The organism is Streptomyces sp. NPDC088810 (genome assembly GCF_044750305.1).
Classification (GTDB): domain Bacteria; phylum Actinomycetota; class Actinomycetes; order Streptomycetales; family Streptomycetaceae; genus Streptomyces.
Genome location: NZ_JBIVJQ010000014.1, coordinates 1 through 53,720, shown reverse-complemented (window position 1 = coordinate 53,720; position 53,720 = coordinate 1). Strand labels below are relative to the sequence as shown.

Genomic DNA, 53,720 nt, shown 5'->3' with positions numbered 1-53,720 from the left:
CGAAGGGCGCGAGCGGCGGCAGCAGCGCCACCGCCAGCAGGGCGAGCCCCGCGCCGAAACCGGCGGTCCGCCAGCGGCTCCAGACCCGGTCACGGCGGCGCGCCCGGCGCACCAGCAGCAGGTAGCCGCCCGCGCACACCAGCAGGGCCAGAACCGGCAGCAGCACGCCGAGCACACCGCCGCTCTCCTGGTGAGGGGCGTGGTGGTGGCCCATCAGGCGGCGTCTCCGTCCCGTCCGGTACGCGGGGCCGCCGGGTCGAAGGGCCGTGCGCCGCGCCGCAGCAGCCCGCCGCCGGCCACCAGCAGCGCGCCGAGGACCAGGAAGGCGATGTCCCACCACACCTGGTACGGCCCGCCGTGGACGTGGTGGATGCCCAGGATCTGATGGTCCACCAGGCCCTCGACGAGGTTGAACAGCCCCCAGCCGGCCAGGATCCAGCCCCACAGCACCCGCGACGCCCACACCTGCCGCCGGCCGGTGGTCACCCGGCCGTACAGGACGGCGAGTCCGCCGAGGACGGCGAGCCAGCACACGGTGTGGAAGATGCCGTCCCACGCGGTGTTCATCTCCAGCCCGGAGACGGTGTGGGGGTCGTAGTACCGGACGCCGATGCGGTCGTGGTCGGTGCTGCTGAGCATGTGGTGCCACTGCAGGAGCTGGTGCAGCAGGATGCCGTCGAGGAATCCCCCGAGCCCCACTCCCAGCAGGATCCCGGGCAGTCGCAGACTGGCGGGCGCGGTGTCGGCACGGGGGTCACGCACGGTGGTGGCCATCGCTCCTCGTCTCGGTCGGTTCCTCGGTCGTTCGGGGGCAGCGGATGCCCCACCGAGAGCTACCAGCTACCCGGCTTCACCGCTGCGGCACGCTCGGCCATCTGTGCGAAGCGGGCGGAACGGCCGGAACTTCTCCGCCCGGATTCGGCCCTGCGGGCGCACGTGGACGCACTTCGTGCCAGGCGAAAGGCTGATAAGCCATAACTTGCTCGGTTTGGCCAGCGTTTCACCGGATGCGGGTGACTGCCCGCGACCGTATGTGGAAGGACAGGGAACCGATGAAACGGGTTACCCGAAACAGTGTGATCGCCGTCGCCGCCGCTTCCGGTGCGATGGCAGTGGCGGGGCCGGTCCACGCCGACTCCGCCGCGGACGGCTCCGCGGGCGGCTCGCCCGGGCTGATCTCCGGCAACGGCATCCAGCTGCCGGTGCACCTCCCGGTGAACGTGTGCGGGAACACCGTCAACATCGCCGGGCTGCTCAACCCGGCGATGGGCAACCGCTGCGCCAATGCGGGCGACCACACCGCCGCGAAGGACACCGGGAAGCAGAAGGGAGAGGCCGCGGCGCCGGGCGGGGCCACCGCCCACGGCAGCGAGCAGAACTCGCCCGGCGTGATCTCCGGCAACGGCATCCAACTGCCGGTGGATCTGCCCGTGAACGTCAGCGGCAACACCGTGAACGTGGTGGGCATCGGCAATCCCGTCTTCGGCAACACGTCCGTGAACGGCCCGGGCGACCGGTCCGAGCCCAGCGCACCGACGGCGTCAAAACCGCCCACGCGGGTCACCCCGCCGGTGCACTCCGAGCCTCCGCTGCCGCCCCGGCCGCACCACCCGCCGACGGTCCACTCGCTGCCGAAGCCGGTTCCGGTCGTCGTACGGCAGCCGTCCGGCACCCTCGCGCGCACCGGTACGGACGGCACCTGGACGGCGGCCCTCGCCGGCCTGGCCTCGCTGGTGGGGGGAACGGTCCTGTACCGGCGCTTCCGGTCCGGGGCGGCCGGCCGGGAGGGCTGATCCGCGCCCCGGTCAGATCCTGACCCGGGAGCACCGGGCCGGCCGGCAGCACGCCGGCCGGCCCGGGCACCGCGGCGGCCGCGGGCGGTGTCACCAGCCGGTGAACAGCAGATGGTTCAGCAGGAGCGCGAGCGCCGCCTGCGCGGCGAGCCAGCCACGCGGTCGTGGCAGGAACGCGCAGGCCGCGAGCAGCCACATCGCGAAGGGCAGCCAGATGCGCTCGGTCTCCGCCTTGCTCATCCCGGACAGGTCCGCGACCAGCAGGGCCAGCAGGGCCGCCGCCACGAGGAGGGCGAGACGGACCTCGGCCCGGGGTGCCGTACGACGGCGGGCGGACAGCGCGCCCGTCCGCCGCAGCCCCGCCGCCGTGGCCGGGCCGGTGATCAGCACCGTGCAGGCCAGGTTGGCCCACACCCAGTAGCCGTAGGGGCGGGTGCCGCCGACGCCCTGGTAGTAGCGGGTGACCAGCAGCCGGTACCCCTCCCACCAGTCGAACCCGGCCGGCGTGAACACCACCGGGACGACGGCCGCCCCGGCCAGGAACAGGACCGGCAGGACCGGTCGCTCGCGGACCCGGTGCCGGCCCGCCACCAGCACCGCCGCGCCGATCAGCGCGAAGAGCGTGAGGCCGTAGGAGAGGTAGCAGGTCAGGCCGTACAGCAGACCGCTGCCCGCCGCCCAGGCCAGGGACCGTCCGGTGACCGCGAGGGCCAGCAGGGCCACGGACCAGGCGGCGACCGCCGCGAAGTACCCGTCGGCCGACGCCCCCACCCACACCGCCGCCGGGGCCATGACCAGGAACGGCGCCGCCCGCCGGGCCAGGCGCTCGTCGGCCAGGGCCCGCACCGCCACCAGCACCGCCACGCAGGCGGACGCGCCGACCGTGACGCACCAGGCGCCGGCCCAGCCGCCGCCGCGCAGACCGGCCCGGTCCAGCAGGACGAAGGTGAGGGTGGCCGCCGGGGGATGCCCGGCGATGTGGGCGGGCCAGGGGGCGGGGGAGCCGCTGACGATGTGGTGGGTGAAGTCGCGCAGGGCGGCCGGGATGTCGTGGAAGCGGCCGACGACGGTGAGGTACTCGTTGCGAGTGGTGAGCCGGCCGGCCACGCCCCGCTGCCAGCCGTCGACCAGCGCCAGCGACCACGTCCAGGCCAGCGCCGTCCCCCAGGCCGCGAGGAGCAGCCCCCGCCACGGCAGCCGGGCGGCCACGGACGGCCCGCAGACCACCACGGAGACCGCCACCACGACGGCGGCCGGCGTGCCCGGGCCCAGGTGCGGGTCCCAGTCGGCGAACAGCGGCGGCCAGTGCACGAACAGGGTGCGCCGGGTGTCCTGGAGGTGCCGGCCGACGAGCACGGCGACGAGGACGAGCAGGGCGGCGGCGGTCGCGGCACCGAGGTCGGCGCGCAGGCCGGCGTACCGGTCACGGAGGGGAGCCTGGGTCACACCGGAACGCTAGGTGGGCGACCGGGCGGAGAACGGGACCGGCGGTCGGACGTCAGCGTTTCGTCATGGGTGGCGGACCCGTCACCGGTGTTTTTCCGGCCTACCGTCGGACCATGCGAGACCACCACCCGCGGCTCCCCTCCTCTCCCGGCTTCTGGCGCAGCCCGCTGCGCGGCCCCTGGTTCACCTCGGTGCTCGGTCTGGTGCTGCTCGTCGGCATCAGCGTGCTGTTCGTGACCGGGCTGGTGTCGTACGCGGCCTACAACCCCGGCCTGTCCCGGGTGAACGACCAGACACCGGACAAGGGGATCCTCGGCTTCTACCTCTTCGCCTGGCCCACCGGCCCGGTCTGGCTGTACCGGTTCACCCAGGGCGTCCACGTCACCCTCGGCATCACCCTGATCCCGGTGCTGCTGGCCAAGCTGTGGTCGGTGGTGCCGAGGCTGTTCGCCCTGCCCCCGGCCCGCTCGGTCGCGCACGCGCTGGAACGGATCTCCCTGCTGCTGCTCGTCGGCGGCGGGCTGTTCGAGTTCACGACCGGTGTGCTCAACGTCCAGCTGGACTACGTCTTCCCGGGCTCCTTCTATCCGCTGCACTTCTACGGCGCGTGGGTGTTCTTCGCCGCGTTCGTGGCGCACGCCGTGCTGAAGGCGCCGACGGCCCTGCGGGCGGTGCGGCGGCGACTGCGCGAGGAAGGCGACCTGGTCACCCCGCGCCCCGCCGCGCCCACCGTCTCCCGGCGCGGGGCCCTGGCGCTGGTCGGCGGCGGCTCGCTGCTGCTGTTCCTGACCACGGTGGGGCAGAGCCTGGGCGGCCCCTTCCGCCGTACGGCCCTGCTCGCGCCGCACGGCGCGGCCGACCCCGGCGGCGGCCCGAACGGGTTCCAGATCAACAAGACGGCCGCATACGCCGGGATCACCCCGGCCGACACCCACCGGGACGGGTGGCGGCTCGTCGTCACCGGGCGCACCGGAACCGTGCGCCTGAGCCGCGCCGAGCTGCTCCGGCTGCCGCTGCACAGCGCGTCGCTGCCCATCGCCTGCGTGGAGGGCTGGTCGACCGCCGACCAGTGGTGGCGCGGGGTGCGGCTGCGCGACCTCGCGGCGCTCGTCGGCCACGACGGCGACCCGCCGGACGTGTTCGTGGAGTCGCTCCAGCGGCACGGAGCCTTCCGCCGCGCGGCCCTGCGCGCCAACCAGGTGGCCGACCCGCGCTCGCTGCTCGCCCTGTACGTCAACGGCGAGGAACTGTCCCCCGACCACGGCTACCCGGCGCGGATCATCGTGCCCGCCGCGCCCGGTGTGCTCAACACCAAGTGGGTGGCCCGGCTGACCTTCGGAGACCTGTGATGCGCCCGCGCCCGACCCTCGGCAACCCGTTCCAGATCCTGCTGCTGGCCTGCTCGTTCGCGCTCGCGGGCTATGCCGGGGTGCGGCTGCTCGCGGGCGACTGGCGGGCCGTGGCGCTCTGGGTGGTGGGGGCGGCCCTGCTGCACGACCTCGTGCTGCTGCCGCTGTACACGGTGGCGGACCGGGCGGTCGTCCGCGGGCTCGGCGCCGCCGGGCGGCGGGAGTGGACGCGGTACGTCCGCGTCCCGGCCGCCCTGTCCGGGCTGCTCCTGCTCGTGTGGTTCCCGCTGATCAGCGGGATGGCGGACCGGCGCTACCGGTCCGCCACCGGCCTGTCCCCGGACGGCTTCCTCGCCCGCTGGCTGCTGATCAGCGCCGTGCTGTTCGGCGGCTCGGCGCTGCTGCTGGCGGTGCGGAGCCGCGAGCGGGGAAGGCTGCGCAGGGCGACGAAGCGGCGCCCGCCCGCCGTCCACTGACCCACCGTCCGCCAGCCCGCCCGGCCCGCGTACCGCAGCAGGGCCGGGGTGCCCAGCCGGGCCCACGGGAAGGCGCCGCCGCCCGTCCCCGCCCCGGTGCCGGCGACGACCTGCACCTCGGAGCGTTCGTCGACGTCCACCGCGGCCGTCTCGGCGATCAGCAGGCCGCTGGGACACAGCAGCCGGGCCACCCGGTCCAGCAGGGCGCGCGGATCGCCACCGATGCCGATGTTGCCGTCCATGAGCAGCACCGTGCCCCAGCGGCCCTCGCCGGGCAGCGGCTCGAACACCGAGCGCCGGAGGGCCTGGCCGCCGAACCGCACGGTGTGCTCGACGGCGGCCTCGCTGACATCGATCCCGAGGACGGTACGGCCCCGGACGGCGAGTTCCGCCACCAGCCGGCCGGGCCCGCAGCCGACGTCGAGCACGGCGCCCTCGCAGCGGTCCAGCAGCGCCTGGTCGACCGGGTCCGCCCGCGCGCACCACCGCTCGACCTCCAGCGGCAGCAGCCAGCCGTCGCTGCGGCGCAGGAACAGCGGGCCGCGCCCGGAGCGCAGCGCGGCCGCGTAGTGATCGGCGCCGGCCCAGGCGACGGCCGGCGGGGTGCTCATCGGGCGGCCCCGGGGCCGGTGTGCGCGGTGCACCGGGCGAGCCGGGCGGCGAACCGGCCGTGCGGCGCGAGCGCGGCGACCGCCGCCGCGTCGGCGGCGGTGTCCACGTCCCGCAGCCGGGGCAGGTCGCGTACCCGCAGCCCGGCGGCCACCAGCCGCCGCCGCTGCACCGCACCCGTCCACCGCGTCGACATGGGCACGCCCCGCAGCAGCTCCGGAGCGGGCTCGGCCAGCCCCAGCGCCCAGAACCCGCCGTCCGCCGCCGGCCCGAAGCACGCGTCGTACCCGGCGAAGTCCACGGTGAGCAGCTCGGGGGTGACCTGCGGGGTGTCCATGCCGATGAGCAGGGCGGGACCTTCGCACCGGGCGAACGCGTCGGCCAGCCGGGCGTCCAGGCCGCCCGCGCACTGCGGTACGACGTCGAAACCGGGCGGCAGCCAGGGCCCGGGAGCCCCGTCCAGCACCAGCACGCGCCGGGCGGCCGGGGCGGCCGCCACGGCGTGCAGGGTGTCGGCGAGCGCCGCCTCGGCGAGCGCCGCCGCCTCCGCGGGGCTGAACGGCGGGCTGAGCCGCGTCTTGACCCGCCCCGGCAGCGGTTCCTTGGCGATGACGAGCAGCGTGGTCACCGTACGGCCCTCCGGTCGGCCGGGGGTTCGGCGAGGACGCGGCTCATGTCCCGCACCGCCTGCCAGGTGCCGCGCCAGGTGCCCGTCACCTTGGAGGTGCCGGCGCGCGGCAGGTACGGCACGTCGTGCTCGGTGATCCGCCACCCGGCGTCGGCCGCCCGCACCACCATCTGGAGCGGATAGCCGCTGCGCCGGTCGCTCAGACCGAGCGCGAGCAGCGGCTCCCGGCGGGCCGCCCGCAGCGGGCCCAGGTCGTGCAGCCGCAGTCCGGTACGGCGGCGCAGCAGCCGCGCGAGCGCGAGGTTGCCGGCCCGGGCGTGCGCGGGCCAGGCGCCCCGGCCCCGTGCCCGCCGCCGGCCGAGGACCAGGTCGGCCCGGCCGTCGAGGACGTCCCGCACGAAGGGCACGAGATGCCCGGGGTCGAGGGAGGCGTCGCAGTCGCAGAAGCAGACGACGTCGGCGGTGGCGGCGGTGAGCCCGGCGTGGCAGGCGGCACCGAAACCGCGCCGCGGCTCGTGGACGACGGTCGCGCCGAGGGCGCGGGCGATGTCCGCCGAGCCGTCGCTGGAGCCGTTGTCCACGACGAGGGCGCGCCAGCCGGCCGGGATCCGGGCGAGCACCCAGGGCAGGGCCGCCGCCTCGTCCAGGCACGGCAGCACCACGTCCACGCTCGCCGCTGAAGAGGGTGATGAGGTGGTCACGCCGTTCACCCTACGAACGGGAAGCGGACATAACGGACCGGTGCTCCTTACGAAACGCGGACGTCGGGGCCGGGGGCGGGCCGCGGGTGCGACACCCGCGACGGCCCGGTGCGAGGCTGGGACCATGCAGCAGCCGCACCTGCCCGGCACGGGCAGCGCCACCGGCGGGCCCGCCCCCGCCGCCCCCGCACCGGCCCCGCCGGCCGCCCCCGGTGCCGCCCGGGTCCTGGTCGTGGACGACGACGCCACCGTGGCCGAGGTCGTCGCCGGCTACCTCGGCCGCGCCGGGTACCTCGTGGACCGGGCCGACGACGGCCCCACCGCCCTCACCCGTGCCGCCGCGCACTGGCCGGACCTGGTGGTCCTCGACCTGATGCTGCCCGGCATGGACGGCCTGGAGGTGTGCCGCCGGCTGCGCGCACGGGCCGCCGTACCCGTCGTCATGCTCACCGCCCGCGGCGACGAGGACGACCGCATCCTGGGGCTCGAGGTCGGTGCCGACGACTACGTGACCAAGCCGTTCAGCCCCCGGGAACTGGTCCTGCGGGTGCAGTCGGTGCTCCGCCGCGCCCGCCCCGCCCTGGCCGCGGGACCGCTGGCCGCCGCCGGCCTCACCGTCGACCCCACCGCCCGCCGTGCCACCAAGAACGGCACCGAACTCGCTCTCACCCTGCGCGAGTTCGACCTGCTCGCCTTCTTCCTGCGGCACCCGGGGCGGGCGTACAGCAGGGAGGACCTGATGCGCGAGGTGTGGGGCTGGGACTTCGGCGACCTCTCCACCGTGACGGTCCACATCCGCCGGCTGCGCGGCAAGATCGAGGACGACCCGGCGCGGCCGCGCCTGATCCAGACCGTGTGGGGCGTCGGCTACCGCTTCGACCCGAGCGGCCTGGGCGAGGAGGGCTGACATGCGCGACACCCTGCTCATCGCCCTGTACGCCTTCGCCGGGGCCGCCGTCACGGGCCTCGCGGGGGCCGCCGCGCTCCGGCTGCTGCGGCGCCGCTCGCTCACCGTGTCCCTCGCCGTCGTCGCCGCGGTCGGCGTCGGGGGCGTGCTCGCCGGCACCCTCGCGGTCGCCTGGGCGATGTTCCTGTCCCCGCACGACCTGACCGTGGTGACGACGGTCGTCGCGATGGCGGCCGTGGTCTCCCTGGCGACCGCCCTCCTGCTGGGCCGCTGGGTCGTCGCCCGCAGCCACGAACTCGCCCTGGCGGCACGCTCGTTCGGCGAGGCCGGTGACTTCGCTGCCCCCGTGGCCCCGGCCACCGCCGAACTGGCCGAACTGAGCCGCGAGTTGGCGGCCACCAGCGCGCGACTCGCCGCATCCCGGGAGCGGGAACGCCTGCTGGAGACCTCACGCCGGGAACTGGTCGCCTGGATCTCCCACGACCTGCGCACCCCGCTCGCCGGGCTGCGCGCCATGTCGGAGGCCCTGGAGGACGGCGTCGCCGACGACCCCGCCCGCTATCTGAAACAGATCCGCACCGAGGTCGAGCGCCTCAACGGGATGGTCGGCGACCTCTTCGAACTCTCCCGCATCCACGCCGGCACCCTCCCGCTGACCCCGTCCCGGATCTCCCTGTACGACCTCGTCGGCGACGCCCTTGCCGGAGCCGACCCGCTCGCCCGCGCCCACGGCGTCCGGCTGGTCGGCGACCGGGTGGAGCCGGTCCCGGTGGAGGTCGACGCCAAGGAGATGAGCCGCGTCCTGGGGAACCTGCTGGTCAACGCCATCCGCCGGACGCCCGCCGACGGCACGGTCGCCGTCGCTGCCGAGCGCTCGCCCGACGGCGTGGTCGTCTCCGTGACGGACGGCTGCGGCGGCATCCCCGAGGAGGACCTGCCCCGCGTCTTCGACACCGGCTGGCGCGGCACCCACGCCCGCACCCCGCCGGCCGGCGCGGGCCTGGGCCTGGCCATCGTGCGCGGCATCGTCGAGGCCCACCAGGGCCGGACCACCGTGCACAACATCCCCGGCGGCTGCCGCTTCGAGGTCACCCTGCCCGCGGCACGCTAGCCAGGGCGTTTCTCCGTACCACTGCTTGGTCAGAGGTCGTTGACGATGCTAGGGAAACGGCCTAGCCCTGGGCCGGAAACACGAAGAAGCCCTTCTGCGTGCTGATGTAGCCGTACCCCGACTGCTGTGAGAAGAGCGGGATGTTCTCCTCGGGCAGGTTCTTGGCCAGCACCTTCTTGGTACGGCCGTCGACTGCGAGGAAAACGCTCGGGCCGAAGTCGTCCTTGGTGGTGCCGTAGAGGACGCCGTTCGGGGAGAAGCGCAGCGGCTCCATCGCCTTCTCGCCCTCCTTCTGCGCCCAGACCTCCTTGCCGTCGGCGGGCTGCCACACGGCAGTGCCCTGTTCCGTGTGAGCAGCGGCCAGCGTGTGGTCGGGGGCCAAGACGGAGGAGCCCTCGGTGTTGATGGTGTCGGTGGGGCTGTCCTCGTACGAGTACTTCGAGGAGCCGCCGACCTGCTTGCCGCTCGCGATGTCGTACGTCGCCGTCACCCAGGTGTCGGGAGACAGGGCGCCCGCACCCCAAGCGGTGAGGACACGGCCGTCGCGCACGTCGAGGACCCGGAGCGCACCGCTGGTGCGCTCACCGTCCTCGTCCAGTTCGACGCCCGCCGGCGGGGTGACGTCCGCGGTGCTCCAGGCCTTCTCGCCGGTGGCCAGGTCGGTCATGACGAGCTGTTCGCGCTCGTCCTCGTAGGTGGACGCGTTCTCCACGTGGAAGGCGTACTTGCCCGTGATCAGGGGCGCGTGGGCCTGCCCGCCGTCGATCTCGTTGTTGCGCGGGTCGAAGGAGCACCGCGCCAGCTGTCCGGTGCAGGTGACCTTGCGGGCGGCACCGCCGCCGATGGGCGTGAGCTTGAGGCTGCCGTCTCCGTCCTGCTCGATGACGTGCCCGTCGTGGACGTCGAACTTGTCGCCCTCGGTCGTGGCCTTGCCCAGTTCGGTGCCGTCACTGCCGTAGACGGTGACCGTGGTGGTGGTCTTCTCCTCGCTCAGACCGTCCGACTCGGTCGTGGCACGGGCGAACACCGCGACGGCCGGGACGCCGTCGTGCCAGGTCGTGGCGGCCACGCGATCGGTCGTCACCTCGAGGGTCTTGCGCACCTGCCCGGTCTTCACATTCCGGAACTCCAAGGTGGCCGGTTCCGGGTCGTTGGTGAAGTGGAGGGTGCCGATGGATCCGTCGACCGGCTCCCATGCGTAACCGCGGCCGATGGCGTACTTGCCCTGGGCGTCCTTGACGAACAGGAGGGTGTCACCGAGGTCGATGGCGTGGGCGGGCGGCAGGCTCCAGACGGGCCGGGCGGCGAGGCCGGGTATCGCGGGTCCGCTGTACGCGGGGCCCTTGGGCGTCGCGCCGTCCGGGCCGGCCGAGTTGCCGTCCTTCGGCCCGGGCGCGGAGCCGGAGCCGCCGGAGGAACCGCAGCCCGAGACCAGCCCGAGCGCAAGGACGAGTCCGACGGCTGTCACTGTGTATTTGTTCATGTCCCCGTGAGTCTTCTGCGATGATCTTGAGATGGTGAGTGCAGCATAGGCGCCCTGCCGAACTCGGCGAGCAGGCCACGGGGTTCTGCACGTGCTCGCCACACCTCCAGGCAGTGAGAAGCCGGGAGGAGTTCCGTATCACGCTTGCGTCGTTGCTCCTTCACGCCCACCGCCGTACCCGGCCGGGGCCCAGCCTGCCGCCGTGTCCTGCGTGCAGTCGCTCGGGGCCCAGGTCGAGCATGCGCCGGAGACTCACTGGGGAACAACACCGAGCCGCCACCGCACCGACCATCGCCGGCCGTGAGCATCCGAGCGGACGCCGCCCCGGGCCGACCAGCAGGCCGTGTGTGTGGCGGGCCAGGGTGTGGCTCAGTACGCGGAGTTGACGTTGTCGATGGAGCCGTAGCGGTGCGCGGCATAGTTGGCGGCCGCGGTGATGTTCGCGACCGGGTCGGTGAGGCTGTTGGCGGTTCCGGCGACGTGGTAGGCGTTGAACGTGGGTTCGATCACCTGCAGCAGGCCCTTGGACGGGGTGCCCTTCTGCGCGTTGACGTCCCAGTTGTTCTGGGCGTTGGGGTTGCCGCCGGACTCACGCATGATGTTGCGGTGCAGGCCCTCGTAACTGCCGGGGATGCCCTTCTCCTTCATGATGGCCAGGGACTTCTTGATCCAGCCATCGAGGTTGTTCGCGCCGCCGGCGGCGGAGTCGGTGCGGCTGTCTCGCGAAGGAGCGGCGACGCCGTGGACGCCCTGGGGTGCCTCGGCGGCATGCGCGGAGGCCGGCATCAGGGTGAGGGCAGCGGCCGCGGCGCCGGTCGTGGCGATGCCGGTCAGAGCGAGGGAGCGGAGGCGGGCAAGGCGGCGGGTGGCGGTGATCGCGGTCATGAGAAAGGGACTCTCCTGTGGGACGTCTTTCGAGGCGCCGGCCGGTAGGCACCGGTCGCGGCCTGCAGGGCGTCGGCGTGAGGCCCTGTGCTGCAAGGGCGCAGCGGGCGCGTCCGGCGATCAACGCCCGGTCGGCTCTGCGGCTTGCGGCAACGAGAAACATGTTTAGGGGCCCGCCGAGGCCAAGGCAAGAATGTGACGTACTACCCAGCTTCGGAGAAATCAGATAAAACAGGCATTTCGCGACTTTCGTGCCTGCTTACCGGAGCGCGCCGCTACGGTCCTCCTTAGGACGTGACATGGCCCCTATGGGACGCGTCACCCTTCAACCGGACAAACCGCCCCCGATCCGGCCCCTCTGCCCGCCCCCGGGCGAGCCGGCAGGGGCTCACTCGCAGGCCGCGAACTCCCTCATGCCCTCCGCGAAGCCGACCTCCGGCTTCCAGCCCAGGTCGGTTCGCAGTCGCGAGGAGTCGGCCGTGATGTGCCGGACGTCGCCCAGGCGGTACTCACCGGTGATCACCGGCGCGGGGCCGCCGTGGGCGTCGGCCAGTGCGCGGGCCATCTCCCCGACGGTGTGCGGCTCGCCGCTGCCGGTGTTGTACGCGGTGAGCACGCCCCGGGCGGAACCGGCCTCCAGCGCCACGACGTTGGCGGCGGCCACGTCCCGCACGTGCACGAAGTCCCGGCGCTGCCGCCCGTCCTCGAACACGCGGGGCGCCTCACCCCGGGCGAGCGCGGACCGGAAGAAGGAGGCGACACCGGCGTACGGGGTGTCGCGGGGCATCCGGGGCCCGTACACGTTGTGGTAGCGCAGCGACACGGCGGACCCGCCCGTCGACCGGGCCCAGGCGGCGGCCAGATGCTCCTGCGCGATCTTGGTCGTGGCGTACACATTGCGCGGATCGGCCGGCGCGTCCTCGCCGACCAGTCCCGGAGCCAGCTCCGCACCGCACACCGGGCACCTCGGCTCGAACCGCCCCGCGTCCAGGTCGGCGACCGCCCGCGGCCCCGGCCGTACGACCCCGTCGCGCCGGCAGGCGTACCGCCCCTCGCCGTACACCACCATCGACCCGGCCAGCACGAGGTGCCGTACCCCCGCCTCCGCCATGGCGGCGAGCAGGACGGCGGTGCCCAGGTCGTTGCGGGAGACGTACTCCACCGCGTCCCCGAACCCCGCCCCGAGGCCGACCATCGCGGCCTGATGACAGACGGCGTCCACGCCGGCCACGGCTCGGGCGACCGCCGCGGGATCGCGCACGTCCGCGCCCGGATCCGCCCGCACGTCGAAGACGGCCGCCTCGTGCCCGCGCGCCGCCAGCGCCTCCACGACGTGGGACCCGATGAACCCGGCACCGCCGGTGACCAGTACACGCATACGCCCACGCTAGGCCCGCCCCGACACCGCACCACCCCGCCGCGCCCGCACGTCACGACTCCGTAAGCGTTGTGGTGGGACTGCGCGGGGGCTGGACCTCGCAGGTGCGGCGCCCGGAGGTCGACGGCGAGCGGTACTCCCTCGCACTGCGGTCGTTCGTCAAGCCGTTGCGGCACCCTCAGCGAGGTGCCGGCGGACCACCTGTACTGGCGGATGCTCGACGCGCCGGCCTTCGCACCGGACGCGGAGAAGGCCGTTGACAACCCGGCGGCCCGGTCCCGGCGTCACCGGGCGACCGTGCCGCCGGGTCGCGTGCCTCACCAGGTGACCGGCAGGCCGAGCGGGAAGCGGCGGATGGTGCCGGTGTCCCAGCGGATGGCGTCGGGGGAGACGTCGAGGCGCAGGTCGGGGAAGCGGGCCAGCAGGCCGGTGACCGCGCTGTCCAGCTCCGCGCGGGCGAGCGGCGCGGCCAGGCAGTGGTGCCCGCCCCAGCCGAACGTCATGTGCGGGTGCACCGGCCGTTCGAGGTCGAGTTCGTGCGGGTCTGGGAAGACGGCCGGGTCGCGGTTGGCCGCCAGGTAGGACACGTGCACGTAGTCGCCGGCGCTGATGGCGGTGCCCTCGATCTCCGCGTCCTCCAGCGCGATCCGCGGGATGCCCACGCCCTTGCGGAAGGGGATGAACCGCAGCAGCTCCTCCAGCGCCCCCGGGAACCGCCCGGGCTCGCGCGCGAGCGCGGCGCGCTCCTCGGGCCGGGTCAGCAGCAGATAGGCGATGTTGCTGATCTGGCAGGTCGCGGTGTCGTTGCCGCTCAGGATCAGCGTCACGGCCAGGACCGCCAGCTCGTCGTCGCTCAGCGGCTCCTCGCCCTCCGGCACCTCGGCCGTGGCCATCGCGCTCAGCAGGTCCTCGCCCGGCGCGCTCCGCCGGGCCGGGATCAGTTCGGCGAAGTACTTGCGCAGGCGGGCCTTGGCGTCGGCCGCGTCCTGCCGGGCCTCCGGAGAGGTGGCCAGCAGCCGCATGGTCCAGTCCCGCAACTGATCGCGGTCGGCCTCGGGAACGGCCAGCAGCTCGCAGATCGTCAGGTGGGGCAGCGGCACCGACAGATGCGTCACCAGATCGGCGGGCGGCCCCGCCTCGGCCATCGCCGTGAGCAGCCGGGCCACCACCTTGTCCACGGCCGGCCGCATCGCCGCCACCCGCTCCCGGGTGAACGCCTGGGCCGTCACGTGCCGCAAACGGGTGACGTGCGGCGGGTCCGTCACGTTGATCGATTCCGGCGACACGATGGGCTCGGGCGTCATCCTCGGATAGTCGCGCCCGACGATCGCCGCCCGGCTGAACCGGGGATCGCACGTCACCTGGCGCACTCCGGCGAAGCTGGTCACCAGCCACGCCTCCGCCTCGCCGTAGGGCAGCCGGATCCGGCTGACCGGGCCGCGCTGCGCCAGCGAGGCCAGCGAGGGGTCGAACTCCAGCGCGTCGGCGAAGTCGAAGGGGCAGTGCGGCACTGCCGGGTCCTGGAACGACATACAGCCTCCCGGACAACGATGTCAGGCGCCCCTGGCAGAGGTCGCCTCGTCCACTATGCGGTAGTCCGGCCGACCTCGCAGCACAGAGGCTCCGGGCAACGCACCGTACTGAGGCTCCACGGCATGACGAGCGGCAGACGGGCCCTGACAGCCCTGCATCTCTTCCTGGTCTGGGCGACGACGGCGGCCGCGATGCCGGTGCTCGGCTTCGCGTCGGTCGCAGCGGCCTGGGGCGGTGGCAGGGGGGCGGTGCCGGTCCTCGCGGTGGGTGTGCCGGTGACGGTGGGCCTGCTGATCGCGGCGGGCATACCGGCGAGGACCGTGGTGCCGTTGTGCGGCTCCGCGCCGCGGCGGCTCGGCTGGGCGGTCCTGGTGCTCGTCCTCGGCACGCTCGGCGTCGTGGCGGGTCTGGCCGCCTACAGCGGCGACGTCGACCTGGGGAGCGCCGGTACCCGAGTCGCGCTGACGGGGGCGCCGTACGCGGTGGCCGCGGCGTTCTTCGTGCCGAACCGGTGGGTACGGCTGGGGGCGACGCGGCGGAGGTCGCGCGGTACCGGGCGCATCCGGAACTGCTGTATGCGATCACCACGCCCCCGGGAATGCGGGCGGCCCGTGCCGACGTCGCCCCCTTCTCCTTCGGCATCGAGTACCACTCCCTCCGGCAGGACGGGTACGTGGCCGTCACCGTGCGCTCGCCGCTCACACCGCAACCCGATGCCCCGAACCGGTGGAGAAGGACGCGACCTGCAGGGTGGACGGGCACGGCGAGCGAACGGTCGAGCTGGAGGAGCTGATGCGGGAAGGGGTGCTCGACCGGTGAGCGGGCGGCTGACGCACGCCGACCACGCCACCGCGGTCACCGGAGCCCTCGCCGGCCCCGGCCCCTGGCACGGCTCCACCGGGTACCTCCACGCCGCCCGCATCATCCAGCGCCGCAACGTCGCCCTGGGACGCCGCGTGGGCCGAGACGGCACACCGCTGGACCACATCGCCCTGACCCCCCGCGCCGATCCGGTCAGGTCGCGCATCAGATCGCCGCGAGCATCGTGACCATCGCCAGGCCAATCGCGGTGCGGCAGGCGCGGGTCACGAAGAGGCCGGTGTGCGGGACCGGAGCGGGGAAGCCGGCCGGAGGGGGTGTGACCAACGTGGCCCCGGCGTACAGGACGTAGCCGGCGAAGTAGGCGAGGAGGGCGCCGGTGAGCAGCGGCACGCCGGTGACGCCCGCCTGAGCGCCGTGTGCCGTACCCGCGCCGTGTCCTCCCGCCGGCATCGCGAGCGCCATGTGGACCATCGCGAGCGCGCCGACGGCATGGTGCACGCGCTGGTGCCACGCACCCGCGGCGACCAGTGCGCCCAGGCCTGCCGCGGCGAAGACCGCCCCGAACAGGGCACCGCTCCAGCCGGGCAGGACGGGCATGAGCGACGGCACCGCCATCACGGCCATGCCCCAGCCCATCACGGCATCCCCCGTCATCCCGGCCCGCTCCGCCCCGGACCCGGTGCGCGCCCGGAGCAGACAGTAGCCGCCGACCGCCGCGCACAGGGCCGCCAGCAGCCAGCCGGGGAACCCGGACAGCGCCGCATGATGCATGGCGATCAGCCCACCAGGTCCTCGATGAGCGAGGCCCGCGCCCGCGCCACCCGGGACCGCACCGTTCCCACCGGGCAGCCGCTGACCCGCGCGGCCTCGGCATAGCGCAGCCCCAGCACCTGGGTGAGGACGAACGCCTCGCGCCGCTCCTCGGGCAGCGTGTCGAGCAACTGCCCCAGGGCGATGCCGTCGTCGAATCCGGGCAGGCCGCGCGGCTGGGCGCGTTCGGCCATCGACTCCCAGTCCGGCACCGCGTACAGACGGGGCCGGCTCGCCGCGTAGCGGCTGCTGTCGACGACGGCGCGCCGGGCGATCGTCAGCAGCCAGGTCCGCGCGGAGGAGCGGCCCTGGAAGCGGCCGAGCGCACCGAGGGCCCGCAGGAAGGTCTCCTGCGTGAGATCGTCGGCGGCCTGCGGGTCTCGGCTGAGGTGGGCGACGAAGCGCCAGACGTCGCGGTGCAGTGACCGGACGAAGCGTTCCGCGGCGTCCGTGTCGCCGTCGCGGGCCGCGAGCGCCAGTCGGGTCGCGTGCGTGTCGCGGGTCAACCGGTCGGTGTTCGTCACGGAGTTCCTCTCGGTCGGTGCTCGTGGCCGCGCGGGCGCCGACGGCGGCGGTCGCCGCCGTACAGGCGGCGGGCGAGCGCGCGCTCCTCGGCTCTGAGCGGGGCCCCGGAGCCCCGCCGCTCCGGGTGGCCCGGCGCGGGATCACCCGTGCGCAGCAGCAGCGCGGTGTACTCGGGATGGCCCGGGGCGACCCAGAAGCTGCCGTACGCGGTGAGCGCCCGCCACGCCCCGTCCAGCAGGACGAGAACCCGGCAGCGCCAGAGCAGGGCACCGCTCATCGGCGTACGGCGCGCACGCGCTGCGGGCGGCCGGTCACCTCCGCTCCTCCAGGGCGTCTCCCGTGGCGCGGGCGGCGATGCCGGACCGGTTCAGGTACGGAGTGACGCCCCCCAGGTGGAAGGGCCACTCGCCGCTTGCCAGCAGCAGCAGGTCGGCATCCGCGGGGCCGGCCAGCACACCCCCGGCCAGGAGCGCGTCGATGTCACGGGCGAGGGCCGCCAGCGCCTCGTCCAGCGCGAACGGGGCGGTGACCGGGGGAGGCGGCGCCGAGCGGTCCACGCGGCCGGCCTCGCGCAGCAGCCGCCACGACACGCTGGGCGGCGTCGGCAGGGCGAGGGGTGAGCACACCGTGTCGAGATCCTCCTCCCGGGCGTGGTCGAGCAGCGCGCCGAGGAAGGTGCCGCGCAGCCGGTCCGCCACGGATCCGGGGTGGTCACCGACGGGCAGGACGGTCAGGCCGAGCCGCACGGCGAGGGCGCCCGCCGTGGCGTAGGCGGTGTCGGTGGCCGCGGCGCGGCACAGTTCCGCCGCACCGGGCCCGGCCGCGGCCGGCAGCCGCAGGCCCACCACCCGGCCGGGGTGTTTCAGGCCGGCCGCCAGGCCGGCGACCGTGCCGTCGCCGGCGGCGAGCAGGACGCAGCCGTCGGGCAGAGCGCCTTCCGCCTGCCGCAGCACGGCGTCGTCGGCACCGGGCGCGGCGACGACGGCATCGGTGGCGGCGAGGACGTCCGCCGTGGTGCCGCCGGTGATGTGCGCGGCGCACCGCCGGGCATCCGCCGCGGCGATACGGCCCGACGCCGCGGCCTCGTCGAGCAGCCGGCGCAGCTCCGCGGTCGCCGAGTCGCACACGGCCGCGTCGGGGGCGTACACCACGACCGGGATGCGCAGCTTCTCCAGCAGCAGGGCGGCGAGCCGCAGGCCCTGGCTCCCCTCGCCGACCAGTCCCACGCTGCGCACCGGCCGGGCCAGGCGCGGGTCCGGGCGCCCCGGGTGCGCCTCGGCGTGTTTCTGGGTGAGGTGGAGGGCGTACAGGGCGGCCTGGAACTCCGGGGTGACGAACAGGTCGGCGGCCGCCTGTTCGGCGGCGGTGAGCACCTCCTCGCGCGAGGCCGTCCTGGCGAGCGCGAGCAGCTCCAGGGCGCGGCGGGGCGCGGGTACGACGCCGTACGTGCGGCTCTCGACCAGGTCGGAGGCGCGGGCGAGCGCGTCGTCCCACTGCCCGGCGAAGTCCTCCGGCGCGGGCCGCGTCACGGTGTGCCGCCCGTGCAGCACACCGGCGGCCCACTCCAGGCAGCGGTCGAGGAACCGGGAGGGCTCCAGCAGGACGTCCGCCAGGCCGAGGGCGTGGGCCTCCGCGGCGGAGAGCATACGGCGGGCGGACAGCGGATGCTCCAGCATCAGCGTCACCGCCTTGTCGGGGCCGAGCAGCCGCGGTGCCAGCCAGGCACCGCCCCAGGCCGGTACCAGGCCGAGTGAGCACTCGGGCAGCGCGACGACGGGGGCACCGCGCGAGAGCGTGCGGTAGGTGCAGTGCAGGGCGAGTTCGAGACCGCCGCCGATGGTGACGCCGTTGAGGAACGCGAAGCTCGGCACGGGCAGGTCGCCGAGGCGGCGGAATACCTGGTGGCCGCGGCGCAGGGTGCGCACCGCCTCCGCACGGTCGGTGACGCCGGCGGCGAGCGCGAGATCCGCGCCCGTGCTGAACGTGAACGCGGTCCCGGTCACCGCCACCGCGGCGATCTCGCCCTTGCGGGCCCGGCCGGCCGCCTCGTCGAGCACGGCGTCCAGCCGCTCCAGGCCCTCCGGGCCGAAGGTGGCGGGCCGCATGGCGGGGCCGAGGGGCGGCAGTCCGTTGTCGAGAGTGATCAGGAGGAGCGTGCCCGCGCCGTCCGGCAGCGGGACGTCGCGCGGCCGGGGGGTGGTGACGGTCTCACGGACCTCGGGTCGCTGGATGGTCACGGGGTCTCCTGCGCGGCCGGGGGCTGGGAGGACACCATCGGGTCGGCGAGGAACGCGCGGATGGCGTCGAGGAGTTCGGCGGGGCGTTCGAGCGGCGGGGTGTGGCCGGTGGCGGGCAGCACCACGAGCCGGGCCGTGGGCATGCGCGCGGTGTACGCGCGTACGACGGGCAGCCGGATCGGCACGTCGTCGGCGCCGTGCACCACCAGCACGGGGATGTTCAGTTCGGGCAGCCGGTCGGTGATGTCACCGCGCCGGTAGACGGAGTGGCAGGCGTGTTCGATGCGCTCGCCGGTGAGCGTGCCGAAGTGTTCCGTCCACGCCTGGGCGGTGGCGCTGGTGAGGAAGTCGCGGTGGAAGTTGAGGCGGGCCACCATGGCCGCGAGGTCGGGGCTCATCCCGTCCGCGAGCACCGCTTCGACCATCGCCTCGAAGGGCCGCTTGGTGTTCTCCGGCTCCGCGTCGGGCCGGGTGTCCACCAGGACCAGGGCGGAGACGAGCCCGGGATGCCTGAGGGCCATGCGCCAGCACTTCATCCCGCCCATGGAGTGACCCACCCAGACGGCGGGACGCTCTCCCACGGCACCGCGGTAGGCGTCCGCGAGCCGGTCGACCTCCTCCTCCAGGGTGTACGCCGACGTGCGCCACGGTGCCAGGCCGTGGCCGGGCGCGTCGACGGCGATCGTGGTACGGGTCGCGGAAAGCTCCGTCGCGACGGGCTCCCACACCCTGCTGTCGCTCAGCAGCCCGTGCAGCAGGACGACCGGGTCGCCGCTGCCGCGCCGGTGCCATCCGAAGACCCATCCGCCCGACTCGACCGTGGAACTGTCGACGCCGGACCTGGTGTCAGCCGCACCCCCCGCCATGGTCGAGGTCACCTCCTGCGCGTGCGTCGGTCTCCGGCTCGGGAAGCCGCTCGGCGGGCGCGACGGCACGGCCGCCGAGGCCGAAGAGGAAGGCGTCGAGACGGTCCAGGCCCCAGTACTTGTCGTAGCCGTCGATGAAGTACGGAACGCCGAACACCCCGTCGTCGACCGCCCGCCGCAGGGCCCGCGCGCCCTCTTCGCGCAGTCCGGCGTCGTCGGCGGCGCCCGCGAGGCCGGCGGGATCCAGGCCCATGTCCTTGCCGATGGCGGCCATGGTGTCCCGGTCGCAGATGTCCCGGCCCTCCAGCCAGCGGGCGGCGTAGACGCGGTCGGCGAACTCGGCCCCGCGGCCCAGGCGTTCGGCGGCGAGGTAGGCGAGGTGCGGGACCTCCCACACCGGTGTGCGGTCCACCGGCCAGGTCACCCTGAGACCGCGGGCGGCGGCGAGCCTGCGCACGTCGGCGAGGATGTAGAAGTGCTTGGCGCGTGACATCGCCGTGTAGACGAAGGTGTGCCCGGTCTCGGCGAGGAGTCGCTCGCTCCACGCGTCGGGCTCCCAGTACGGCACCCACTCCAGGGCCTGTGCGACCTCGGGGTGACGCAGCGTCAGTTCGCGGTGGGCGAGCCAGGAGTAGGGGCTGCGCAGGGAGAAGTAGAAGAGCTGCCTCGGGATCATCGCACCGGCCCTCCTCACAGTGAGATGCCGCCGTCGACGGCGAACACCTGACCGGTGATGTAGGCGGCCCGCTCCGACACCAGGAAGGCCACCAGGTCGGCCACCTCCTCGGGGCCTCCGAACCGGCCGAGGGCGATGCGCTCGCGCATGCTCGCGGCGGTGGAGTCGGGCAGTCGGGCGGTCATGTCGGTGGAGATGAAGCCGGGAGCCACCGAGTTGGCGCGGACCCCGTGGCGCCCGAGCTCCTTGGCGAGGGACTTGGTGAAGCCGATGATCCCGGCCTTGGTGGCCGCGTAGTTGGTCTGCCCCGCGTTGCCGTACAGGCCGCTGACGGACGACAGCGTGACGATGCTGCCCGCCCGGCGCTTCATCAGCCCGAACGCGACGGCGCGGCACAGGTGGTAGGTGCCGTTGAGATTGGTGCCCACGACCTCGTGCCAGTCGTCGTCGCTCGTCATCAGCAGGCTCTTGTCGCGGGTGATGCCCGAGCAGGCGACGACGGCGGTGACCGGGCCGAGCTCCCGCTCGGCGGCGGCGACGAAGGCGCGGACCGCCTCGGCGTCGGTGACGTCCGCCCGGACGGGCAGGACGCGGGCGCCTGTCTTCCGGGCCGCCTCCGCGGTCTCCGTCGCGGCGTCCCCGCGATCGCGGTAGCAGAACGCCACGTCGTGGCCTGTCTCGGCGAGCCGTTCCACGACGGCGCGGCCTATGCCCCGTGAGCCCCCGCTGACCAGGGCGACGGGACGGTCGGGTGCGGGCATGGCGTGATCTCCTCGAAGGGGTCCGGGGGTGAACGGGGCGGTGGGTGCCGGTGCGACGGGCCTTCAGTGACCGCCGTCGTCCGGGGCGAACGGTGGGGCCACGGAGGCCAGGGGACGCAGCGCGACGATGAAGTGGCCGACCTCGGCCACGAGTTCGCCGTCGCAGGTGGTCCGCCCCGCCAGGATCGTGGTGTCGCCGATCGCCCGGACCACCCGCACCCGGTGTTCCAGCAGGTCGCCGGGGAGTACGGGGCGGTGGAAGGCGACCTGGTCGACGGCGCCGGCGAGTTCCACCTTTCCGGTCGTCACATCGGGGTTGGGCGTGTTCCAGACGGCGAGCAGGACCGCCGCCTGTGCCCAGGACTCCACGAGCAGCGGGCGCGGGTAGTGGAAGCGGGCCGGGCCGCCGTGGGCGGGCGCCCGGCGGTAACAGGGCTCGCCCACGGTGACCGCCTTCAGCGCGGTCAGGGTGCGCCCCGGGTCGACCTCCGTGACCCGGTCGACCAGCAGGACCGGGTAACGGTGCGGGATGATCCGGGTGATGGCGTCGGCGTCGGCGGCCCAGCTGCTCATCGCGCCGCCTCCGTCGTCACCGCGCGGTGCACGAGCCGCAGTTCGGCGACGCGCCCGCGGCCGGTGCTGACCACCACCTCGCTGCGCAGTTCGGCACCGTCGTCACCGGCGTACTCCACCCGCAGCGTCAGCTCGTCGCCGGGGAACACCGGGTCCCGGAAGCGGCAGCGCTCCACGGCGGCCAGCTCCACGTGGCGGCCGGTGTGCCGCTGGTCGAACAGGATGCTGCGGTCCGCGTACTCGATCAGACACACGCCGGGCAGCACCGCGAAGCCCGGGTAGTGCCCCGCGAACACCTCGTGCGCGGGGTCCACGGTGGCCTGCGCGGTCACCGTGGACCCGTCCCGGGTCACCGAGCGGGGATCCATGCCGAGCAGGGACACGGGGGGCCCGCTCATGAGGAGGCCCGCAGCTTGGCGTCGAGCAGCGCGTAGGTGTCGTCGAGGGTGGCGAGCCGGGTCAGCTCCTCCTCTTCCAGCTTGACGGGGAACTCCGCCTCCAGCCGTACGGTGATCTCCAGGGCCATCAGCGAGTCCACCCCGAGGTCGTCGACGAAGCGGGCTCGGTCGGAGATCTCCGAGACCTCCACGTCCAGGATCTCCGCGAGCAGACGGCGCAGCCGCTCCTTGTCCAGGGGGGTGGGGCTCGCGTGCTGCGGGGCGGTACGGGTCTCTTCGGCCATGACGTTCCTTTCACTGCCGGTCGGATGTGGTGCGGTGGACGAAAGCAGCCGGTTCAGCGCAGCCGCAGGACGAGGCAGGCGACGAGTCCGTCGTCGTCGACGGACGTCACCACGGCGGTGGCGCCGGGCCGGGGACGGTGTGCCGCGGCGGCGAGCACCGCGGCGAGCTGGACAACGGCCGACGCCGCCGAGGCGTCGCCGACCAGCTCGCGCACGCCGATGAACTCGGCGTCGGCACCGGCGAGTACGTCGCCCAGCACGGCGGTCTCGACGGTGTCCACATCGTCGCCGGCCGGCCCTCCGAAGCCCATGGGGCAGGTGCCGGGAGGCGGGCTGAGACGCCCCGAGGGCGCGGCGAACGCGACCTCACCGGGATGGGTGCCGGCCGCCTCCAGGGCGCCGCGCACGCACTTCTCCAGGGCCGTACGCAGCCCGTGCGGGCCGGCGCCGAAGCGGACGGCCAGGATGTCGGCGCGCGGGGTACGCCCGGCGCCGAGCGCGGTGCCGGCGTCCTCCAGCAGGAACATCGCGCACGCCTCGGCGAGCGGGGTGCGGCGGCGCTCCTCGCCGCGCGTGTGCCAGGCGAGCCAGGCCCGCTGTTCGGAGAACTCTTCCACCGCGCCGCACAGCACCGTCCGGCTGTAGCCGTGTTCGCGCAGCCGGGTGGCGTAGCGCAGGGCCTGCAGTCCGGTGAGCGGGCCGCCGGCGAGGGTGGCGTTGGGGCCCTTCAGGCCGTACCAGATGGCGCTCTGCCCGGCGGCCCGGTTCATCACGGTGTTGGGGAACAGCGCGGGGTCGACGTAGAAGGGCCGGGCGCCGGTCAGCGCGTCGCGGGTGAAGTCCATCGTGCTCTGCACGCTGCCGGATCCGGTGCCGAGGACGAGGCCGACGTGTTCCGGCTCGTCGAGGCGGCGCCGGCTGCCGTCGGGTTCCAGGAGGGTGCCGAGGGTGGCGACGGTCAGGCCGGTGAGCCGGTCCATGGTGCGGGTGCCGCGGCTGCCGAGCAGCGACACCACGTCGAAGCCGGGCACCAGACAGGCATCTCCCGGCGGCGCCTGCCACACGTCCCGGTTGAGCCGCGGCACGACGGGGCGCCGGGCCGCGACGCCCTCGGTGAAGGGTTCGGCGCCGATGCCGTACGGGGACAGCACCGACCACTCGGAGATCACGGTGGTGGCGCGTGCTCCGGGGACGCCGGTCGCGGTCTCGTGCACGGTGGTGGTCATCGGGTCGCCTCCCGTCGGCTCCAGGTGGCGCCGGCGGCGACGAGTTCCGCGCCGTCCACGCCGATCGTGTTGCCCGTCAGCCACGAGGACGGGGCGTTCGACAGCAGGACGACGGCCTCCGCGACGTCCTCGGGGGTGGTGAGCCGGCCGTGCGGATTGCCCGCCGCCGACTCGCCGACGAACTCCTCGTGCCCCGGGATCCGCAGCAGCGAGGGGGTGACGGTGACGCCCGCGCGCAGGGCGTTCACCGCGACGCCGTACGGGGCGAGTTCGCAGGCGAGCTGGCGCACGTGGGACTCCAGGGCGGCCTTGGCCGCGGAGACGGCGCCGTAACTCGGCAGCACCTGCTGGGTGCCGGCGCTGGTCATCGCGAGGATCTGGGTGCCCTCCGCGACGAGCCCGGCGGCGAGCAGGTCCTGCGTCCAGTAGACGAGGCTGTGTGCCATCACGTCGAGGGTCATCTCCAACTGGGCGCGGGTGAGGGCCTGTTTGGTCTCGTCGGAGGGCAGGAACGGCACCAGACTGCCGAAGGCCAGGGAGTGCAGGACGGTCCGCAGCGGCTCCCCGCCGGTGAGTTCGGCGAGGGCGGGCACCAGGTGGCCGCGCCCGCGGTCGGACGCCGCGTTGACGTTGAACAGACGGGCCCGCACACCCTGGGCGCGCAGCGTGCACTCCAGCTCCTTGGCCGCCCGGGCGCCCTCGGCCCGGTCGAAGTGCACTCCGGCGACATGAGCGCCCTGCTCGGCCAGGGCGAGCGCGGTGGCCCGGCCCATGCCGCTCGACGCGCCGAGCACCAGGCACCAGCGGTCACGCAGTCGATTGCGCACGTAAGCCTCCTGACGGGGTACGCCGGGGTTCGGCGGCGACGGGTCCCGCGGCGAGCGGGTCGCCCCGGTGGCCGGCCGCGAGGACATGGACGGCGGCGAGGTGCCCGGGAGCCGTCGCCGTGACGACGACCCGCTGCCCACCGCCGGCGGTGAACGGCTCCGCCGCGACCAGCAGCGGGACGAGGCACCCGGCACGGGCGGCGGACCGCCGGGCGGGTGCGCCGAGCAGCGCGGCGACGGCCCGGCCGCGGTCCGAGGCGTCGAGCACGGGGTGAACGGGCGCGGGCGGCTCGGACGCCACCGCGCTCAGCAGATCCTCGACGGCGCGACGCAGCTCGCCGTCGGCGCCCGGCGGCACGAACGAACAGGCGGCCCGCACGGCGCCCCGCACCGGGGCGCCCCGGCGCTCGGCCGCCGCCCGCCGCTCCAGCACCAGCGCCACGGCGCCCTCCTCCGGTGTCCGCGCCTCCTCCACCGGTACGGCCCGGTCCTCGACGGCGACGACGGTCACCAGGTCGGCCCGGCCCAGGAGCAGGGCCCGTACGGCCGTCTGGAGGGCTTCGACCCCGGCGACACCCGGCGTGGTCAGGGTGCAGCTGAACCCCTTGAAGGACTGTTCGGCGGCGAGTCGTGCGGCGAGCACGTTCACGGCGAAGTACGGGGCGAGCGCGGGACGCAGTGCCGCGGCCCCGGTGTCGACGACGGTGCGGTCCATGTCGCGGAACAGCGGCGCGAGCCCGTTGTTGGTGCCGACGACGAGACCGCGCCGCTCGGGCGGCACCCGCTCCGGTGTCGTGGCCGAGCGCAGGGCGCGCCGGCCCGCGGCAAGCAGGTAACGGGTGCCCGGAGGAAGGTACTTGTGGCCGCGCGGGCCCAGTTCGGCGTCCGCGTCGAACCAGGCGCCGGACGGCTCGCCGGGGTTCGGGACGACGGCGGCCACGCCGGTGACCACGACGTCCGGGATGCCGTGCTGCGGGGTCAGCATGCGACCGCCTCCCGCAGCAGCAGGGAGATGTTGTTGCCGCCGAAGGCATAGGCGTTGACCAGCACGGCCGGGCCGGTGAGCGCCGTCTCGACGGCCGGCAGCGGCACGTCACAGCCGGGATCCGGCGCCCCGACGGGCACGTTGGGCGGTACGCTGCCCCGGCCGATGAAGAGGGTCGCGGCGACGGCGGCGAGCCCCGCGGCGGCCCCACCGGTGTGCCCGACGAGCGCCTTGAGGCTGTACAGCGGCGGCACAGCCGCGCGCGGCCCGAACACCTCGTGCAGCGCGGCGCTCTCCACCCGGTCGTTGAGGCGGGTGCCGGTGCCGTGCGGGATCACACAGCCGACGGCGGCGGGCGGGACGGCGCCGCGGTCCAGGGCGTCCCGCAGGGCGCGGACGATCTGTTCGCCGCTCTCCTCGGGGGCGGTGGGGTGCCCGGCGTCGCAGCTCCAGCCGGACTCGCCGATCTCCGCGAGCGGCGTGGCGCGGCGGGCCCGGGCGTGGGCCGCCGATTCCAGCACCACGATGCCCGCACCCTCCCCGAAGACCGTCCCCGCCCGGTCGGCGGCGAACGGCCGGCAGCCCTGGGCGTCGACCGCTCCGAGCCGGTTGAAGTTGGCGAGCGCGATACGGGAGTAGGCGTCGGCACCCCCGGCGACGACGACGTCGGCCTCCCCGCAGCGGATCATGTCCGCCGCGGTGGCGAGCGCGAAGCCGCTGGCCGCGCAGGCGTTGCTCGCGCTGCTCACCGGCCCGGTGACGCCGAGTGCGGCGGCCAGCAGGGAGGACACCTCGAAGTCGGGCCGCTCCTGCCGGGGTACGGCCGGCTCGCGGGCCCGTTCCCGGTCGCCGAGGGCGCCCATGCACGTCCCCAGTACCACCGCGGTGCGGGCCGCGCCCAGCGCCGCCGTGGTCAGCCCGGCGCAGGCCAGGGCCTCGTGTGCCGCGCGGACCGCGAAGGAGGCGGCGCGCCCCGGGCCGTCGTCCGCGTCCTCGCCGAGAGCCGGCTCCGGCACCAGGTACATCAGGGGCAGCTCCATGCGCGCCCACGGGTCGGGTACCTTGTCCGGCTGCCTGGCCCGGGCGCGGGCCATGGCGTCCCGCAGCGCGGGCACTCCGGCGCCGTGGCACGTCACGGCACCGACTCCGGTGACCAGGACGGGATCCATCAGCCGCGCTGCCCGTTGAGCCGCCGGATCATACGGTCGTCGAACTCCACCAGGCTCCAGTCCCGGCGGTTCTCGATCACCGCGTAGCCGTGGGTGATCCGGCCGCTCGCGGTGTGCACCGGGACGCCGTCGCGCAGGACGTAACAGTCCATCCGTGCGGTGTAGATCAGCCGCTTGAAGACGTCCTCGACGGTCAGGACGGTGTAGATGTCCTCCTCCATGCGAGCCTCGGCGAGCATGGTGACGGAGTTCTTGGGCACCACCGGGATCCAGTTCTGCTCGTCCAGCAGCCGCTTGATGGAGATGCCGCGGTCGGCGAGGAAGAGGTCGACGGCCTCCTCCATCAGCCGCAGGTAGCCGGACATCTGCAGGCGCTCGGTGAAGTGGCAGTAGAAGTAGGGCACGCGCCACTTCCAGCCGTAGGCGTTGGAGTCCCGGGTCAGCGCGGCGAGCAGCTCGTCCCCGTCCGCGACGGTGGCCGGCGGGGCGGAGGCGGCGGGAACCCGTACGAAGGCGGCCCGGTCGATCTCCTTGACGGTGAACGGCTCCAGCACCCGGGGCACGGGGGCGGCCGCACCGCCCCGCGGGTCGTGCCGCAGCGCCACCCGGACCTTCGCGGAGACCGTCTTGACCGGGGTGGCCGGCCCGTGGATCTCCAGTCCGACGGTCAGGGCGATCTCCCCGTCGACGGGCCGTCCCTCGGCGACGACCCGCGCGGTGACGACGTCGTCGATGTGCGTGGCGGACAGGATGGCTGCCTCGATGCCCACGATGTCGACGCACAGCCCGAAGTCCTCGTACAGCATCCCGGCGGGCCAGCCGCTGCGGCGCAGGTGCTCCAGGACGGCTTCCTCGACGAGGTAGTCGACGTGCTTGAAGCCGATCCAGGTACAGATGTTGGAGCCCTCGTACCGTGGCCTCAACTGCACGGTCGTGGGGTGTTCCAGCGCCGCCACGGAGTCCGGCAGTGAACGGGCGGTGAGCATCTTGGTCACGTCGTCTCCAGCGGGATGTCGGCCGGCAGGGCGCCGGCACAGCGGTCTGACGGGGCGGGGAGCGCGGCGAGGAAGTCGCCGAGGACCCGGGTGAACGGCCCGGTCTGCTCGGCCATCGGGAAGTGCCCGCACGACGGGAACACCTCCAGCCGGGCGGCGGGCAGGGCGCGGGCCAGCTGCCGGGCGTCGGACGGCGGCGCGGCACGGTCGTCCCGGCCGGCGACGATCAGCACGGGCAGCCGGACGCGGTGCAGCGGCAGTGCGGGGGTGCGCAGGTAGGCGCCGAAGAAGTCCATCCAGCCGTACGGGCCGATCACCTCCCGCACCCGCAGGGCCATCGCGTGCCGGGCGGCCGGGGCGAGCCGGCCGGCCGACGACACCTGCAGTCCCTCTTCCAGGATCAGGTGGAACCGGTTGAGGTAGTAGGAGATCGTGTCCCAGTCGAAGTCCTGCCGGCGCGGCCGGTAGAACGGGGCCACCAGCACCGCCGCGCGCAGCGGCGCCACGTGCGGCGACACGAGGTGTTCGAGCAGGGCGTTGGCGGCGAACGAGTGCGCCACCACGACCTGGGCCCCGGTGCTGCGCACCACCTGGCCGACGAGCCGGGCCGGGTCCCCCGGCAGGCCGGGGCCCGCGGTGCCGTCGTAGGGCCACGCCACGTCGGCCGTGGTCATCCGTACGCCCTCGGGCGCCTCGGCCCGGCAGGGCTCCCACAGCCGGGAGCTTCCCGCGAGTCCGTGCAGCAGTGTCACCCGCAGGGCGCTCATGACGCGCCTGCCCGGTCGGGTGCGGGCACGTGATGCAGCACGAGTGCGGCGGCTGCGTCGTCCGCGCCGGGGAAGTGTCCGGCGGTGGCGAGCATCGACCGGCCGTGTCCGCGGCGGGGTTCGGCGGTGGCGGGCACGCACTGGAGCAGCCTGAGCGCTGCCGGGCAGCGACCGTGCCGGGCGCTCATGACGCGCCTGCCCGGTCGGGTGCGGGCACGTGATGCAGCACGAGTGCGGCGGCTGCGTCGTCCGCGCCGGGGCCGCCGGTGCCGGGGCCGTGTCCGGCGGTGGCGAGCATCGACCGGCCGCGTCCGCGGCGGAGTTCGGCGGTGGCGGCCACGCACTGGAGCACCCCGAGCGCCCCCGAGCAGCGACCGTGTCGGGCGCTCAGGTCGTACCCGGGCACACCGGCCGGAGGCGCACTGGCCACGGTGGGCCGCAGCGGGCCTTCCGGCAGCCACCAGCCGTCCGGCGGAGCGTCCTCCCCGTCGCGTGCGGCGGCGACCGCGCGCGGCAGGTCCCCGGCGCGGGCGTAGGTGCCGATACGGGCGAGCGGGGTGCCGCCGCGAGCCCCGACGGCGTCGGCGGCCTCGGCCACGAGCGCGACCGCCCCGTCGAGCAGCGGCCCGGTGCCGTCGAGCAGCTGCCGCACCGGCTCGTTGATCGGCTCCACCCCGATGACCAGAACCCTGCGCAGCCGCCCGGCCGCGATGAGCGCGCGGCCCCAGTGCACGGCGTCCAGCCCGGAGGTCGGGCCGTTGGACAGCGTGACGTTGGCGCCGCGCAGGCCGTACGCGATGGCGACCCACGAGGCGGTGACGTTGCCGGCGGTGTTGGGCAGCAGCATGGGACTGGTGGCCTTGTACGTGCTGCGCCTGATGGTGGCAGCGGTCTCGCAGACGGTGTCGAGATTGCCCCAGTTGCTGCTGACCACCACGCCGAAGTCGTCCCCGGCCACGGTGAGTTCGCCGTCGGGACCGAGCAGGCCGGCGTCGGCGAGCGCGTCCCGTGCGGCGCACAGCGCGAGTTTGGTGGCCCGGTCCTTGTACCGCAGGCCCGGCCCGCGCAGGGCGCTCACCGGGTCCGCGACGGCGTCACCGGCCGGCGGATCCAGCAGGGCGCCGGGTCCGGGCACTCCCGCGAGCGCGGTGCCCAGCCCGCTGATCAGCACGTCCGTGCCCACCGTCGCCTCCGCTGCCTGCATCTACGCCACCTTCTCCACGACGGCCACGGCGTTGAGGCCGCCGAACCCGAAGGAGTCGACCTGGGCCACGGACAACTCCGGGTCGAGGGCCGGCTCCCCGCCCAGCCGGAAGCCGGCCATCTCCTCGATCGGATCGTCGAGACCGAGCGTCGGCGGCACCCGGCCGGAGGCGAGCGACTGCACCGCCGTGATCAGGCTGTGCAGCCCCGAGGCGCCGGCGGTGTGCCCGATCATCGACTTGATCGCCGTCATCCGGGGAGCCGTCTCCAGCCCGGCGAAGACCTCGGCCAGCGCCTGCGCCTCGGCTGCGTCGTTGTGCGGGGTGCCGGTGCCGTGCAGCATGACCAGGTCGATGTCGGCCGGCTTCACTCCCGCCCGCGCGTGCGCGTCGTGCATGACCCGGCCGATGCTCTGTGCGTCCGGCGCCGAGGGGTGCCCGGCGTCGCAGTTGACCCCGACCCCCCTGACCCCGGCGTACGGCCGGATCCCGGGCGGAGGGCTGCGATGCAGGACGACCGCCGCGGCGCCGTCGCCCTGGAGCATGCCGCGCCGGCCGCGGTCGAACGGCCGTACCGACTCGGGTGCCTTGGGGTAGACGCGGTCGAGCATGCCGTACGTGCTCTCGGTGATCGTGTCGGCGCCGGCCACCACCACGGTGTCCGCCTCGCCGAGGTCGAGCAGGTCCACGGCCATGCCGAGTGCGTACAGCGACGCGGCGCAGGCGTTGGCGACGGTGTAGGTGCGGTCGGCGTGGAAGCGGCGCCGCAGCGCGGTGCCGAAGTGCAGCTCCGCCGGGTCGAAGGAGATGCCGTCGCACCAGCTCAGCTCCACGGAGCGCAGCTCGCGCAGGGTGGTGCCGATCACCACCGGGACACCGGTGAGGTCCTCGCTCATCCCGGCGTCGGCCAGCGCCTCGGCCATGGCGTCCACCAGCCACCGCGTGGGCCGCAGCGGGCGGTCGGTGCCGGCCGCGGGCCGGTCGTCGATCTCGTAGGCGTTGCGTGCCCGGAAGTTGGCCACGTCGAAGCCGCGCAGCGGCGCGAGCCCGGTGCGGCCCGCGCACAACGCCTCGAAGGTGGCGGCGCGGTCGGCGCCGACGCTGCTGACCGCGCCCATGCCGGTGATCAGCGCCCTCATCGGGCCTCCCCGGAGAGCGCGGGCCGGTTCTCGGAGTACTTGCCGAAGATCAGCACTGCGTTGTTGCCGCCGAACGCGAGCGCGTTGTTCTGCACGACCCTCAGCTCCGCCTCGCGCGGCTCGTTGGGGACGCAGTCGAGCCCGCACTCGGGGTCGGTCTCGACGTGGTTGATGGTCGGCGGGATGAACCCCTCGGCGATGGCCAGGGCACAGGCCGCGGAGGCCAGCGAACTGGCGGCGCCCATGGTGTGCCCGATCATCGCCTTGATGGAGATGGTGCTCGGGGGCCGGTCGCCGAACACCTGGCGGATCGCCGCGGCCTCGGTGACGTCGTTGGCCCTGGTGCCGGTGCCGTGCGCCGAGATGAAGTCGATCTCCTCCGGCTTGACCCGGGCGTGGGCGTGCGCCAGCTCGATGCAGCGGGCGATGCTGTGCCGGTCGGGGGCGACCGGGTGGTGGGCGTCGCAGTTGAGCCCGTAGCCGAGGATCTCGCAGTAGATGCGGGCACCCCGGGCCAGCGCCGACTCCAGGGTCTCCAGCAGCAGGACGCCCGCGCCCTCGCCGGTCAGGATGCCCTTGCGGCCCACGTCGAACGGCTGGCACGCCTCGGGGGCGATGGTGCCGAGCCGGTAGAAGCCGGTGAACGTCTTGCGGCACATGGCGTCCGCGCCGCCGACCAGGGCCACGTCCACGTCTCCGCCGCGCAGCGCGTCGAATCCGTAGCCGATGGCGTAGTTGCCGGCCGCGCAGGCGGTGGCCAGCGTGGTCGCCTCGACGTCGGTCAGGCCGAGTTCGGCGACCACCGCGGAGGACAGCCGCCCGGCGGAGGCGCGGGCGGCCACGGCCGGGTCCAGGTGCTCGGGGCCGTCGGCGAGCTCGGCGGCCACCAGGCGGTCGAGGTCGGCCGACTCGCCGTCGGTGGTGCCGATGCAGACCAGGGACCGGCGGGAGCGCAGCTCCGTCGGGTCCATGCCCGCGTCGCGCGCCGCCATGACCGCCGCCGCGGTGGAGAACTGCGCGGCCCGGCCCAGGCGTTCGGGGGGTGTGTGGGTGATCCAGGCCTCGGGTTCGAAGCCGGTGACCTCGCATCCGTTGGCGTGGGCGAACCCCGTGGTGTCGAAAGCGGTGATGGGCCGGGCGCCGTTGCGGCCCTCGCGCAGCCCCGCGAGGAACTCCCCGACCCCGATGCCGATACTGGTCACCGTGCCCAGCCCGGTGACCACGACTCGTTCTGACGCATGCCCGCCCTCGGGCGGCCGACCGGTCGTCACAGGGATCACCGCGCCGGCAGTGCCCGGTCCACCACCGACTCCACCCCGTCGAGGTTGACCATCCGGCTGAGTTCGTCCTGCTCGATGGTGATGTCGAACTCGCGTTCAAGAGCCGCCAGGATCTCGATGGCCCGCAGCGAGTCCGCGTCGTGCTCCTCCTTGAACAGGCTGGTGTCGGTGAGGTGCGCGGGATCGATCTCCAGGATCCGGCAGACGATCTCCTTGATCTTGGCCTTGCGTGCCCCGGGGTCGGCGATGGTGTGGTCCGACGTGGTCATCTGTTCTCCTGGGTCGGTGGTGGGCGGGAAGCGGTGGGCACGGTCACAGCCGGACGAGGACGTCCTTGACCAGCCACTCCATGGTTTCGACGATTTCTGCGGGACGCATGGACAGATCGAGCACCATCAGCTGCACCCCGGCCCGCCGGTAGGCGTCGATCTCCCGTACGACCTCGTCGGCGCTGCCGGTGATGCTGAGCCGGTCGGACATGAAGTCCATGACCTCGAAGGGCGGCACCAGGGCGCGGCGCACGGTGATCTCGATGGCGGCGGGGTCGCGGCCCGCCTCGGTGGCGAGCCGGTCCAGGCCGGCGCGGGCCGCCGTGATCTCGTCCGGGTACAACTCGTGCGCGAGCCAGCCGTCGCCGAGCCGGGCCACGCGGCGCAGGGCGGCGTCGGTGTTGCCGCCGACGTACACGGGCGGTCCGGTCCTGCTGTGCGGCCGGGAGGCGAGCCACATGTCGTCGAAGTCGGTGAACCGGCCGTGGAAGGAGGTGGGGTGACGGGCCGCCCACAGGGTGCGCATCACCTCGATGGCCTCGTCGGTGCGCACCCCGCGCTGCGAGCGCGGGATCCCGACCGTCCTGAACTCCTCGTCCATCCAGCCGATTCCGGCACCGAGCACGGTACGGCCCAGGGAGAGCTGGTCGAGCGAGGCCAGCTCGGAGGCGAGGATGACGGGGTTGCGGTAGGGCAGCGCCAGCACGTGGGTGCCGATGCGCACCCGCTCGGTGACACCGGCGACCACGCCCATCACCGCGATGGGCTCCAGCCAGGCCACGCCCCAGTTGTAGGCGTTGGCGGTCTTGGCCCGCGGGTACAGGCAGGTGCTGCTGCGGGTCCTCGGCAGAGCGACGTGGCTGCTGACCCAGACCGAGTCGAACCCCAGCCGGTCGGCGGCGGTCGCCACGTCGAGGAGGTAGCGGCGGCGGCCCGGCGGACCGACGGTGGGCAGTGCGATACCGAACTTCACGGGGGGTCTCCAGGGCGGTGGCGGCGCTGTCGGATCAGGCGGGACGCTCGAACCAGTGCTCGAACTTGGCGGCGTAGAGGGTGTTGCCGGACAGCTTGACCTTGCCGCCGAGGAAGGCCTGCATCCCGTTGAGCCGGCCGGTGAGCAGCTTCAGGAAGGCCGGCAGCCCCACCGTGGTGGTCAGCTTCGCGGACTCCACGCGTCCCCGGCCGGTCCGGCAGGTGCCGCCCGCGATCTCGACGAAGTACGGGAAGACGCCGTCGGGCGTGCTGATCAGGTACTGGAAGGTGGCTTCCTGCCCCTTGGCGCGGTCGGCCCGGAACGCCTCCGGCATGTTCCCGAAGATGTCGTCGAGCAGCCCGGCGATGCCACCGGTCTGCTGCCGGGCGAAGTCGAAGACCTCCTCCTCCTTGCGGCTCCCGGCCACTTCCTTGATCTCCTCGAACCTGCGGGTGTCCAGGGCCATCGCCACGCTCCTGTGTCGTCGAGCCGGTGTCGGACGGCCTTCAGGCTGCCCGGCGGCGGGGGGCGGCGACAGGGCCGTCAGGGCGGTGGATCGGGCGCCGCCGGGAGCGGCCGGGACGCCGGGCCGAAGGCGCTGCCCGAGTGGGCACCTCCCTCTGGTCTTTGAAGACCCCGGCCGCCCGGCTTTGCTGTTCCGGGGCACCGGCGCCCGCCGGCCGCCCCCGCCCTGTCCGCGGAGGTCATATGTACGACGTGATAGTCGTCGGTGCCCGCTGCGCGGGATCGCCGCTGGCGATGCTGCTGGCTCGCAAGGGCCACCGCGTGCTGGTCCTCGACCGCGCGGCGTTTCCCCGGGACACCGTCTCGACGCACTACGTCCAGCCGAGCGGCCTGGCCCGGCTGCGCCGCTGGGGCCTGCTGGACCGGCTGGCCGCCACCGGCTGCCCGCCGATCACCGAGGCGGTGTGGTGGTTCGGCGACGACCTGTCCGTGCGCGGATTCGCCCCGCCGTACGAGGGCGTGGCCATGGCGCTCGCCCCGCGCCGCACCGTCCTCGACGCGCTGCTGGTGGCCGCGGCCCGGGAGGCCGGGGCCGAGGTCCGCGAGCGGTGCACCGTGCGTTCCCTGCTCCGGGACGACACCGGGCGCGTGGTGGGGGTGCGGTACGACTCCCGCGGCCGGGAGCACACGGCGCGCGCCGCTGTGGTGGTGGGCGCCGACGGCCGCAACTCCCTGGTGGCCCGGGAGACCGGCGCCGAGACCTACCACGAACGGCCGCCGCTGACGGTCGTGTACTACGCCTACTGGCGCGGTCTGCCGTCGGCCCGCCGCAACCTGAACGAGGTGTACCTCGTGGGGGACAAGCAGATCGGCGTGATCCCGACCCACGACGACCTGTGCCTCGTGCAGGCGGCGCGCCCGCACGCGTTCTACCCCACCTACCGCACCGACATCGAGGGCCACTACCACAAGGCGATCGCCGAGGCGGCGCCCGGACTCGCCCGCGAGCTGGCCGGCGCGCAGCGCGTCGACCGCTTCCGCGGCACCGCCGACCTGCCCAACTTCTACCGCACGCCGTACGGCCCCGGCTGGGCTCTGGTGGGCGACGCCGGCTACCACAAGGACCCGCTGACCGGACAGGGCATCTCCGACGCCTGGCGCGACGCGGAGCTGCTGGCCGGCGCGATCGACCGGGCGGTGACCGGCGCCGAGGAGTGGCAGGGCGCGCTCGCCGGTTACGAGCGGGCCCGCAACGCGGCCTCCGAGCTGATGTACGAGTTCACCTGTGAAGCGGCCGGCTTCGACCTTGACCCGATGACCCGTCAGCTGGTCCGGGTGGTCGCCGAGCACCGCGAGGACGCCGACCGGTTCTTCGGGATGATCGCGGGCTCGGTACCCGCCGAGGAGTTCTTCGCCCCCGACAACCTGCTGGCGATGCTCGGCCGGCTGCCCGCGGACGCCCTGGCGGAACCGACCGGCACGAAGGGATCCTGATGACGTATCAGCCGACGGAGGACACCGTGCCCGCCGAGGTGCCCCCGCTGGAGGACTTCGACCCCTACAACGACGCCTTCCGGGCCGACCCGTACCCGCACTACGACCGGGTCCGGGCCCTGGGCGGGCCCGTGTACTGGGACTACCTCGACTCCTACGTGGTCAGCACCCACGCGGACGCCACCGCCGTGCTCGCCGATCCCCGGATGCGGCTGGCACCGCCCGACCCGGTGGCCGACCTGCTGGCCAGCGTGGTGCCCGAGTCGCTGCGGTCCATGAGCCGGACCCTGCTGTTCACCGACCCGCCCGACCACACCAGGCTGCGCGACCTCACCCGGCGCCCGTTCGCCTCGCCGCGGCTCGGCGGCGTCCTGGCCGACGCGCGCTCCCTGGCCGACGAGATCCTGGCGGACGCGCGGCACCGCGGGTACCTGGAAGTGGTCGACGAACTGGCCTTCCCGGTGTCGCTCCAGGCCATCGGCGACCTGCTCGGCATCCCCCGGGAGGACCTGCCCACACTCCGCGACTGGGGGCAGGCCATGTCGCCGGCGGCCGACATCCCCGCCGCGCCGGCCTCCATCGACAGCGCGGTCGCGGCCTACGAGGCGTTCGACGACTACTTCGCCCACCTGGCCCGCGCCCGGGCCGAGAACCCGGGCGAGGACCTCTTCTCCTCCCTGGTCCGGGCCCAGCAGCAGGGCGCGCTCAGCCGCAGCGAACTGCATGCCAACGCGGCGCTGGTGTTCATCTCCGGCCACGAGACCCTGGTCGCGTTCACCGCGAGCGCCTTCCTGTCCTTCCTGCGCAACCCGGCCCAGCTGGACCTGCTGCGCGCGCACCCGGACCTGGCGGCCGCGGCCACCGAGGAGGTGCTGCGCCACGAGAGCCCGCTGCAACTGGCGACGGCGGGCGGCGGGCGGTGGACCACCGAGCAGATGGAGATCGGCGGCCGTACCCTGCCCGCGGGGGTACGGGTACTGACCTTCATCGGTGCCGCCAACCGGGACCCGGCGGTCTACGACAGCCCGGACCGCTTCGACATCACCCGGCCCGGCGCACGGCACCTGGCGCTCGGTCACGGCCTGCACTACTGCCTGGGCGCCGCGCTCGCCAAGCAGCAGGGCACCTTGCTGCTGGAGGCGCTGGCCCACTGGCCGGTACAGCTGGCCTCGGACGCCGTCGACGCCCCCGAGTGGCTCCCCCTGTTCATGCAGCGGCGGCTCGCCCGCCTGCCGGTGACCGTGCGGCCGGCCTAGGCCCGGCACGGACAGACGCCCGAAGGGGGGGAGACCGGGATCGGTCTCCCCCCTTCGGGCGTTGCGGTCCTCAGGCCTCGGCGGACACCCCGAACCGGGCGACCGCCGCGTAGTCCATCACGTCCCAGTGCTCGGCGATCAGGCCGTCCTCGATCCGCAGCAGATCGGAGGTGTGCAGGCGTACCTCCTCGCCCGAGGAGGCCTCGTGCCCGTGCCAGACGCAGAAGATGCCCACCCGGTCGTCCTGGGCGATCATCTGCGTGATGTCGCCGACCAGGTCCGGTGCGAGCTGGAACAGCCCGGCGAAGAAGTCCTTCATGCCCTTCAGGCCGCCGCCCGACCGCGCCGCGAAGGGATTGTGCTGGATGTAGTCCTGCCGGTAGTAGTCGTCGGCCTTCTCCAGCCGGTGCTGGTGCATCAGTTCGTCCCACACCTGCTGCACCAGCCGCATGTTGGCCTGCTCCCGGGCACCGGCGTTCCAGTCGGGCGCACCGGTGACCTGGGTGGTCTGGTCGGGCGGTGTCATGCCGAGGGCGGTGAGCGCGGAGTAGTCGAACACGCTCCAGTGCTCGGTGATCCGGTCGTCGCGCAGGCGGTAGAGGTTGGCGGTCTGCTGGGACAGCTCCCGCTCGGTACCGCCGATGGTGCCGCGCCAGCGGACGTACACCAGGACCCGGTCGTTCTGCTCCACCAGCTGCTCGATGCTGCACCTGAGGTCCGGCACCAGGGTGAGCATGGTGGTGGCCCAGGTCTGCAGGCCCGCCACGCCGGGGGCGGCACCCGGCTGGTGGTTGACGTAGTCGGGGGCGAAGAACTCCGGCGCACGGTCGAAGTCGTGCTTGCCGTAGATCTCCTCGAAGAGCTGCCGGATCCGCCGGCCCGGTGTGCTGCTCATGGTGGTGTCGTCCTCTCTCGGGGGTGGGTGCCGTACGTCGCCGGCGGGGCTCAGGCCTCCTGGGCGGCGAGGGCCGCGGCACGCTCGACGAGGTCGTCGGTGAAGAAGACGTCCCACGTGTAGCTGCCGGCGACGAGGCCGAAGAAACGGTCGATCTGGTCCTGGTCGTCCTGGATGACCCGCAGCACGTTCAGCAGCTCGGGCATCGGATCCAGCTGGGCCGCCTGGAGGTTGAAGAAGTACTCCGGCATGGCGTCCTCGTCGCGCTGTTCGGCGAAGTCGGCGAGCGCCTCGTCCACCGGGCGTTCGCCGCCGAGCGCGGGGGCGGCCAGACCGGCGAGCAGCTCGGCATGGCGCAGCGCGTCACTGATGCCGAAGGCGCCCACCGGATCCTTGTGGAACCCGGCGTCCCCGACCAGCGCCCAGCCCGGCCCGGAGGCCGTGCGGAAGAAGTTCGGCAGCCGCCCGGTGCCGGTGAACCGGGCCACCCGTTCCGCCTCCCTCACCCGCTCGGCGAGTCCGGGCGCGGTCTCCTGCAGGGCCCTGAGGTAGGCGCCCTCGATGTCGCTGCGCACGCTGTCGAACTGGGCCCGCGGCCACTGGATGCCGATCATGACGTTGTCGTCGTGCGTGGGCACCACCCCGATGGCGCGGCGGCCACGGACGTACACCTCGTAGTCGGCCTTGAGGCCGTTCCAGTACGTGTAGTACAGGCAGTTGAGGGTGGGCGTCTCCTCGTACCGGCGGGCGCCCGCCTCGCGCGCCACCAGCGAGTCGATGCCGTCGGCGCCGATCACCAGCCGGGCCCGCTCGGTCAGTTCCCGGCCGTCCGCGCCCTTGACGCGTACGCCGGCGACCCGGTCGCCGTCGCGCACGAGCCCGGTGACGTTCGCCCGTTCGCGCAGCTCGGCGCCCGCCTCGACGGCGGCGGTCACCAGGAGGTGGTCCAGGACGTAGCGGCGGGGCCCGTAGGCGGCCCGGATGCCGTCGACGGGGGGTGCGCAGCCCGTGATGCTGACGTCCTCCAGTGTCCAGCGGGCCACCTCCAGCGGCGGGCAGCCGGTCGCGGCCAGCCGGTCGAGCAGGTTCCACCGGGCGAGCCGGGCGATGGCGGGCTGGTGCACGTAGTGGGTGGACATGGTGTCGCTGGGGAAGGCCGCCCGGTCGAGCAGCAGGACCCGGTGGCCGGCCCGTGCGAGCAGCATGGCCGTGGTCGCTCCGGCGACCCGGGCACCGACGACTATCGCGTCGTACATGGTGGTCTCTGCCTCCTCGGCATGGTGGCGGACCGGGTCCGCCGTACGGTGATGGAAGCCCGTGTCACCCGGCGTCGGTACCGAGGACGGTGGCCACGGGCCGTCGGGGGCTGGTGCCCGCGGGACGGGCCGGACGGCCGATGCGGAAGGTGACCAGCGCCTGCCGGCCCGGTTCGCCGACCAGTTCCTCCAGCGCCTTGCCGAAGCGCGGCGGAAGGCCCAGCTCGCGCTCCCGGTCCGCGCGGACCGTCATCATGTTGAGGTGGCCGACGGCGAGCCCCCGCGCGGTGGCGAACAGGTGGATGCGCTGGAGCAGCCGGCCGCCGCGCATGCGCTCGATCAGGTCGTCGGCGTTCGACACGGTGATCATTCCGAAGGCGGCGGCCGTGGCCACGTGCACGCTGCGGGTGTTGCGCAGCCAGAACCGGTCGGCGGTGCGCCGCGAGGGTGCGGGCAGCAGCTTGCCGAGCGTGCTCATCAGCGGCGGCATGCCCTGGGTGTCCACGGTCATCCCGTCCTGGCGGCGCTCGATCTCGCGGTCCGTGCCCCGGTACCAGTGGTGGCCGGCCAGCGACTGACCCTCGTCGGCGATGACCGCCTCGGTGGCCTCCACCAGCAGACGCGCGACACGGTCCCGCTCCGCCCCGCCGGCGAACCACCGCAGCGCGGGGCCGCCGGGATCGTCACCGGCGAGCGCGGCGATCTCGTCGAGCAGCGGTCCGGGCAGCGGCCCGCGCAGGAACGGGCCGCGGTTGGTGCGCCGGTGCGCAATGGCGTCGTACAGCTCCGACGGGACGGGCTCGCCGGGCAGCAGCCGCAGCACCGCCGCGTGCTCCGGCCGGTCCGGCTCCGGCAGCAGGCGCAGCTCGGGCTCGTGGCCGCGGGCACGGGCGGCGAGCACCATGTTCTCCAGCGCGCAGCCGAGTCCCACGTACAGTTCGCGGTCGAACGGGTCGAGTGCGCCCTGCCGGCGAGTGAGGTCGGCGTACACGTCGATCCGGCCGGCGTGCGCGTCGACGGTGAACCGCCAGGGCTGGACGTTGCGGGCGTTGGCCGCCAGGATGCCCGCCGCGATCACTCCCTGCGCGTCGTCCCGGCTCTCCCAGGTGCGCCAGGCGTCGAAGGCTGCTCCCCGCGGCGGCGGTGCCGCGTACGCGGCCATCGCGGGCCCGGGGCCGAGCGGTTCGTCTCCCATGGCTGGCTACCCTCGGTGCTGGGGCCGGGGGAGCGGGAGTGCCCTTTGGAGGGTGTATGTGAGGTGCCCGAACGACCACGGCGTCGGCGGCTGGCCGTCCGGCGGACGGCGGCCCGATCCTCGGCGCATGACGGAGACGACGACGGCTTCCACCACAGGCAGCCCCGAAGAGCTTCTGATCACCTTCTTCGACCCGGCGAACCGCCCCGACCCCTATCCCGTGCTGCACGCGATGCGGCAGGCGTCGCCCTTCCGCGCGATGGACGGCGCGCTGCTGGTGCTCGGCCGGCACAAGGACGTGGAAACCGTGCTGCGTTCCCCGGCTGCCAGTGCCGACCGCAGCAGGTCGAAGATCCTCAGCACGGACGCGGTCGAGTCCCGCAAGGAGGTCATGACCTTTCTCGACCCGCCCGACCACACCCGGCTGCGGGGCCTGGTCACCCAGGCGTTCACCCCGCGCATGGTGCAGAGCCTGGAGGGCCGGATCCGGGAGATCGTCGACGACCTGGTGGACCAGGTCGCCCGGGCCGGCTCGCCCGTCGACATCCCGAGCGTCTTCTCCTACCCGGTCCCGGTGCGGGTGATCTGCGAGATGCTCGGCGTGCCGGCGGAGGACCACAAGATCTTCGGTACCTGGTCCACGGTGCTGGGGCGGGCGCTGGACCCGCTGATGGCGGCGAACCGGACCCCGGAGATCGACAAGGAGGACACCGAGACCCGGGCCGCCTTCTACCAGTACTTCCGTGATCTGATCGCCTCCGGCGGAGCGCGCGGTGACGGGCTGCTGGCACGTCTGGTGCAGGCCGAGGAGGAGGGCGACCGGCTCTCCGAGAAGGAGCTGCTCGCCACGCTGGCGCTGCTGGTGATGGCCGGTCACGAGACCACCGCCAACCTGATCTCCCACGGCATCCTCACCCTGCTGCGCCACCCGGACCAGCTGGCGCTGCTGCGCGAGGATCCCGGTCTGGCGTTCTCGGCGGTGGAGGAGATCCTGCGGTTCGAACCGTCCGTGCAGATCCTGCACCGGATGGCGAAGGAACCCATCGCGCTGGACGGCTTCGAGGTGCCCGCGGGCATGGACGTGCTGCTGCTGGCGGCGGCTGCCAACCGCGACCCGGAGGTCTTCGAGGACCCGGACCGCTTCGACATCACCCGCGCCGCGGACCGGCGGCTCGACCACCTGTCGTTCTCCAGCGGAGTGCACCGCTGCCTCGGCGCGAACCTGGGCAAGCTGGAGGCGGCCCTCGCGTTCCAGGCGTTCTTCTCGCGTGTGCAGGACCCTCGGGTGGTGAGCGAGTCCCTGGAGTACCGCCCGCATGTGATCCTGCGTGGCCCGGAGCGGATGCGGGTGGCGTTCTCTGAGGTGCGCTGAGACCCGTCCGCGCGGCGCGGAACGTCAGTGGGCGTGCCCGCGCAGCTCCTCGGAGTACGCCTTCGCGGCCTGCGAGCCCTCGTTCAGCGACTCCACCAGGCGGCTGAAGCCGGGGCACTGGGTGAAGTCGTGCGCCCGGCAGCTCATCGCGTGCTCGATCAGGGTGCGGGACGCCTCGATCTCTTCGATGCGCCGCTCCAGTTCCTCGTAGTGGGCGCGCAGCAGGGTCTGCCGGGCGTCGGCGTCCCGTGCGTCGAGGACGTCGCGCAGCTGCTCCAGGCTGAAGCCCGCGGCCTTGCCCCGCACGATCATCGCCACGCGGGCGATGTGGCGCTTGCTGTAGCGGCGCCTGCCGTTGACCCGCTCGGCGGGGGACAGCAGCCCGCTGGACTCCCAGTGCCGGAGCACGTGGGGGCGCAGATCGAACCGTTCGGCGAGTTCGCCGATGGTCATCGTCGGCTCCGCGTCGCTTGACTTCATGTTGACATTAACTTGCAGAGTTGGGTCCAGGTCAAGCCGATCAGACGCGTCAGACCCCAAGACGGGAGCGGACAGACGACATGGACATGAAGGATGTCATCATCATCGGCGGAGGCCCTGCCGGGATGTCGGCGGCGCTGACGCTGGGCCGGACTCATCACACGGTGCTGCTGGCCGACAGCGACGAAGGACGCAACGCGCCGGCCGACGCGATGCACAACTTCCTCGCCCTGGAGGGCACCTCGCCCGCCGACCTGCGCGCGCTGGGCCGCGAGAACCTCGCCGCCTATCCGCACGTCGAGGTCCGCTCCACGGCGGTGGAGTCCGTGCGCCGCCTGACCGACGAGCACTTCGAGGCGATCTTCGCCGACGGCACCGTGGCGGAGTCCCGCCGGCTGCTGCTCGCCACCGGGCTGCGTGACGAGATGCCCCCCGTCCCCGGTGCCGCCGAACTGTGGGGCAAGTCGGCCTTCCACTGCCCGTACTGCCACGGCTACGAGGTCACCGGCAAGCACATAGCGGTGCTCGGCGCCGGCCCCGACCGCGTCCGGCTCGCCCTGCAACTCAGCCGGTTCACCGCCGACATGGTGCTGTGCACGGGCGGCGAGCCGCTGGAGCCGGTCATGCAGAGCGTGCTGGAGGCCAACGGAGTCACCGTGCGGCCGGAGCCCGTGACCGCGCTGGTCGGGGAGAACGGCCGGCTGGACCACATAGCCCTCGAGGGCGGCGTGACGCTGCGGCGGGACGCCGTCTTCATCAAGACCGTGCTGCACCAGCGCGCCCCCTTCGCCCAGTTGCTGGGCTGCGCGATGTTCCCCGACGCCTGCGTCGAGGTCAACGAGTTCCACCAGACGAGCGTGCCCGGCGTCTACGCCGCCGGCGACATGGCGCGCCGGGCCACGGTGCCCGCCCCCATGGCCGCGGTGATCGCCGCCGCCGCCAGTGGCACGGTGGCAGGGGCGATCATCGACCAGGACCTGCTGAGCGCCGAGTTCAAGCTGCCCAACCCCTTCGCGTCCGGGAGGGCGTGACACCGCATGACCGAGAGCATTCCCGCCAGGCCGGGGAAGTCCGCCCGCGACACCGCCGACCGGCAAGAACAGACCCAGCGCAGCAACGTACCCCTCGCCTCGATCGCGATGGTCCTCGGCATGCTGCTGTCCGTGCTCGACCAGACCGTCGTGGCCATCGCCCTGCCCGAGATCTCCGCCGACATCGGCGGGGCGGACAGCTTCAGCTGGGTGGTGACCGCCTATGTGCTGGCGTCCACGGCGACCGGCACCTTCTACGGCCGGATCAGCGACCGCTACGGACGGCGCGAGGTGTTCATCGCCGCCGTCGTGCTGTTCACCCTCTCCTCGCTGCTGTGCGGCATGGCGCAGTCGATGCCGCAGCTGATCGCCGCCCGCGTGGTCCAGGGCATCGGCGCCGGCGCGCTGTTCGTCATCCCCACCGTCGCCCTGTCCGAGCTGTACCCGCAGCACCTGCGCGGCAAGGTGCAGGGCCTCACCGGCGCGGTGTTCGCGCTCGCCAGCGTCGGCGGGCCGCTGGTCGGCGGTGCCATCACCGACGGGTCCGGCTGGCGCTGGATCTTCTACATCAACGTCCCCATCGGCGTCCTGGCCGTGGTGCTGTCCGCCTACGCCCTGCGGCTGCCGCGGGCCGGCGCCACCGACCGCGTCGACTACCCCGGCGCCGTCCTGGTGGTCGCCGCCGTGGTCAGCCTGCTGCTGCTGACCGAGTGGGGCGGTCGCGAGTACGACTGGGGCTCCGCCCAGATCATCGTCCTCGCCGTGGCATGCGTCGCGCTGTTCACGGCGTTCGTCCAGTGGGAGAAGCGCGCCGCCAACCCGCTGCTGCCCATGCGGCTGTTCGCCAATCCCGCGCTGCGCCTGATCCTGCCGGCCACCGCCGTCCTCGGCATGCTGCTGTACGGGTCGGTGGTGTTCATGCCGACCTTCCTGCAGACCGCGTACGACTGGAGCGCCACCCGCGCCGGGCTCGCCCTGACCCCGTACTTCATCCCGTTCATCCTCGTCTCGGCGGTCGCGGGCGGGAAGGCCGGCAAGAGCGGGCGCTTCAAGCCGTATCTGCTGGCCGGCGCCGCGGTGCTGATCGGGGCGTTCGTCCTGCTCGCCACGATCGACCCGGACCGGGGCTACTGGTACGCGGCCGGCGCGATGGTGGTGCTGGGCGCCGGGTTCGGACTGCTGATGCAGAACCTCGTGGTGGTGTCGCAGAACGCGGCCGCACCGCCCGACCTCGCGGCCACCACCGCGGCCAACCTCTCCATCCGCGGGCTCGGCATGGCCGTCGGCGTGGCGCTCTTCGGCAACCTGCTGGCCCGCGAGGTCGGCGAGGGCCCCGTCACCCCCGACGCCACCGCCGAGGCGATCCCGGACGTCTTCGTGTGGGGCGTGCCACTGGCCCTGCTACTGCTCGTCCTGCTGGCCCTGGTACGCGTCGACGCGAAGCCCGCCAAGGACACCCCGGACACCGAGCCGGAGCCGTCCACCAGCTGACCCCTCACCCGAGGAGGGGCCGCGTCAGGGCCCCTCCTCATCACCACCACGCACCGGAGACACTCGACATGCGCCGTCTGCTCACCACGGCACTCCACGGCCTGCTGCGCCTCGCCCCCGCCCATCGCCACGCCCACGGCGAACCCGGCGGGATGGGCATGAGCAGCGACTGGTACGACCGGCTCTCCGGACGGCTGCTCGGCGGACTGTACCGCCGGGCAGCCGCCGAGACCGCGTCCGTACCCAAGGGCGGCACCGTCCTCGACATCGGCACCGGCCCCGGGCACCTGCTGCTGGCCGCCGCCCGCCGCCGCGAGGACCTGGTGCTGCACGGGCTCGACATCGCCCCGTCGATGGTGCGCCGGGCCCGGCACAAGGCCGCCGCCGAGGGCCTGGACGGCCGTATCACCGTGCATCTCGGCGACGCGGCGAACCTGCCGCTGGACGACCGCTCGATGGATCTGGTGATCACCACCCTCAGCACCCACCACTGGCACGACCTGACCGGTGCCGTCGCCGAGGTGGCTCGGGTGCTGCGCCCCGGCGGCCGGTTCGTGGTCTACGACTTCCGGTCCGTGCCGGCCGCCGGGCCGGCCGGCGAAGTGGCCACCGCCCCGCAGTTCGCCGGCGCCGCGGTGGAGCACGAGCTGGTCCCGCCGTTCGCCCGGCTTCCCTTCAAGCCCTTCGCCCGGCTCGCGGTCCGCCTGCCGGGGAACTGACCGCTCGACCCGCCCCGACGGCCAGGCCGATGGAGCCTGGCCCCCTACTCGCCCCGGAGGTTGACTCCCGGCATGACCCCTCAGGAGAACTACGGGCCCACCAGTTACGGCGAGGAGCTCGCCGACATCTACGACAACTGGATCGTGCGCCTTCAGCAGGACACCGAGCCCACCGTGCGCTTCCTCGCCGACCTCGCGGAACGCGTCGCGAAGGACACCGGCGAGCGGCGCGTGCTCGAACTCGGCATCGGCACCGGGCGCGTGGCGCTGCCGCTGGCCGCCCGCGGTGCGGACGTCACCGGTATCGACGCCTCGGAGGAGATGCTGGTCCGGCTGCGCGACAAGCCCGGCAGCGACACCGTGTCCCTGGTGCACGGCGACTTCACCGAACCGGACGTGCGGGGACCCTTCGGCCTGGTCTACGTCGTCTTCAACACGCTGTACAGCCTGGCCACCCAGGAGGACCAGATACGCTGCCTCGACCGCGCGGCGGCCCTGCTGCCGGAGGGCGGCGCCTTCGTCTTCCAGGGCTTCGTGCCCGACATCGCGCGCTTCGAGGCGGCGCGGCAGAGCGGGCAGCAGATGGAGGTGGCGCGCACCGGCGACACCAGCCTCAATCTGGGCATCGACCGCCACGACCCGGTCCACCAGCACATGTACCCGCACTACAGCCTCAAGGACGCCGGCGCCGGGCGGGAGCACACCGTGCGGTTCCGCTACGTGTGGCCGAGCGAACTGGACCTGATGGCCCGGCTGGCCGGGCTCACCCTGGAACACCGGTACGCGGACTGGGACCAGGGCCCCTTCACCGCCGGGAGCCAGGCCCACGTCTCGGTGTACCGCAAGACGGGTGCCGTCCGGCCATGACGGACGGTCGGCGCCGCCATGTGGAGGTGGCGGTCATCGGCTCCGGCTTCGCCGGCGTGGCCGCCGCCGTGCAGCTCAAGCGGCAGGGCATCGAGTCGTTCACCGTGTACGAGAAGGCCGGCGATCTCGGCGGCACCTGGCGGGACAACACCTATCCCGGCGCGGGCTGCGACATCCCCTCCCACCTGTACTCGTACACCTTCGCCCCGTACCGCGACAGCCGCGTCCGCTACCCGGGGCAGCCGCAGGTGCTGGAGTACCTGCGCGCCTGCGCCCGTGAGCACGGCGTGGAGCGGCACGTGCGCTACGGCACGGAGATCACCGCGGTGCGCTACGACGACGGCCGGGGACAGTGGACCCTGCACACCGCGGACGGCCGGACCCACACCGCCGACGTGGTGGTCAGCGCCGTGGGCCAGCTGCACCGGCCCAACGTGCCGGCGCTGCCCGGCGCGGAGGACTTCGAGGGCACCGCCTTCCACACCGCGCGCTGGGACCACGGCCACCCCCTGGAGGGGCGGTCCGTGGCCGTCGTCGGCACCGGGTCGAGCGCCGCGCAGGTCGTGCCCGCCATCGCCGGCCGGGTGCGCCGGCTGTACGTCCACCAGCGCACGGCGAACTGGGTGCTGCCCAAACCGGACGCCCGCTTCCACCCGGCCCTGTCGCTGCTGCTGCGTACCGTACCCGCCGCCCACCGGGCCTACCGGTCACTGCTGTTCCGCCGCTCCGAGGCGGTGCTGCTGCCCGCGCTGCGGGGCAACCGCCTCATCGGGGGCCTACTGCGCACGATGGCCCTGCGCCATCTGCGCGCCGGCGTCCCCGACCCCGGGCTGCGCGCCCGGCTGACGCCCGACTTCGCCGTGGGCTGCAAGCGGATCGTGCTGTCCTCCGACTGGTACCCGACACTGGCCCGCGACCATGTGGAGGTGGTCACGCAGCCCATCGCACGGGTCACGCAGAAGGGCATCGAGACCTCCGACGGCGTCCACCGCGAGGTGGACACGATCATCTACGCCACCGGGTTCCGCACCACGGAGTTCCTCGCCCCGATGACGGTCACCGGCCGGGAGGGGCGCGACCTGGGGGAGGTGTGGCGGGGCGGGGCGCGTGCCTACCTGGGCATCCATGTGCCCGACTTCCCCAACCTGTTCCTGATGTACGGGCCCAACACCAACCTGGGACACAACTCGGTGATCCTCACCCTGGAGGCGCAGGCGGTGCACATCGCCCGTTGCGTGGCCCTGCTCGCCGACCGGCGGGCCGCCGGCGCCGGCGCGGTCATGGAGGCCACGCCGCAGGCGCTGCAGGCCTGGCAGGAACGCGTGGACGAGGGCTCCGCGCACACCGTCTGGGCCGGCTCCTGCACCAGCTGGTTCAAGACCGGGGACGGCGTCCTCACCAACAACTGGCCGTTCCGCACGACCCTGTACCAACGGCTGACGGCCCGGCCCGACCCGGCCGCCTTCCGCCGGCCGCCGCCCCCGGGCGGTACCTCCGCGGTCGCAGGCGGCCTGCGCCACGTACCCGATCAGCCCACCCGAACGGAACTGTGAGGAGGAAGGGCCCCGCCCTACCGTGCCAGATATGACAACTTCCGAGACAGGCAAGGGACGCGAAGCCGCGCAGGCGGTCGTCGCCGACGACGGTGCGCACGTCTTCCGCGGCTGGGTGCAGCAGGGCGCGCACATGGCCCTGCCGGTGGCCGGAGCGGAGGGATCGTGGTTCTGGGACTACGCCGGCAACCGCTATCTCGACTTCTCCTCCCAGCTCGTGTACGCCAACCTGGGGCACCAGCACCCTCGACTGGTGGCCGCGGTCAAGGAGCAGGCAGACCGGCTGTGCACCATCGCCCCGCACTTCGCCGAGGAGCGGCGCGCCACCGCCGCCCGCAAGATCGCCGAGCTGGCTCCCGAGGGCCTGAACCGGGTGCTGTTCACCACCGGCGGCGCCGAGGCCGTGGAGCACGCCGTGCGGCTCGCGCGGCTGCACACGGGCCGGTTCAAGCTGCTGGCCGCCCACCATTCGTTCCACGGCGCCACCTCGACGGCGATCCAGCTCACCGGTGACCCGCGCCGCTGGCGCAACGACACCGGCACGGCCGGCGTGGTCCGCTTCTTCCCGCCCTACCTGTACCGCTCCGCGTTCTACTCCGACAGCGAGGAACAGGAGTGCGCGCGGGCGCTGGAGCACCTGGAGCAGGTGATCGTGCTGGAGGGGGCGAAGACCATCGCCGCCCTCGTGCTGGAGCCGGTCGGCGGCACCAGCAGCGGTGTCCTCGTCCCGCCGGACGGCTATCTCGCCGGAGTGCGGGAGCTGTGCGACAAGTACGGCATCATGCTGATCCTGGACGAGATCATGGTCGGCTTCGGCCGTACCGGCGCCTGGTTCGCCACCGACCACTGGGGCGTGCGCCCGGATCTGATGACCTTCGCCAAGGGGGTCAACTCCGGCTATGTGCCGCTGTCGGGCGTGCTCGTCTCCGACGAGATCGTGGAGACGTTCAGCAAGACCCCCTACCCCGGCGGCTCGACGTACTCCGGCCACGCGCTCGCCTGCGCCGTCGCGGTCGAGGCGATCGACACCATGCGCGACGAGGGCGTCGTGGAGCACGCGGCGCGACTGGGCCGCGAGGTGTTCGAGCCGGAGCTGACGAAGATGGCCGAGCGTCACCCCTGCGTCGGAGAGGCCCGCGGCATCGGCGCGATCTGGGCGCTGGAGCTGGTACGGAACAAGCAGTCCAAGGAGATGTACGTCAACTACGACACTCCGGACCGGCTCACTCCGCAGGGCGCGGAGCTGATGGGGGCGCTGATGCAGCGGGGGGTGAGCGCGATGGTGTACCTCAACCGGCTGAACATCACGCCCCCGTGCAACATCAGCGAGGAGGACGCCCGGGAGGGCCTGGCGCGGATCGACGAGGCCCTGACCGTGGCGGACGCCCGCGTGGCGTGACGGCTGGGGCCGCCGCCGAGCCGCCGGTCCGCGGGCCGGCGGCTCAGCAGAACGGTGTCACCCTCGCTCCGGCGGCGGCCGCCACACAGCAGTAGAGGATCAGTCCCAGCAGCACCACGGCGCCCAGCAGCACCCGGCGCAGATGACAGCAGCGCAGACATCGGGAGAATCGTTTCCCCCCACGTTCCAGCTGTTCGACGCGGGCGGCCAGCGCGGTGTCGCCGCCCATGCCGATGCCGACGGCCGGCCGTACGTCATCGGAGAGGCACTTCACCAGGGCGCTCGCGACCACGCTCGGCGCGGCGAACGCCAGCGCCGCCTGGTCCGCCGACAGCTCCTGACGCATCTTCACGTGGCGCGCCACCTCGCGCGGCCCCGGCACGAACCACAGCGTCGAGGCGACGGTCTCCACCACCAGCCGTTCCAGCGGATGCCGGCGCCGGGCGTGGTGCAGCTCGTGCCGGAGCACCACGGCCAGCTCGGCGTCGGTCGTCCGCTGCGCCAGGCCGGTGCTGATGGCGACCACGGGCCGCAGCAGCCCGTATGTCACGGCGAGGGCCTCGTCCACGTCGAGCTGGACCAGCCTGACATCGTTATCGGGCCCGCCGACGTCCCGGGCGAGCGCCAGCAGACGTCTCGACGGCGGAACGGTGTGCTCGGCAAGACGCCGGACCGCCCGCCGGCTCGCCAGCAGCCCGCGCACCGCGACCGTGGCGGCCACCGTCACGGTCGCCAGCGCGACCGCCGCGCCCGCGCCGAGGACCACGGCATGGACCGCCTCCGCGACCCCGCGGGCCGGGCCGGCCCCCGGCCGCTGCCGCCAGCGCCACAGCAGTGTGTAGACCAGCACGTCGAACACTATGAGCCCGGTCAGGGCACCCACCGTGAGCGCCGCCCGGGAGGCGGGAACCCGTGGCATGCCGTTGCGCAGCCGCACCAACTCGAACACTCCCCCGTACCGTTGTGTCGGTCTGTCTGTCAGGTGTCGCCGGAATCCGTCCGCACGAGCTTCATCAGTCGGGAACGCAGCTGCGGCTCCGCCTGGCACTGGTCGATGAAGCGGGCCACCGCCGAGACACCGTGGTCCCGGATGACATCGCGTACGGCGAGATCGGCAGCGTCGGTCACCACCGCCTCGTACGCGAAGCCGCGGCCCTCCTCCGTGCGCCGCAGCACGTTGCGTTTGTTCAGCCGGTTGAGGACCGTCATGACGGTCGTGTAGGCGAGGGGCTCCGGCCGCCCGCGATTGACCTCCTCAAGCACCTGGCGCACCGTCAGGCGACAGTCGGCCCGCCAGAGCACGGTGAGGAGTTCGGCGCCGAGCGGCCCCAGGGCCTTGCTCAGTTTGTCGTCTTCGCGTTCGTCCATGAGCCATCACGGTCCTGTGTCATTCCCGCGGTGCCCGGCACCGAGACGGTTGCGGCGCATGGCCTCCAGCCGGACCATGGCGACCACCACCACACCGAATCCGTACCACACCAGGTCGTGGTAGAAGTCGAGGGACGTGCCCTGCGAGTGCTTCCACATGTCGAGGAAGAAGCCGGCGAGTTCCACCCCTCCTCCGACGGCGAGCAGCACCCCGGCCACCCGGAATCCGGCACGTCTCCACTGCGCCGCACCGGCCGCCACCGTGACGACGGCGCCCATCCAGATCCCCAGATGGATGCCCCACAGCGAACTCGGCGGCTCCACGACGAACGAGACGTTCTTCGCATGCCAGTACGTGTCGTACGCCTGACCGAAGAGGTAGACCACCACGCCGGCGAAGGCCAGATGTCTCCGCCAGCCCAGCGGGTCACCGCCGGGGGAGCCGGCGGCCCGCTCTCCGAGGGCCGTCCCCGTGCCTGTCGATTCCATACGACCACCGTGCCCGGTGAGACGTAACAGCGTGATCCGACACCGGCCAGCCCGAACGGACTGCCCGATCGGGCACCCCGGGCTTCGTTCCCGCCGGACCCGAAGGCCCGGCCCTCGGAGTCTGGGCCGCCGCGGCCGCGCCCGGCCAGGGTGGGCGCATGGTCTCCGCCCTCACTCTCGCCCACGTGGTCGGGCACGGCTCCGGCCCCATCCCCCGTACCTACGCGCTGATCGCCGGGGCCACCGCCCTGTACGCGTCCTTCGACGCGCTGCGGCTGCGCTGGCAGGAACGCCGCTTCGAGGAACGCCGCGTCTGGCGCGAGATCCCCGAGCCCCTGTCGCTCGCCGTCGACCACACGCTCCTGCGCCGCACCCTGAGGACCGTCGGAGCAGCCCTGGCCCTGCTCGCGCTGACGGTGCTGACGACGGGCTACGGCGGTCACGAACTGGGACTCGGCATGGTCTACGTGCTGTTCTGGGTGGGTCTCGTGCCCGCGTCCCTGCTGCTGGGGCCCGTCTGGCGGCTGCTGAACCCGCTGCGCTCCGTGCACGAGGCGATCTGCGCGTTGCTGCGGATCCCGCCCGAGGAGGGGCTGCGCCGGCTGCCGGAACGGGTCGGGGTGTGGCCCGCCGCGATCGGCCTGCTCTGCTTCGGATGGCTCGAACTGGCCGCCCCCGCACGGCAGTCCGCCTCCACCGTGCTGCTGTGGCTGTGGCTGTACGCGGCGGTGCAGCTGATCGCCGCGACGGTGTACGGCTCGCGCTGGTTCGCGCACGGCGACCCCTTCGAGGTGTACTCCTCGCTCGTCGCCGCGATGTCCCCGCTGGGCCGCTCCCGCGACGGAGAGCGGCGCCTGGTCCTGCGCAACCCGTTCAACGGGCTGGCCGGGGTGCGCGAGCAACCGGGACTGACCGCCCTGGTGTCGGTGATGCTGGCGCTGACCGGCTTCGACAGCTTCGCCAACACGGAGGCCTGGAAGGCGGCGTCCGACGGGCTGCCCGAGTCCCCGGCCCGCACGGCGGGGCTGCTCGGCGCGGCCCTGCTGATGCTGGGCCTGCTGCGGCTGTCCGCCTGGGCGGCGCGCCTGCTGTCCCGCGGCGGCACCTGGAACGCCGCCCTGATGGCGCCCTCCCTCGTACCGGTCGCGGTCGGCTATGTGATCGCGCACTACGCTTCGGCACTGATGCTGGAGGCGCAGCGGTTCGTCGACGTCTTCTTCGTCTCGGGGGAGCCGCTCACCGCCCACCACGGTGGCGCCCCCGCCGCCGCGTACGCGCTGCCGCCGGCGGCAGCCCTGTCGCTCCTGCAGGTGGTGTCCGTCGTCACCGGGCACGTCCTCGGCGTGGTCGCCGCCCACGACACGGCCGTCGGCGCGCTGCCGAGCGGGCGCAGGACCCTGCCGCAGGTGCCGCTGTTCGCCGTGATGATCGCCCTGACCCTCGGGGGACTGACCCTGCTGCTCCAAGCGTGAGCGCCGGCGGGCCCGGGGGACGCGTTCCGCCCCGGGCCGGCCGGCATCCCTCACTGCTCCGACCGCCGTACCCACCGGGCGAGTTCGGCCAGCTCACCGACGAGGGCCGTCGTGAAGGCCGTGCGGGTCGCGGGGGAGTGCCGGTTGGCGCTGAAGCCGACCGTGAGGTTCAGCCGCCCCGCGACCACGAACCCGACCACGTCGATCAACCGGAACCGGGTCCCCGTGTCGCTGCGCTGCCTGCCGTAGGCCATGCGCGGCACGCTCAGCAGGTCGCTGCGCAGGAACACCTCGTCGACCTGCCCCAGGTAGTTCACGCCGATCTGCGCCGCGGGCAGACCGCGCACTGCCTCCGCCTCGGGCCGGGTGGCCAGATACGTCAGCAGTCCGTGCCCGGCTCCCCGGCCCGGCTGCGCGCCGACCTGGTCCCGCACCCGGCGCAGCGCCTCCTCGGCCGGCAGCGCCGCGTCGTACGCGAACAGCACCGGTACGAGCGTGGAGAAACGCCCCACGGTACGGCTGACGTTGGCGCCCGGCACCGGCAGGTCGCGCCCGTGCCGCTCCAGGTCGACCAGTATCCGCCCCGCGCCGTCCTGCTGCGGGTACACGGTGTGCAGGGCGCGCAGTGCCGCCGAGCACAGCACTTCGGACAGGTCGGCCCGCAGGTGCCGGGGCAGCAGGTGCACCAGCGCGTCCGTCACGTCGCGGTCCACGCGCACGGTGACGTTCTCCAGCGATTCCAGCGAGTTGGGGCCGTCCGTACCGTCCACCGGGACGGGCGTGGGATGCCGGCGTGCTTCGCTTGCCCAGTGACCGGCCTCCGCCGCCACCTCCGGGGAGTCGGCGTACGCGGCGAGCCCGCGGGTCCAGGCCCGGAACGAGGTCGTGCGCGGCGGCAGCAGCCCGTCACCGCCGGCCTCCAGGTCGGCGTAGCAGCCGAGCAGATCCTCCAGGAGGATCCGGCCCGAGTAGTGGTCGACGGCCAGCCAGTGCGCCAGGAACAGCACGCAGTGCGGCCGGTCGCCCATGTCGAAGTAGGCCATCCGCAGCAGCGGCCCGCGGCCCAGGTCGAGGCTGGCCTGGAGCGTGTCACTGATCTCCACGCTGCGCCTCTTCTGGGCCCGGCTGTCCAGTGCCGACAGGTCGTGCACGCTGAACGGCAGCTCCTCCGCCACGTCGTACGGCGCCACCCGTGCCGCCCAGCCGCCGTCGCCGCCCTGGCCGAAGCGCAGCCGCAGCGCGTCGTGGTGCTCCAGCACGCGGCCCAGGGCACGGCCCAGCACCGCCGGGTCGAGCGGCCTCTGGAGCGCCAGCAGGAAGGAGGCGTCGTTCCAGTGCTGGCGGCGCGGCAGGTCCTGGGACAGGAACCAGTGCTGTGAGGGCGTCATCCCGGTCGGCCCCACCGGGTCGTCTTCCACGGAGCCCACCGAGACCGAGTCCGCGACCAGCGCCTGCTGGGTGATGGTGGGGTGGTTGAAGACGTCGGCGAGTTGGAGGTGGAGGCCGTGGCGGTCGGCTGCGGCGGTGGCGCGCAGGGCGAGGAGGGAGTCGGCGCCGAGTTCGAAGAGGTTGGCGGTGGTGGACAAGGGGTGGGCGGGGTTGAGGAGTTCGCTCCAGATCTCGGTGAGGGTGTGTTCGACGGGGGTGGTGGGTGCGGTGTGGGTGGTGGCCCGGGTCTGGGACGGGGACGGCAGGGCTTTGCGGTCGATTTTGCCGTTGCTGCTGAGGGGGATGTCGTCGAGGACGACCAGGACGGGCGGGACCATGTATGCGGGGATCTTGGCCCGTAGCCACTCGCGTAGGTGCTCGGTCTCGACGGTGGCGTCGAGGGTGAG

The 53,720-nt window shown here is 73.6% G+C and carries 55 protein-coding genes (1 of these 55 running past the window's edge); 15 read left to right on the top strand and 40 right to left on the bottom strand.

The genetic code is table 11. The features are described 5' to 3' along the window. Together ACIP4Y_RS33595 and ACIP4Y_RS33590 are read right to left on the bottom strand one after the other, a co-directional pair. Positions 1-214 carry the 5' end (the start) of a cytochrome c oxidase assembly protein gene (locus tag ACIP4Y_RS33595; protein WP_401399653.1) on the bottom strand. It extends 590 nt beyond the left edge of the window, so only the first 214 of its 804 coding nucleotides appear in the window; it begins with the start codon at positions 212-214; its stop codon lies beyond the left edge, outside the window. Continuing rightward, positions 214-774 (bottom strand): DUF2243 domain-containing protein, encoded by a 561-nt coding sequence (locus tag ACIP4Y_RS33590; RefSeq protein ID WP_358648322.1) that lies wholly within the window; start codon positions 772-774, stop codon positions 214-216. Before ACIP4Y_RS33590 ends, ACIP4Y_RS33595 begins: the two co-directional genes overlap by 1 nt. Positions 775-1,052: 278 nt before the next feature. Between ACIP4Y_RS33590 and ACIP4Y_RS33585 the strand changes: the two genes are divergently transcribed. After that, positions 1,053-1,793, top strand: coding sequence for a chaplin (locus ACIP4Y_RS33585; RefSeq protein WP_401399651.1), 741 nt, complete (start codon positions 1,053-1,055; stop codon positions 1,791-1,793). Between the two features lie 90 nt (positions 1,794-1,883). Here ACIP4Y_RS33585 and ACIP4Y_RS33580 read toward each other — a convergent pair whose 3' ends face one another. Then, entirely contained in the window at positions 1,884-3,239 is a 1,356-nt protein-coding gene (locus tag ACIP4Y_RS33580) for a hypothetical protein (RefSeq protein WP_401399649.1), read from the bottom strand. A gap of 113 nt (positions 3,240-3,352) precedes the next feature. On the opposite strand from ACIP4Y_RS33580, the gene ACIP4Y_RS33575 reads away from it, so the two are divergent. Continuing rightward, positions 3,353-4,588 carry a molybdopterin-dependent oxidoreductase gene (locus ACIP4Y_RS33575; protein WP_401399647.1) on the top strand — a complete coding sequence of 412 codons (1,236 nt, stop codon included), beginning with the start codon at positions 3,353-3,355 and terminating at the stop codon, positions 4,586-4,588. A 313-nt stretch (positions 4,589-4,901) separates the two neighbouring features. Here the strand turns inward: ACIP4Y_RS33575 and ACIP4Y_RS33570 are convergent, their stop codons facing one another. From ACIP4Y_RS33570 to ACIP4Y_RS33560, 3 genes are read right to left on the bottom strand one after another with little or no spacing between them, the layout of a single operon-like run. Beyond that, positions 4,902-5,675 carry a class I SAM-dependent methyltransferase gene (locus ACIP4Y_RS33570; protein ID WP_401399645.1) on the bottom strand — a complete coding sequence of 258 codons (774 nt, stop codon included), beginning with the start codon at positions 5,673-5,675 and terminating at the stop codon, positions 4,902-4,904. After that, positions 5,672-6,301: a DUF2064 domain-containing protein gene (locus tag ACIP4Y_RS33565; RefSeq protein WP_401399643.1), complete on the bottom strand. Its 630-nt coding sequence runs from the start codon at positions 6,299-6,301 to the stop codon at positions 5,672-5,674. Before ACIP4Y_RS33565 ends, ACIP4Y_RS33570 begins: the two co-directional genes overlap by 4 nt. Beyond that, positions 6,298-7,011 carry a glycosyltransferase family 2 protein gene (locus ACIP4Y_RS33560; RefSeq protein WP_358647931.1) on the bottom strand — a complete coding sequence of 238 codons (714 nt, stop codon included), beginning with the start codon at positions 7,009-7,011 and terminating at the stop codon, positions 6,298-6,300. Before ACIP4Y_RS33560 ends, ACIP4Y_RS33565 begins: the two co-directional genes overlap by 4 nt. A 115-nt stretch (positions 7,012-7,126) precedes the next feature. Here ACIP4Y_RS33560 and ACIP4Y_RS33555 point away from each other — a divergent pair, with 115 nt between their 5' ends. Then, positions 7,127-7,909 (top strand): response regulator transcription factor, encoded by a 783-nt coding sequence (locus tag ACIP4Y_RS33555; RefSeq protein WP_401399641.1) that lies wholly within the window; start codon positions 7,127-7,129, stop codon positions 7,907-7,909. Position 7,910: 1 nt separating this feature from the next. Beyond that, positions 7,911-9,020, top strand: a complete 1,110-nt coding sequence (locus ACIP4Y_RS33550) for a sensor histidine kinase (protein WP_401399639.1) — start codon at positions 7,911-7,913, stop codon at positions 9,018-9,020. A 61-nt stretch (positions 9,021-9,081) separates the two neighbouring features. Here ACIP4Y_RS33550 and ACIP4Y_RS33545 read toward each other — a convergent pair whose 3' ends face one another. The 4 genes from ACIP4Y_RS33545 to ACIP4Y_RS33530 all read right to left on the bottom strand — a co-directional run bounded on the left by ACIP4Y_RS33545 (position 9,082) and on the right by ACIP4Y_RS33530 (position 14,298). Next, complete coding sequence (locus ACIP4Y_RS33545; RefSeq protein WP_401399637.1) at positions 9,082-10,503, bottom strand: hypothetical protein; 1,422 nt, start codon at positions 10,501-10,503, stop codon at positions 9,082-9,084. Between the two features lie 369 nt (positions 10,504-10,872). Continuing rightward, positions 10,873-11,388 carry a transglycosylase SLT domain-containing protein gene (locus ACIP4Y_RS33540; protein WP_401399636.1) on the bottom strand — a complete coding sequence of 172 codons (516 nt, stop codon included), beginning with the start codon at positions 11,386-11,388 and terminating at the stop codon, positions 10,873-10,875. Between the two features lie 388 nt (positions 11,389-11,776). Beyond that, positions 11,777-12,766 carry an NAD-dependent epimerase/dehydratase family protein gene (locus ACIP4Y_RS33535; RefSeq protein ID WP_401399635.1) on the bottom strand — a complete coding sequence of 330 codons (990 nt, stop codon included), beginning with the start codon at positions 12,764-12,766 and terminating at the stop codon, positions 11,777-11,779. A gap of 317 nt (positions 12,767-13,083) precedes the next feature. Continuing rightward, positions 13,084-14,298, bottom strand: a complete 1,215-nt coding sequence (locus ACIP4Y_RS33530) for a cytochrome P450 (RefSeq protein WP_401399634.1) — start codon at positions 14,296-14,298, stop codon at positions 13,084-13,086. 816 nt (positions 14,299-15,114) lie between these two features. On the opposite strand from ACIP4Y_RS33530, the gene ACIP4Y_RS33525 reads away from it, so the two are divergent. After that, the gene (locus ACIP4Y_RS33525; RefSeq protein ID WP_401399633.1) at positions 15,115-15,348 is read left to right on the top strand and encodes a hypothetical protein; all 234 of its coding nucleotides are present in this window, start codon (positions 15,115-15,117) and stop codon (positions 15,346-15,348) included. On the opposite strand, the gene ACIP4Y_RS33520 is transcribed toward ACIP4Y_RS33525, so the two are convergent. From ACIP4Y_RS33520 to ACIP4Y_RS33415, 22 genes are all read right to left on the bottom strand, one after another. Continuing rightward, a complete protein-coding gene (locus ACIP4Y_RS33520; RefSeq protein WP_401399631.1) occupies positions 15,326-15,892 on the bottom strand; it encodes a DUF5134 domain-containing protein in 567 nt (188 codons plus the stop codon). The two genes, ACIP4Y_RS33525 and ACIP4Y_RS33520, sit on opposite strands and share 23 nt — an antisense overlap. A gap of 5 nt (positions 15,893-15,897) precedes the next feature. Continuing rightward, a complete protein-coding gene (locus ACIP4Y_RS33515; protein WP_358647912.1) occupies positions 15,898-16,455 on the bottom strand; it encodes a sigma-70 family RNA polymerase sigma factor in 558 nt (185 codons plus the stop codon). Next, entirely contained in the window at positions 16,452-16,733 is a 282-nt protein-coding gene (locus tag ACIP4Y_RS33510; RefSeq protein WP_401399629.1) for a DUF6059 family protein, read from the bottom strand. The genes ACIP4Y_RS33515 and ACIP4Y_RS33510 overlap by 4 nt, the downstream gene beginning before the upstream one ends. A gap of 34 nt (positions 16,734-16,767) precedes the next feature. Beyond that, on the bottom strand, positions 16,768-18,693 hold the full coding sequence (locus ACIP4Y_RS33505) for an enoyl-CoA hydratase-related protein (protein WP_401399627.1): 1,926 nt from the start codon (positions 18,691-18,693) through the stop codon (positions 16,768-16,770). Beyond that, positions 18,690-19,559 (bottom strand): alpha/beta fold hydrolase, encoded by an 870-nt coding sequence (locus ACIP4Y_RS33500; RefSeq protein WP_401399625.1) that lies wholly within the window; start codon positions 19,557-19,559, stop codon positions 18,690-18,692. The genes ACIP4Y_RS33505 and ACIP4Y_RS33500 overlap by 4 nt, the downstream gene beginning before the upstream one ends. Beyond that, entirely contained in the window at positions 19,540-20,235 is a 696-nt protein-coding gene (locus tag ACIP4Y_RS33495; protein ID WP_401399623.1) for a 2-hydroxychromene-2-carboxylate isomerase, read from the bottom strand. The genes ACIP4Y_RS33500 and ACIP4Y_RS33495 overlap by 20 nt, the downstream gene beginning before the upstream one ends. 14 nt (positions 20,236-20,249) lie before the next feature. Continuing rightward, a complete protein-coding gene (gene fabG / locus ACIP4Y_RS33490; RefSeq protein WP_401399621.1) occupies positions 20,250-20,996 on the bottom strand; it encodes a 3-oxoacyl-ACP reductase FabG in 747 nt (248 codons plus the stop codon). Between the two features lie 63 nt (positions 20,997-21,059). Then, entirely contained in the window at positions 21,060-21,569 is a 510-nt protein-coding gene (locus tag ACIP4Y_RS33485) for a 3-hydroxyacyl-ACP dehydratase FabZ family protein (protein WP_401399619.1), read from the bottom strand. After that, complete coding sequence (locus ACIP4Y_RS33480; protein WP_401399617.1) at positions 21,566-21,967, bottom strand: 3-hydroxyacyl-ACP dehydratase FabZ family protein; 402 nt, start codon at positions 21,965-21,967, stop codon at positions 21,566-21,568. Before ACIP4Y_RS33480 ends, ACIP4Y_RS33485 begins: the two co-directional genes overlap by 4 nt. Then, positions 21,964-22,251: an acyl carrier protein gene (locus tag ACIP4Y_RS33475; RefSeq protein ID WP_401399615.1), complete on the bottom strand. Its 288-nt coding sequence runs from the start codon at positions 22,249-22,251 to the stop codon at positions 21,964-21,966. Before ACIP4Y_RS33475 ends, ACIP4Y_RS33480 begins: the two co-directional genes overlap by 4 nt. Positions 22,252-22,304: 53 nt before the next feature. Continuing rightward, complete coding sequence (locus ACIP4Y_RS33470) at positions 22,305-23,477, bottom strand: beta-ketoacyl synthase N-terminal-like domain-containing protein (RefSeq protein WP_401399613.1); 1,173 nt, start codon at positions 23,475-23,477, stop codon at positions 22,305-22,307. Continuing rightward, positions 23,474-24,304 (bottom strand): SDR family oxidoreductase, encoded by an 831-nt coding sequence (locus ACIP4Y_RS33465; RefSeq protein ID WP_401399612.1) that lies wholly within the window; start codon positions 24,302-24,304, stop codon positions 23,474-23,476. The genes ACIP4Y_RS33470 and ACIP4Y_RS33465 overlap by 4 nt, the downstream gene beginning before the upstream one ends. Further along, positions 24,285-25,289, bottom strand: a complete 1,005-nt coding sequence (locus tag ACIP4Y_RS33460; RefSeq protein WP_401399610.1) for a beta-ketoacyl synthase N-terminal-like domain-containing protein — start codon at positions 25,287-25,289, stop codon at positions 24,285-24,287. Before ACIP4Y_RS33460 ends, ACIP4Y_RS33465 begins: the two co-directional genes overlap by 20 nt. Then, positions 25,283-26,458, bottom strand: coding sequence for a beta-ketoacyl synthase N-terminal-like domain-containing protein (locus ACIP4Y_RS33455; RefSeq protein ID WP_401399608.1), 1,176 nt, complete (start codon positions 26,456-26,458; stop codon positions 25,283-25,285). The genes ACIP4Y_RS33460 and ACIP4Y_RS33455 overlap by 7 nt, the downstream gene beginning before the upstream one ends. After that, positions 26,458-27,444, bottom strand: a complete 987-nt coding sequence (locus tag ACIP4Y_RS33450) for a hypothetical protein (protein WP_358646984.1) — start codon at positions 27,442-27,444, stop codon at positions 26,458-26,460. The genes ACIP4Y_RS33455 and ACIP4Y_RS33450 overlap by 1 nt, the downstream gene beginning before the upstream one ends. A gap of 5 nt (positions 27,445-27,449) precedes the next feature. Then, positions 27,450-28,220, bottom strand: coding sequence for an alpha/beta fold hydrolase (locus ACIP4Y_RS33445; RefSeq protein WP_401399606.1), 771 nt, complete (start codon positions 28,218-28,220; stop codon positions 27,450-27,452). A gap of 184 nt (positions 28,221-28,404) precedes the next feature. Then, positions 28,405-29,424 (bottom strand): beta-ketoacyl synthase N-terminal-like domain-containing protein, encoded by a 1,020-nt coding sequence (locus ACIP4Y_RS33440; protein ID WP_401399604.1) that lies wholly within the window; start codon positions 29,422-29,424, stop codon positions 28,405-28,407. After that, entirely contained in the window at positions 29,425-30,561 is a 1,137-nt protein-coding gene (locus tag ACIP4Y_RS33435) for a beta-ketoacyl-[acyl-carrier-protein] synthase family protein (protein WP_401399603.1), read from the bottom strand. Next, complete coding sequence (locus tag ACIP4Y_RS33430; protein WP_401399602.1) at positions 30,558-31,784, bottom strand: beta-ketoacyl-[acyl-carrier-protein] synthase family protein; 1,227 nt, start codon at positions 31,782-31,784, stop codon at positions 30,558-30,560. Before ACIP4Y_RS33430 ends, ACIP4Y_RS33435 begins: the two co-directional genes overlap by 4 nt. A 53-nt stretch (positions 31,785-31,837) precedes the next feature. Next, positions 31,838-32,110 (bottom strand): acyl carrier protein, encoded by a 273-nt coding sequence (locus ACIP4Y_RS33425; RefSeq protein WP_358646944.1) that lies wholly within the window; start codon positions 32,108-32,110, stop codon positions 31,838-31,840. Positions 32,111-32,153: 43 nt separating this feature from the next. Continuing rightward, entirely contained in the window at positions 32,154-33,083 is a 930-nt protein-coding gene (locus tag ACIP4Y_RS33420; protein WP_358646945.1) for an LLM class F420-dependent oxidoreductase, read from the bottom strand. Positions 33,084-33,117: 34 nt separating this feature from the next. Beyond that, positions 33,118-33,549 carry an SCP2 sterol-binding domain-containing protein gene (locus ACIP4Y_RS33415; RefSeq protein WP_358646947.1) on the bottom strand — a complete coding sequence of 144 codons (432 nt, stop codon included), beginning with the start codon at positions 33,547-33,549 and terminating at the stop codon, positions 33,118-33,120. Positions 33,550-33,791: 242 nt separating this feature from the next. Here ACIP4Y_RS33415 and ACIP4Y_RS33410 point away from each other — a divergent pair, with 242 nt between their 5' ends. Further along, positions 33,792-35,042 (top strand): NAD(P)/FAD-dependent oxidoreductase, encoded by a 1,251-nt coding sequence (locus tag ACIP4Y_RS33410; protein ID WP_401399599.1) that lies wholly within the window; start codon positions 33,792-33,794, stop codon positions 35,040-35,042. Continuing rightward, positions 35,042-36,298 (top strand): cytochrome P450, encoded by a 1,257-nt coding sequence (locus ACIP4Y_RS33405; RefSeq protein ID WP_401399597.1) that lies wholly within the window; start codon positions 35,042-35,044, stop codon positions 36,296-36,298. Before ACIP4Y_RS33410 ends, ACIP4Y_RS33405 begins: the two co-directional genes overlap by 1 nt. Positions 36,299-36,368: 70 nt before the next feature. Here the strand turns inward: ACIP4Y_RS33405 and ACIP4Y_RS33400 are convergent, their stop codons facing one another. From ACIP4Y_RS33400 to ACIP4Y_RS33390, 3 genes are all read right to left on the bottom strand, one after another. Then, positions 36,369-37,193 (bottom strand): ester cyclase, encoded by an 825-nt coding sequence (locus ACIP4Y_RS33400; RefSeq protein ID WP_401399595.1) that lies wholly within the window; start codon positions 37,191-37,193, stop codon positions 36,369-36,371. Positions 37,194-37,243: 50 nt separating this feature from the next. Next, a complete protein-coding gene (locus tag ACIP4Y_RS33395) occupies positions 37,244-38,449 on the bottom strand; it encodes an NAD(P)/FAD-dependent oxidoreductase (RefSeq protein WP_358646955.1) in 1,206 nt (401 codons plus the stop codon). Positions 38,450-38,513: 64 nt separating this feature from the next. Continuing rightward, positions 38,514-39,644: a hypothetical protein gene (locus ACIP4Y_RS33390; RefSeq protein WP_401399593.1), complete on the bottom strand. Its 1,131-nt coding sequence runs from the start codon at positions 39,642-39,644 to the stop codon at positions 38,514-38,516. Between the two features lie 127 nt (positions 39,645-39,771). Between ACIP4Y_RS33390 and ACIP4Y_RS33385 the strand changes: the two genes are divergently transcribed. Further along, positions 39,772-41,016, top strand: a complete 1,245-nt coding sequence (locus tag ACIP4Y_RS33385) for a cytochrome P450 (protein WP_401399591.1) — start codon at positions 39,772-39,774, stop codon at positions 41,014-41,016. A 24-nt stretch (positions 41,017-41,040) separates the two neighbouring features. Here ACIP4Y_RS33385 and ACIP4Y_RS33380 read toward each other — a convergent pair whose 3' ends face one another. Beyond that, positions 41,041-41,496 (bottom strand): MerR family transcriptional regulator, encoded by a 456-nt coding sequence (locus ACIP4Y_RS33380; RefSeq protein WP_358646961.1) that lies wholly within the window; start codon positions 41,494-41,496, stop codon positions 41,041-41,043. Positions 41,497-41,576: 80 nt separating this feature from the next. Here ACIP4Y_RS33380 and ACIP4Y_RS33375 point away from each other — a divergent pair, with 80 nt between their 5' ends. From ACIP4Y_RS33375 to ACIP4Y_RS33350, 6 genes are all read left to right on the top strand, one after another. Beyond that, a complete protein-coding gene (locus ACIP4Y_RS33375) occupies positions 41,577-42,527 on the top strand; it encodes an NAD(P)/FAD-dependent oxidoreductase (RefSeq protein ID WP_401399590.1) in 951 nt (316 codons plus the stop codon). A 6-nt stretch (positions 42,528-42,533) separates the two neighbouring features. Then, positions 42,534-44,018, top strand: coding sequence for an MDR family MFS transporter (locus ACIP4Y_RS33370; RefSeq protein ID WP_401399588.1), 1,485 nt, complete (start codon positions 42,534-42,536; stop codon positions 44,016-44,018). Between the two features lie 68 nt (positions 44,019-44,086). Continuing rightward, positions 44,087-44,737: a class I SAM-dependent methyltransferase gene (locus tag ACIP4Y_RS33365; RefSeq protein ID WP_401399586.1), complete on the top strand. Its 651-nt coding sequence runs from the start codon at positions 44,087-44,089 to the stop codon at positions 44,735-44,737. 72 nt (positions 44,738-44,809) lie between these two features. Beyond that, on the top strand, positions 44,810-45,604 hold the full coding sequence (locus ACIP4Y_RS33360; protein WP_401399584.1) for a class I SAM-dependent DNA methyltransferase: 795 nt from the start codon (positions 44,810-44,812) through the stop codon (positions 45,602-45,604). Then, complete coding sequence (locus tag ACIP4Y_RS33355) at positions 45,601-47,157, top strand: flavin-containing monooxygenase (RefSeq protein WP_401399583.1); 1,557 nt, start codon at positions 45,601-45,603, stop codon at positions 47,155-47,157. The genes ACIP4Y_RS33360 and ACIP4Y_RS33355 overlap by 4 nt, the downstream gene beginning before the upstream one ends. 31 nt (positions 47,158-47,188) lie before the next feature. Continuing rightward, positions 47,189-48,556 (top strand): aminotransferase class III-fold pyridoxal phosphate-dependent enzyme, encoded by a 1,368-nt coding sequence (locus ACIP4Y_RS33350; RefSeq protein WP_401399581.1) that lies wholly within the window; start codon positions 47,189-47,191, stop codon positions 48,554-48,556. A 43-nt stretch (positions 48,557-48,599) separates the two neighbouring features. Here ACIP4Y_RS33350 and ACIP4Y_RS33345 read toward each other — a convergent pair whose 3' ends face one another. Genes ACIP4Y_RS33345 through ACIP4Y_RS33335 form a run of 3 tightly spaced genes read right to left on the bottom strand, consistent with a single transcriptional unit; the run spans position 48,600 to position 50,413 of the window. Beyond that, entirely contained in the window at positions 48,600-49,505 is a 906-nt protein-coding gene (locus ACIP4Y_RS33345) for a M56 family metallopeptidase (protein WP_358646974.1), read from the bottom strand. Between the two features lie 29 nt (positions 49,506-49,534). Then, positions 49,535-49,924 (bottom strand): BlaI/MecI/CopY family transcriptional regulator, encoded by a 390-nt coding sequence (locus ACIP4Y_RS33340; protein WP_358646976.1) that lies wholly within the window; start codon positions 49,922-49,924, stop codon positions 49,535-49,537. 6 nt (positions 49,925-49,930) lie between these two features. After that, positions 49,931-50,413, bottom strand: a complete 483-nt coding sequence (locus tag ACIP4Y_RS33335; protein ID WP_358646978.1) for a hypothetical protein — start codon at positions 50,411-50,413, stop codon at positions 49,931-49,933. A gap of 158 nt (positions 50,414-50,571) precedes the next feature. Here ACIP4Y_RS33335 and ACIP4Y_RS33330 point away from each other — a divergent pair, with 158 nt between their 5' ends. After that, the gene (locus ACIP4Y_RS33330) at positions 50,572-51,885 is read left to right on the top strand and encodes a hypothetical protein (RefSeq protein ID WP_401399578.1); all 1,314 of its coding nucleotides are present in this window, start codon (positions 50,572-50,574) and stop codon (positions 51,883-51,885) included. Positions 51,886-51,935: 50 nt separating this feature from the next. On the opposite strand, the gene ACIP4Y_RS33325 is transcribed toward ACIP4Y_RS33330, so the two are convergent. Next, positions 51,936-53,720 (bottom strand): condensation domain-containing protein (locus ACIP4Y_RS33325; protein WP_401399576.1); only part of this gene is annotated, 1,785 nt, incomplete at its 5' end.

Coding starts and splice junctions, on each gene's coding strand:
- ACIP4Y_RS33590 (WP_358648322.1), bottom strand. CDS start 774: ATGGCCACCACCGTGCGTGACCCCCGTGCCGACACCGCGCCCGCCAGT.
- ACIP4Y_RS33585 (WP_401399651.1), top strand. CDS start 1,053: ATGAAACGGGTTACCCGAAACAGTGTGATCGCCGTCGCCGCCGCTTCC.
- ACIP4Y_RS33575 (WP_401399647.1), top strand. CDS start 3,353: ATGCGAGACCACCACCCGCGGCTCCCCTCCTCTCCCGGCTTCTGGCGC.
- ACIP4Y_RS33570 (WP_401399645.1), bottom strand. CDS start 5,675: ATGAGCACCCCGCCGGCCGTCGCCTGGGCCGGCGCCGATCACTACGCG.
- ACIP4Y_RS33555 (WP_401399641.1), top strand. CDS start 7,127: ATGCAGCAGCCGCACCTGCCCGGCACGGGCAGCGCCACCGGCGGGCCC.
- ACIP4Y_RS33550 (WP_401399639.1), top strand. CDS start 7,911: ATGCGCGACACCCTGCTCATCGCCCTGTACGCCTTCGCCGGGGCCGCC.
- ACIP4Y_RS33545 (WP_401399637.1), bottom strand. CDS start 10,503: ATGAACAAATACACAGTGACAGCCGTCGGACTCGTCCTTGCGCTCGGG.
- ACIP4Y_RS33540 (WP_401399636.1), bottom strand. CDS start 11,388: ATGACCGCGATCACCGCCACCCGCCGCCTTGCCCGCCTCCGCTCCCTC.
- ACIP4Y_RS33535 (WP_401399635.1), bottom strand. CDS start 12,766: ATGCGTGTACTGGTCACCGGCGGTGCCGGGTTCATCGGGTCCCACGTC.
- ACIP4Y_RS33530 (WP_401399634.1), bottom strand. CDS start 14,298: ATGTCGTTCCAGGACCCGGCAGTGCCGCACTGCCCCTTCGACTTCGCC.
- ACIP4Y_RS33520 (WP_401399631.1), bottom strand. CDS start 15,892: ATGCATCATGCGGCGCTGTCCGGGTTCCCCGGCTGGCTGCTGGCGGCC.
- ACIP4Y_RS33510 (WP_401399629.1), bottom strand. CDS start 16,733: ATGAGCGGTGCCCTGCTCTGGCGCTGCCGGGTTCTCGTCCTGCTGGAC.
- ACIP4Y_RS33500 (WP_401399625.1), bottom strand. CDS start 19,559: ATGGCGGGGGGTGCGGCTGACACCAGGTCCGGCGTCGACAGTTCCACG.
- ACIP4Y_RS33495 (WP_401399623.1), bottom strand. CDS start 20,235: ATGATCCCGAGGCAGCTCTTCTACTTCTCCCTGCGCAGCCCCTACTCC.
- fabG (WP_401399621.1), bottom strand. CDS start 20,996: ATGCCCGCACCCGACCGTCCCGTCGCCCTGGTCAGCGGGGGCTCACGG.
- ACIP4Y_RS33485 (WP_401399619.1), bottom strand. CDS start 21,569: ATGAGCAGCTGGGCCGCCGACGCCGACGCCATCACCCGGATCATCCCG.
- ACIP4Y_RS33480 (WP_401399617.1), bottom strand. CDS start 21,967: ATGAGCGGGCCCCCCGTGTCCCTGCTCGGCATGGATCCCCGCTCGGTG.
- ACIP4Y_RS33475 (WP_401399615.1), bottom strand. CDS start 22,251: ATGGCCGAAGAGACCCGTACCGCCCCGCAGCACGCGAGCCCCACCCCC.
- ACIP4Y_RS33470 (WP_401399613.1), bottom strand. CDS start 23,477: ATGACCACCACCGTGCACGAGACCGCGACCGGCGTCCCCGGAGCACGC.
- ACIP4Y_RS33460 (WP_401399610.1), bottom strand. CDS start 25,289: ATGCTGACCCCGCAGCACGGCATCCCGGACGTCGTGGTCACCGGCGTG.
- ACIP4Y_RS33455 (WP_401399608.1), bottom strand. CDS start 26,458: ATGGATCCCGTCCTGGTCACCGGAGTCGGTGCCGTGACGTGCCACGGC.
- ACIP4Y_RS33450 (WP_358646984.1), bottom strand. CDS start 27,444: ATGCTCACCGCCCGTTCACTGCCGGACTCCGTGGCGGCGCTGGAACAC.
- ACIP4Y_RS33445 (WP_401399606.1), bottom strand. CDS start 28,220: ATGAGCGCCCTGCGGGTGACACTGCTGCACGGACTCGCGGGAAGCTCC.
- ACIP4Y_RS33440 (WP_401399604.1), bottom strand. CDS start 29,424: ATGCAGGCAGCGGAGGCGACGGTGGGCACGGACGTGCTGATCAGCGGG.
- ACIP4Y_RS33435 (WP_401399603.1), bottom strand. CDS start 30,561: ATGAGGGCGCTGATCACCGGCATGGGCGCGGTCAGCAGCGTCGGCGCC.
- ACIP4Y_RS33425 (WP_358646944.1), bottom strand. CDS start 32,110: ATGACCACGTCGGACCACACCATCGCCGACCCCGGGGCACGCAAGGCC.
- ACIP4Y_RS33415 (WP_358646947.1), bottom strand. CDS start 33,549: ATGGCCCTGGACACCCGCAGGTTCGAGGAGATCAAGGAAGTGGCCGGG.
- ACIP4Y_RS33410 (WP_401399599.1), top strand. CDS start 33,792: ATGTACGACGTGATAGTCGTCGGTGCCCGCTGCGCGGGATCGCCGCTG.
- ACIP4Y_RS33405 (WP_401399597.1), top strand. CDS start 35,042: ATGACGTATCAGCCGACGGAGGACACCGTGCCCGCCGAGGTGCCCCCG.
- ACIP4Y_RS33400 (WP_401399595.1), bottom strand. CDS start 37,193: ATGAGCAGCACACCGGGCCGGCGGATCCGGCAGCTCTTCGAGGAGATC.
- ACIP4Y_RS33395 (WP_358646955.1), bottom strand. CDS start 38,449: ATGTACGACGCGATAGTCGTCGGTGCCCGGGTCGCCGGAGCGACCACG.
- ACIP4Y_RS33390 (WP_401399593.1), bottom strand. CDS start 39,644: ATGGGAGACGAACCGCTCGGCCCCGGGCCCGCGATGGCCGCGTACGCG.
- ACIP4Y_RS33385 (WP_401399591.1), top strand. CDS start 39,772: ATGACGGAGACGACGACGGCTTCCACCACAGGCAGCCCCGAAGAGCTT.
- ACIP4Y_RS33380 (WP_358646961.1), bottom strand. CDS start 41,496: ATGAAGTCAAGCGACGCGGAGCCGACGATGACCATCGGCGAACTCGCC.
- ACIP4Y_RS33375 (WP_401399590.1), top strand. CDS start 41,577: ATGGACATGAAGGATGTCATCATCATCGGCGGAGGCCCTGCCGGGATG.
- ACIP4Y_RS33370 (WP_401399588.1), top strand. CDS start 42,534: ATGACCGAGAGCATTCCCGCCAGGCCGGGGAAGTCCGCCCGCGACACC.
- ACIP4Y_RS33365 (WP_401399586.1), top strand. CDS start 44,087: ATGCGCCGTCTGCTCACCACGGCACTCCACGGCCTGCTGCGCCTCGCC.
- ACIP4Y_RS33360 (WP_401399584.1), top strand. CDS start 44,810: ATGACCCCTCAGGAGAACTACGGGCCCACCAGTTACGGCGAGGAGCTC.
- ACIP4Y_RS33355 (WP_401399583.1), top strand. CDS start 45,601: ATGACGGACGGTCGGCGCCGCCATGTGGAGGTGGCGGTCATCGGCTCC.
- ACIP4Y_RS33350 (WP_401399581.1), top strand. CDS start 47,189: ATGACAACTTCCGAGACAGGCAAGGGACGCGAAGCCGCGCAGGCGGTC.
- ACIP4Y_RS33340 (WP_358646976.1), bottom strand. CDS start 49,924: ATGGACGAACGCGAAGACGACAAACTGAGCAAGGCCCTGGGGCCGCTC.
- ACIP4Y_RS33335 (WP_358646978.1), bottom strand. CDS start 50,413: ATGGAATCGACAGGCACGGGGACGGCCCTCGGAGAGCGGGCCGCCGGC.
- ACIP4Y_RS33330 (WP_401399578.1), top strand. CDS start 50,572: ATGGTCTCCGCCCTCACTCTCGCCCACGTGGTCGGGCACGGCTCCGGC.